Source organism: Brevundimonas sp., assembly GCF_046295595.1.
Taxonomy (GTDB): Bacteria; Pseudomonadota; Alphaproteobacteria; order Caulobacterales; family Caulobacteraceae; genus Brevundimonas.
The window spans coordinates 56,889-110,216 of sequence record NZ_JBKBMX010000005.1; the positions used below are offsets into that span (position 1 = coordinate 56,889).

The window sequence follows — 53,328 nt, forward strand, 5'->3', positions numbered from 1 at the left end:
GGAGGGTGGTCGACGCGCAGCGCCGACCGGGTGGGGGCGGCCGCTTGCACTGAACTCTGCAACGCGCAATCTATAGGTGCGTAGGAGACCCGCTTATGCCCGTCGTCGCCAAGGCTCGCGCCATGCGCAAGACGATGAGCCCTCCAGAGGCTCGCCTCTGGGTAGCGCTGCGACGCCTGCGGGCGCGCGGCTTTCACTTCCGTCGTCAACACCCGATGCTGGGCTTCTACCCTGACTTCATCTGCCTCGACCGGCGACTGATCGTCGAGGTCGACGGGTCCGGTCACGACTGGCGGGTTGAGCAAGACCGACGCCGGGATGCCGCTTTCGCGCGCGAGGGGTTCACCACGCTTCGCTATGACAACGCAGCGATCCGCGACAACCTTGATGGCGTGCTGGCCGGGATCGTCGCGCAGCTCGAAGCCGCCGCCCCCACCCGGCCGCTGCGCGGCCACCCTCCCCGGGACGGGGAGGGAGACAGTTAGGGCGCCGCCGGACGCCCCATCCGCTCCAGCACCACCCGCGCGGCCCGCTCCGTCTCGGTCAGCGGAGCATAGGTCCACCCCGCCAGCGTCCCGTCGAAAGGCCGCGCCGCGCCGCGTTCGCGCAGGTCGGCGTGCAGTCGGGCGAATTTCCCGCCGGACTTCAGCGGGACCATCGGCAGGATATGCACCGGCTTCCCGGTCGAGGCCGCCTCGGCCGCCATATTGGCGCTGTCCTCGGTGACCAGCACATGGTCGGCGAAGTGCAGGAAGGCGAAATAGGGGTTCGGCCCGGTCCCGTCCCAGATAGTCCCGGGCAGGCCGGATAGCCGCGCCGTCATCACCTGTTTCGCCGCATCGGGCGTCCGCCGCGAAAAGGTCAGCATCAATGACCCGCCCGCCGCGGCCACCGCGTCCGCGATCCGGTCGGCCAGTTCTGCGGCATGGCCCTCGGGCAGGTCGAACGAGGCCGACCGCCCGCCGACCAGCACCGTCACGCGCGGGCGGGGGAGGGGCTTCAGCACGCCCTCGAACGCCGCCGCGCCCTCGGCCAGGCGCGCCGCCGTCACCCGGTGAGGCGAGCCGGTGATCGACAGCACATTGGGGCCGGAGAGTGCGTCATGGGCCGGGACCACGACCAGATTGTAGACGTCCCGCTTCCAGCGCGGATCCTGGGTCTGGACGACGAAGGCGCGGTCGCCGGACCGGCGCCGCGCCGCCGCTGACAGGGGCAGGGTCGCCCGGCCCGCGGCGATCCACAGGTCCGGCCAGGGCTCGCCGGGCCCGGGCGTGGCGGGATCGGACGACGGGTCCAGCATCCACGTCGCCTTCAGGGCCGACGGCAGTCTGTCGAAGGCCTTGCGCCAGCGGATGCGCTTGACGGTGATCACGGACGGAAAAAGGCGCTGGACGGCTTCCGCCAGACCCAGCGCCTGATTTTCGATGCCGGCCCGGCCGTCGGAAACGACCCAGACCGTGAGCGGGGGCCTGTCGGTCCCTATTTCCACTCGACCTTGAGGATTTCGTAGGCCTTCACGCCGCCGGGTGTGTTGACCTCGACCACGTCGCCGACCTCCTTGGAGATCATCGAACGCGCGATCGGCGAAGAGACGGAAATCTTGCCCGCCCGGACGTCGGCCTCATGCTCGCCGACGATCTGGTAGCGGCCCTCTTCCTCGGTGTCCTCGTCCACCACCGTGACCGTAGCGCCGAATTTCACCTGGTCGCCGCTCAGCTTGGAGACGTCGATAACCTGGGCGCGGCTGATCTTGTCCTCGATGTCGGCGATCTGGCCTTCGATCCAGCCTTGCCGTTCCTTCGCCGCGTGATACTCGGCGTTTTCGGACAGGTCGCCGTGTTCGCGCGCCTCCGAAATGGCCGCGATTACGCTTGGCCTCTCGACCGACTTCAATTGCTTCAACTGATCGTCGAGGGCGCGGTAGCCCTCGGCCGTCATCGGCACTTTTTCCATATGTCGTGAGTTTCTTGGTTTGCCCGACTGACAGACTTACTCGGCACAGAGGTCGCTGGGCGCACGCGACCGGCCCAAGAGGGTAGGGCGCCCTGCGCCCGGGTTCAAGGGGCAAGGCGTCCGGTGGATCGTGGGCTTACGCGGCGGGCTTCCGCCGACGCGCCCGGATTCCCTGAATATCGCCCCACAGTTTGACCCGTTTGACCATGCTCCAGGCCAGCCAGGCCACGGCGGCGAGACCCACGGCCATGAACAGGCTGGAGATCAGAAACACGCCTGCCGCCATGAAGGCGAGGACGAAGGCGACGGCCGCGATCAGGGCGGCGATGACTTGAATGGTTCTCAGGCGCATGGACTGTTAACGGTTGGCGCGCGCCGGAGTTGCCGCCCTGCGCCGCCGCCACGCCCGCCGACGCCCGACTGTGGCTTCGGCGCCAATGCCCGGATGCCGCGACGCTCAGGCGTAGCTGTACGGCCCGCCCCGCTCCAGCGCCCGTTGCCAGGCCGGCCGGGCGTGAATCCGCTGCAGAAAGGCCTTCAGCTTCGGCTTGTCGGCGCCATAGCCGACGCGGCTCCCCGCCGCCTCGACCGGGAAGCTCATCATGATGTCGGCGGCCGAGAACGTGTCGCCCGCGAACCATTCGGACCGGGCCAGTTCGGCCTCCCAGTATGCGGTATGCGCCTTCAGTTGCGGCGCGATCAGGCCGTCCTCGACCTTGCGGGCGATGCCCTTGGCCACCGGCCGCGCCAGCAGCGGCGCCCGCTTCGGGATCTGGCTGAAGATCAGCTTCAGCAGCAGCGGCGTCATCGCCGAGCCCTCCGCATAGTGCAGCCAGTAGGTGTAGCGACGGCCGGCAGGGGTGTTCGGGGCTGGGCGCAGGCCCGAGCCGGGGTGCGCCTCCAGCAGATATTCGATGATCGCCCCGGTCTCGGCCACCCGCACCGCGCCGTCATCCAGCACCGGCGACTTGCCCAGCGGGTGGATCGCCTTCAGCTCCGGCGGTGCCAGCATGGTCTTGGCGTCGCGCTGATACCGCGTCACCTCATACGGCAGCCCCAGCTCCTCCAGCAGCCACAGCACACGCTGGGATCGGGAATCGTTCAGATGGTGGACGGTGATCATGGCGGGCCCCTGCTCAAGCCCGCCATTCAACGGCAAATACCGCGTTTCGCAACTGCGAAGATCAGCGGCGGCGTCCGCTCCAGCGCTGGCGTGGATGGCTCTGGCTCTGTTCCTGACGCGGCGGAACCCCGGCGCGCTCGTCCTGCCGCTTGCGCCACAGCTCGTAGGCGAGGGTCGCCAGCGCCAGCTTGCCGGCGTGCCGGCCGGCCACGCGACGTCCGCCCCGGCTGAGCAGCAGGCCGCCGATCAGGGTGGCGAGTTTGGGCATGGGCATGAGGCGGTCTCCTTCAGCCCGACAAAACGCGGCCGGGGCCCGACCGTTCAATCGCGCCACGCCGCCTGTTGAGTTCGCCCGCGGTTTCGCCCAGACCTGCCTTCATGACCCCGATCGAGCCGCGCCTGACCTCCCTCGCCCACGGCGGCGGGTGCGGCTGCAAGCTGGCCCCCGCCGTGCTGCGCGACATCCTCCGGGACATGCCGCTGGCCGGGCCCTTCGCCGATCTGATGGTCGGGACCGAGACCAGCGACGACGCCGCCGTCTGGCGTTTGAACGACCAGCAGGCCCTCGTCGCCACCACCGACTTCTTCATGCCGGTGGTCGACGATCCGTTCGACTTCGGCCGCATCGCCGCGACCAACGCCCTGTCCGACGTCTACGCCATGGGGGCGATGCCGATCTTCGCCCTCGCCCTCGTCGGCATGCCGGTCAGCGTCCTGTCCACCGGGACCATCGGCCGCATCCTGCAGGGCGGGGCCGCGGTCTGCGCGGCGGCGGGCGTCCCGGTGGCCGGCGGCCATTCGATCGACAGCGTCGAGCCGATCTACGGCCTCGTCGCCCTCGGCCTGGTCCATCCCGATCATGTCCTGACCAATCGCGGCGCCCGGGCCGGCGACGTCCTGATCCTGACCAAGCCGCTCGGCGTCGGCGTGCTCAGCGCGGCCTTCAAGCAAGAGCGGCTGGACCCGGGCGGCTACGCCGCCCTGATCGCCTCGACCACCCGGCTCAACACTCTCGGCGCCCGGCTGGCCGGCCGTGACGGCGTCCACGCCGTCACCGACGTCACCGGCTTCGGCCTGCTCGGCCATGCGCTGGAGATGGCGCGCGGCTCCGGCCTCGCCGTCGAACTGACCGCCCAGCCGCCGCTGCTACAGGGCGTCGAGGCCCTCGCCGCCGCCGGTGTCCGCACCGGCGCCTCGGGCCGCAACCGCGACAGCTATGGCGCGTCCATCGACCTGCCGGCCGGCCTGCCCGACTGGCGTATCGACCTGCTCGCCGATCCCCAGACGTCCGGCGGCCTGCTGATCGCCGTGGCCGCCGGCGAAGCGGATGCCCTGCTTGACCTCGCCCGCGCCGACGGCTTCGACCGCGCCGCCGTCGTCGGCCATGTGGTCGAAGGCCCGCCCCGGGTCCGCGTCCTCGCATGATCCGCCGCAGCGTCGATCTGTCGCCCGCCGCCCGCGACGGCTTCGACGCCCTGATCGACGTGCGCAGCCCGGCCGAGTTCGCCCTCGACCACATCCCCGGCGCGATCAACCTGCCGGTCCTCGACGACGCCCAGCGCGCCGCGGTCGGGACCGAATATGACCAGGGCTCCAAATTCCTCGCCCGCCGCCACGGCGCCGCCCTCGTCGCCCGCAACATCGCCGCGCATCTGGAAGTCGCCCTCGGCGACCGCGACGGCTCGTTCCAGCCGCTGGTCTACTGCTGGCGCGGCGGCCAGCGCTCGGGGGCGATGGTCACGGTCATGGACCAGGTCGGCTGGCCCGTGACCCTGCTTGAGGGCGGCTACCAGACCTGGCGGCGTCAGGTGAAGGCGGCCGTCTATGACGCGCCCGTCTCGCACCGGCTGGTCCTGCTTGACGGCCCGACAGGCGCCGGCAAGACGGCCCTGCTCGGCGCCGTGGCCGCGCGCGGCGTCCAGACCCTCGACCTTGAGGCCCTCGCCGCCCACCGCGGCTCCCTCTTCGGGGCCATGCCCGGCGGCCAGCCGTCGCAGAAGGCCTTCGAAAGCCGCCTGCACGACGCCCTGTCCCGCCTCGACCCCGCCCGTCCCGTGCTGGTCGAGGCCGAGAGCTCGAAGATCGGCGCCCGCGTCGTCCCGCCGTCTCTGTGGACCGCCATGGCCGCCGCCCCGGTCATCCGCCTCGACTCCCCGGTCGCGGTCCGCGCCGCCCGCACCGTGCGCGACTACGCCGCCATCGCCGCCGACCCGTCGGCGCTCGACGCCGCCCTGACCCGCCTGCCGCGCCACATCGGCAAGCAGATGGTGGCGGAGTGGCGCGCCCTCGCCGCCGCCGGTGAGATCGGCGCCCTCGCCGCCGAACTGATCGTCCACCACTACGATCCGGCCTACCGGCGGCAGGCTCAGGGCCGGGACCGTCCTGAACGGGCGGTGATCGACCTCGGATCGCTCGACGCCGCTGCCCTGCAGCGGGCCGCGGAGCAGGTCGCGGCCGCCCTCGGCGACCTCAGCGCGGCATGATCATGTCCACCCCGACCACGGCGCTGACGGCGACCGAGGCGACCAGCCAGGTCAACACCAGCGTCTTCCACCCGACCTTCAGCCGCACCGTCCCGACCGCCAGCAGGGCGATCAGCGCCCCGGTGACCAGCACCGGCAGGGTCCACATCCCCCAGCCCAGCCACTCGCTGATCCGCGCCTCGTCATTGGCGTGGAACAGGCTGATCGCCGTGGCCATGAAACGCATGAAGGCGGCCCAGAACAGAAACACCCAGGCCGCCGCGCTGGCCCGCGCCTGCACCAGCCACAAGGCGATCAGGGCCTGAAGCAGGGTCACCGCCGGCCCGGCCGCCGAGATGATCATTTGATCCACCGTGCTGGCCGTCCCGCGCGCGCCGGCGCTGTTCAGCCCGAAATACGCCTCGTGCCCCAGCAGCACCGCCGCCAGCCAGTGGCCGCCCTCGTGCACGGCGAAGGTCACGAACCCCGCCACGAACACCAGTCCGTAGAAGCCCAAGCCCGTCCTCATCCGTCGCATCCGCCCCTCCCGAGACCTTCCCACGGCTCAGCTTGCGATGCGTCCGGCGCGCGGTCGAGTTAACGATCGTTCACGGCGACGCACGCGATGGATGGCCAAACCGGTCGGCGGCGCCTAGCTTTGTCCGATGGCCGCTTCCCGACTCCGTTCCGCCCTGATGTCCCTCAGCCTGTGGGTGCTCATCGCCCTGCTCGCCGGCCTGTTCGCCGGGGCCGCCGCCCAGGCCTGGGGCCTGCCCGGCGGCTCCGGGACCGCCGACCTGATCGGCGCGATCGGGACCCTGTGGCTCAACGCCCTGAAGATGACCATCATTCCGCTGGTCTTCAGCCTGCTGGTCACCGGCATCGCCTCGATCGCCGACGCGGCCGCCACCGGCCGGCTGGCGCTCAAGGCCTTGATGGTGTTCGCCATCCTGCTGGTCAGCGCCACGGTCTACGCCCTCTTCGCCTCCGAGGCCCTGCATCTGTTGTGGCCGATCGATCCGGCCGGCGCCGCCGTCCTGCTGGCCGGAGCGCCGGACGCCGCGGTGGTCCTGGACAGTGCGGAAGGCGGGGGCGTCGCCGCCTTCCTCGCCAATCTCGCGCCGGCCAACCCCGTTCGCGCCGCCGCCGACGACGCCATCCTCGGCATCGTGGTCTTCGCCATCGCCTTCGGTTTCGCCGTCACCCGCCTCGGTCCCAGCCGCCGGGCGCCGCTGGTCGGCTTCTTCGAGGCCGTGTCCGAGACCATGATCATCATCGTCCACTGGGTGCTGCTGGCCGCCCCGATCGGCGTCTTCGCCCTGTCGATGGGCGTCGGTCTGAACGCCGGCCTCGGCGCCCTGGGCACCCTCGGCCACTACGTCGCCATGGTGGTGCTGGCCCAGGTCGGCCTGATCCTGCTGATCTACGCCGTGGCTGCGCCCTGGGGCCGGATCAGCCTCGCCCGGTTCGCTCGCGGCATCATCCCCGCCCAGGTGGTGGCCTTCTCGACCCAGTCGTCTCTCGCCAGCCTGCCGGCCATGGTCGAACAGGCCCGCACCACCCTCGGCGTCTCGACCGCCACGGCGGGCCTTGTCCTGCCGCTGGCGGTGGCGGTGTTCCGCATCACCAGCCCGGTCGCCAACCTCGCCGTGGTCATCTACGTCGCCCATCTGCACGGCGTCGACCTGACCCCCGCCGCCTGGATCGCCGGCGGCCTGACGGCCATCGCCATCTCCATCGGCTCGGTCGGCCTGCCGGGCCAGGTCAGCTTCTTCGTCTCCATCGCCCCGATCTGCCTCGCCATGGGCGTGCCGATCCAAGTCCTGCCCCTGCTGCTGGCGGTCGAGGTCATCCCCGACATCTTCCGCACCATCGGCAATGTCACCGGCGACCTCGCCGCGGCGCGGATCGTCGAGGGCCGCGACGCCGTCGCCGAGCCCGACCCGGCCGCGGGGATCTAGCGAACGGTGGCGGGCAGCCGGCCGTCATCGCCGGTTTGCATAGCGGCTCTAGGACGAATGCCGGATCGCCGTTTTCCCGGTGGTCGGGGGAGGACGACCGCATGACGCTGGACCGCCGTCGCCTGCTGCTCGCCGCCGGCGCCGCCTCGCTGGCGCCGGCCATCGCCCGGGCCATGAGCATCCCCGCCGACGTCCGCACGGGCACCGTGGCCGACGTCGCCCACGTCGTGATCCTGATGCAGGAGAACCGCTCCTTCGACCATTATTTCGGGGCCATGCGCGGCGTGCGCGGCTTCGGCGACTGTTTCCCCATTCCCGTGGCCGACGCCCCCGGCCGGTCGGGCGCCACCGTCTGGGTCCAGGCCAACACCCCGGGCCCGGGGTGGCCTCCGGTCATCGCGCCCTTCCCGCTGAACACCGCGCAGGACTTCCGCCTGATGCGGGTCGAGGGCACGCCGCACAGCTGGCCCGACGCCCAGGCGGCCTGGGACGAGGGGCGGATGGGCGCTTGGCCCGTCGCCAAGACCGAACATTCGATGGGCCATTTCAATGAGACGGACATCCCGTTCCAGTACGCCCTGGCCGAGGCCTTCACCGTCTGCGACGCCTACCATTGCTCGATCCAGACCGGGACCAACTCCAACCGGCTGTTCCTGTGGAGCGGGACCAATGACCCGGGCGGCCAGCTGGGCGGGCCCTCGATCTCCAACTCGCACGACGCGCTCGTCGCCGACGGCGGCCATCCCGACGGCTATCGCTGGACCACCTATCCGGAGCGGCTCCTGCGGGCCGGCGTCAACTGGCGCATCTATCAGGACATGGCCGACAACTTCACCGACAATCCGGTGGCCGGCTTCCAGACCTTCCGCGACAGCCACGCCGGCACGCCCGGCGCCGATCCGCGCCTCGCCGAACTGGGATTGAGCACCCGCGCCCTCGACGGCCTGCGCGAGGACGTCATCGCCGGGGCCCTGCCGCAGGTGTCATGGATCGTCGCCCCGGCCGCGGCCTCGGAACACCCCGGCCCGTCCAGCCCGGCCCAGGGCGCCGACTACACCGCCCGGGTGATCGAGGCCCTGACCGCCGATCCCGCCGTCTGGGCCCGCACCGTCCTGTTCGTCATGTTCGACGAGAACGACGGCTTCTTCGATCACGTGCCGCCGCCCGCGCCGCCGACCCCAGGCCACGGCGCCTCGACGGTCGATACGGAGGGCGAATACCATCTGCGGACGACCGCCAGCGAGGCCACGACCGAACGGCCGGAGTTCGTCGGCCGCCCCTATGGCCTGGGCCCGCGCGTGCCGATGTACGTCGTCTCGCCGTGGAGCCGCGGCGGCTGGGTCAGCTCCGAGGTGTTCGACCACACCTCGGTGATCCGCTTTATCGAGACCCGTTTCGGGGTCATGGAGCCCAATATCTCGCCGTGGCGGCGCGCGGTCTGCGGCGACCTGACCGGGGCGTTCGACTTCCGCACCCCCAACGCCCCCATGCCGCCCCTGCCGCCGACCGGGTCCCTCGCCGCCCGCGCCGCCGCCCTGCCGGGCCGCACCACCCCGGCCACCCCCGCGACGCCGGCCGCGCCGGTCCAGGCGTCTGGCGTCCGACGCTCCCGCGCCCTGCCTTACGCCCTTGAAGTCGGGGAGGCGCGCCGCGACGGCGGCTTGGTCCTGACCCTGCGCAACATCGGACCGGCGGCGGCGGTGTTGCACGTCTATGACCGGCTGCGTCTGGAGCGCCCGCCGCGGCGCTACACCGTCGGCGCCGGCGCCGCGCTCGAGGACCGCTGGGAGGTGGGCGCCTACGACCTGTGGGTGCTGGGCCCGAACGGCTTCCACCGTCATTTCATCGGCCACGCCGGGCGCGACGCTATCCGCCTTGCGGCCGCCGTCGATCCCGGGTCGCGCGAGTTGGGTCTGACCCTGTTCAACAGCGACGAGCTTGCCGTGCCGGTCGAGGCCGCCGCCGACCCCTACCGGCCGGGCGAGACTCCGTGGCGGACGACCGTCGCCCCGGGAGAACACGCGGTGCGGCGCCTGGGCGTCGCCGGGCACGGCTGGTACGACGTCCTCCTGCGCGGACCGGGCGGCTTTCGCAGACGCCTCGCCGGCCGGATCGAGACCGGCGCCGACTCCGTCAGCGATCCGCTGATGGGCGGCCCGGCGGTGATGCGTCAGACCTGACGCCCGACCGGCAGGGCGGGCTCGCCGGTTCAGGATCAACGGACGGCCGGCGCCAGCCAGTCGCCCGGTCGATCGAGGTTGAACGCACAGCTCTCTTCCGCAAACCGATTGAGCAGGAAGGCGTGACCGGCGCCGTAGATAACCAGCACCCGCTCGCCCGGGTCGTCCGCCAGCCGCACCAAGTTGGCGAAGATCTTCAGATTGCGCCCGTGCCAGGCCCCGACCCAGTTGGCGCCCTGATTGACGTCAGGCCCGCCCAGCAGGGCGAAGTCGTAATAGACGCGGTGCATGCCCAGCAGATAATCGGGCGTGTTCATCACCGCCAGCCACTCGGGGATGGGCCGGGACTGGACCAGCTCCGTCAGCTGTTGGCCCCGCGCCGGGCTCCGCAGCGCGGCCATGCGCGCCTGCTCGCCGGCGGCCTCGGCGCCCTCGATCCAGTTGTAATCGGCTTCCTCGCCGGGCGGCATCTCGTTCCAGTCGACGCCATACACCCGCTCGTGCCCGAGTCGGGCCGCCAGCCGGAGCCCGATCTGGTCGATCTCGCTGGCCGTCAGTGCGTAGGTCCCGGCGCGATAGTCGGCGTAGCGGCGGTCCAGGGTCGTCTGATCGGCCGCCTGGATCTCGACCGCGATCCGGGTCGGCCGCCATCGGGCCAGCGCCTCGACCACCGCCTCGATCTCGGCCTGTCGGCCCGGGCTCAGAACGTCATCGACGTCGGTGCGCAGCACATCCCGATTGTTGTTGGCCAGATGCGCCGTGCCCAGAACCATCAGCGCCGGGCGCTGGTCGATGCGCCGTTCGCTGACCAGGGGCGCCGCTTGCGGCGCCGGCGTCTGGGCCACGACAGGCGCGGTGGTCAGCAACGACAGGGCGAGAGCGAACAACAGACGCTGCGACATGAAGGGCTCCGGTGACGGTTTTCGGACCCCTAACTCTCCATCCCCCGCCTGACCCGTTAAGAATTTTTCAGGCGGGGTCCGCGCGGCCGCCAAGGCCTCTGAACCCTGCCAACCCGTACCCTGTCATCCCGACACTTCCGGCCACTTTCCGGTCTTCCCGCACGTCTTTGCGGGCGCTCTAGAAGCAGCTTCCCTGCGCCTGCGTCCGCTTTTGACGCACGGCTGTGCTTCCATGCCCAAAGCCCCACGGGGCCTGGTCTTTCACAGCATGAATGCCCCGCCGGCGCCGCCGCTAGGCCCGGTTCCGCTCCGCGACGCATATGCATCTGTTCAGACGCATTCGGCGCGATGCATTTTTTGAATGCGCACCCTGTCATTCCGTACCCCTCGCGGGGGCGCGACGGCCTCAATCCTTCATCGAATCCGCGAAACGCTGGAACAGATACAGGCTGTCGGCGGGGCCCGGCGAGGCTTCCGGGTGGTGCTGCACGCTGAACACCGGCCGGTCCTTCAGGGCGATGCCGCAGTTGGTGCCGTCGAACAGGCTGACGTGAGTCTCGACCACCGCGTCCGGAAGGCTGTCGCGATCGACGGTGAAGCCGTGGTTCATCGACACGATCTCGACCTTGCCGGTGGTCAGGTCCTTGACCGGGTGGTTGGCCCCGTGGTGGCCCTGATCCATCTTGACCGTCTTCGCCCCCAGCGCCAGCGCCAGCATCTGGTGGCCGAGGCAGATGCCGAAGACCGGCTTGCCGCTGTCGACCAGCTTGCGGATTTCCGGCACGGCATAGACGCCGGTCGCGGCCGGGTCACCCGGACCGTTGGACAGCACCACCCCGTCCGGATTGCGCGCCAGAATGGCCTCGGCGGTGGTGTCGGCCGGCACGACGGTGATCCTGGCTCCGGTCGAGGCCAGGGCCCGCAGGATGTTGCGTTTGACGCCGTAGTCGACGACCACCACCGACCGGTCCGACGCATCGACGCGCGGATGGCCTTCCGGCCACTCCCACAGACCCTCGTTCCAGTCGAACGACTGCAGAGTCGAGGCATCCTTCGCCAGATCCAGCCCGACCAGACCGGTCCAGGCCTTCGCCTGGGCTGTCAGCGCCTCGAGGTCGAAACGACCGTTGGGATCGTGGGCGATCACCGCGTGCGGCGCGCCCATCTCGCGAATGCGCGCGGTCAGGGCCCGGGTGTCGACGCCGGCCAGGCCGACGACGCCGCGCCGCTTCATCCAGCCGTCGAAATCGCTGTCGCTGCGCCAGTTGGCCGGATCGCTCGGCAGGTCGCGGAAGATGGCGCCCCGCGCCGAGGTGTCCGCCCCGCCGCCGATCTGCTCCACGTCGTCGACATTGACCCCGGTGTTGCCGACGTGTGGAAAGGTGAAGGCGAGGATCTGGCTCATGTAGGACGGGTCGGTCAGGATCTCCTGATAGCCGGTCATCGCCGTATTGAAGACGACCTCGCCAAGCGCCGAGCCGGTCGCGCCGCAACCAAGGCCCTGCAGGACGGTTCCGTCGGCCAGCGCGAGCACGCCGGTGACGCCGGGAAGAAGCTGGGTGGTCATGGCAGGCTCCCTAACACCGAATCCCGGCGAGCAAACGGCGCGGTGGTTAGGCGTCGCCTGCTGCCGGGTCAACCGGCGCCGTGGAGCGGCGCATTACCGCGAACCATATGACGCTCGTCAGGACGAAGAATCCGACTGAGGGGACGACATAGCCGGGCGCCGCGAAGGCCACGGCCGCCGCAGCAAGGCCAGACCCGCCACGGCGATGATCTGCGCCCGCGACCGCCGCGCCAGCCGGAACAGCGACACCGAACAGACGCCGTACACGGTCAGCGTCAGAACCGAGACGACGCCGACCAGCAGGCCGAACTGCTCGCCGAGGGTGGGCTGACCCGACAGCACGGTGACCACGCTCATGATGGCCGCGCCCAGCAGCGGATTGGCCACCGGCGTCCGGTCTCCGGCGCCGAAGCCCGACGGCAGATAGCCCTGCCGGGCCGCCGCCCGGGCCGTCTCTCCGCCCATCATCACCCAGCCGCCGACCGTGCCGATCGTCTTGATGATGGCGCAGACGGCGACGAGGCCGGCGATCGACCCGCCGAACACGCGCTGCGCCAGATCGGCGTAGGGGCTCGAGGACGCGGCGATCTCGGCCAGCGGGATGACCCCGAACACCGAAACGGTCGCGGCGACATAGACCGCGGTCGCCAGCCCCACCCCGGCGATCGAGGCGCGTCCGACATCCCGCGCCGGATTCCGCACCCGGTGGGACAGGGCGGCGGCGCTCTCGACGCCCAGATAGGCCCAGAAGATGATGGCCAGCGATGCGGGCACGGTCTCGAACAGCGGCGCCCCCGACGGGCTCCACGACGCGGCGAACAGGGCCGGATCGAAGGCTCGCGCCCCGGCCACCATGGCGATGACGATCGGGATCAGCCCGACCACCAGGGCCGCGGCCGCCAGCCAGGACGCCGTCCTCGCCCCGATGATATAGGCGCCGGTCGCGATCCAGATGATCGCCAGATTGCAGAAGGTCGCCGCGATCGGGTCCTTCAGGATCGGCCAGAAGAAGCCGAGATAGCCGGTCGCCGCAACGGCGACGGCGACATTGCCGATCAGGCAGGCCGACCAGAAGGCCAGCGAGACGTTGAAGCCGGCGAACCGGCCCAGCCCGCTCTCGGCGAACCCGGCCAGCCCGTCCGCCTCCGGCCGCAGCCGTCCCAGCGCACCGAACACAAGCGCGAGCGTCGCCGCCCCCACCGCCGCCACCAGCCAGCCGATCAGCGCCGAACCACCGGTCGGCGCGAGGCTGACCGGCAACAGATACAGGCCGGATCCGATCATGTTGCCGGCGACGACCAGCGCCGCCAGCCCCCAGCCGAGCTTGTGTCCGTCAGTCAGCGCCGGCTCCGCCAGAGGCATGGGACGAGAGGTGTTGGTCATGGCCGACCAAGGCCTTCCTCTCGCCGTCGCGTCAACCGTCCTCAGACGATGACGGGGTTCATGCCCGCGAATACCGCGTGCGTCGCTCCGGCCGCCTGGGCCGCCAGACCCCGATCAGGGGGCAGGTTCAGCAGCATGAGCTGCGGGCAGGCCTGGCGGGCGGCTCCGATCAGCTGCGCCGCCGCCTGCCAGTCGCGAGCGCTTTCATGCTCGACGCCCGCGAAGTCGATGGCCAGGCATTGGGCCCGCACCTGCGCCAGCCGCCGCGCCGCGCCGGCGTCTGGCGCGATATGCAGGATCATCCCCAGCGATCCGGTCTCGAAATGCTGGATCGCTTCCTGGATGGCGTCGGCGGGCGCCTGCTCCAGCCCGCCCATGACCTCGACCAGAAGGGCTCCGGGCGCCGACTCGTGCTGCATCTCCGCGCACAGCAGGTCAAACCGTCCGCCGCTGGACGCCACGGTGCGCCAGAAGGCCGGCAGCACCCCGCTGTCGTCGGTTCCCAACCGCAGCAGGTCGAGCCCGTTCCTGAGCGTCTGGGTGTCGATGCTGATCAGGTCCGCCGCCTCCAGCGTGCGCCGACCGAGGCCGATCAGGGCGCTCTCGCCGCCGCGATGCCGAACGCTCCTGCGGATGCGCCGAGCGACCGGCGTGGACCGGGCCAGATCAAACACCGGCTGCGCCGCCAGGGTCACGATCAGTTCGCGCCGTGCGCGGGTCAGCAGGGTAAAGGTCAGGCTCTCGTAGGGGGCAGCGTAGGACCGCCGCTCGCCGATCCGGGCGATCGCTTCCCTGAGGCCGTCGTCGGCCGTGTCATGGCCCAGCGGGCCTCCGAAGGCTGCTGGATAAACCGGGTCGTTCCTCATGACCGCTCACTCCAGCCGGTCGAAAGAAAGCCCCCCGCAAGCACGCAGCGCCTCAAGGTGAAAACACATCGCTTACGAACGTGGTCAAAGGCCGTTGACCATCGCCGGACTGCGGGAGAGGAGGGGAGGCCAGCAACCGGATTCGCCCATGACCATCACCACGGTCGGCCTCGATGCCGACGACACCCTGTGGCACAACGAGACCGTCTTCCGGCTGACCCAGGCGCGCTTTCTCGATCTGCTGACGGATCACGACAACGCCCTGATCGAGGCGCGGCTGGCGGAAGTCGAACGGCGCAATCTGCGGCTCTACGGCTATGGGGTGAAGGGCTTCACCCTGTCGATGATCGAGACGGCGATGGAGATGTGCGATGGCGAGCCGCCCGCCGGCGCCATTCGCGAAATCCTCGCTGCGGGCCGCGAGATGCTGGCGCATCCGGTCGAGACCCTGCCCGGCGTCGACGAGGCCCTGGCGCGGCTGTCGGAGCGCTACCGGCTGGTGCTGATCACCAAGGGCGATCTGTTGGACCAGGAACGCAAGCTGGCGGCCTCGGGCCTCGGCGATCTGTTCGCCGCTGTGGAGATCGTCTCGGAGAAAGACCGCACCACCTACGACAGGGTGTTCGCCCGTCACGGTACGGGCCCTGCCGAGGCGGTGATGGCGGGAAACTCGATGAAGTCCGACGTCCTTCCAGCGCTGGAAGCCGGAGCCTACGCCGTGCACATTCCGTATGTTGTCACCTGGGCGCATGAACTGGCGGATGCGCCGGAAGCCCACCCGCGCTATGGCGCGCTCGACAGCATCGCCGCTCTGCCGGACTGGATCGACGGGCGGTCGGACGGATAAGCGCTTGCTCCGCCGTCGCCCCGTCTTTAGACGGGCCGCTTAACCGACAACCAAAGCGCCTGGCGCCGGCTCTAGGGCCCGCGCCGGGCTCGCGCGCGCGAGGAGAACAGCCCGCCTTGACCCATGACGACGTCCCTCACGAAGAGCGCGACGCCATGGTTCGGGCGTCTCTCGCGGCGCATGGCGACAGCGGCGTCACGCCGCGGCACACCCTGTTCTACTTCTATGGGGCGGGGGATCACGATGATCTGGCCGAGGTCGCCAAACGGGCCGGCTTCCTGACGCGGGGGCAGGACGACTGCACGATCCTCGAGACGACGATGGCGGTGGACGAGGGGTCGTTCGGCCCGGTGTCCTCCATGATGCAATCCTGGGCCGCGGCCTTCCAGCTGGACTACGACGGCTGGGAGTGTGCGGTCGTGACGAACTGAAAGTTCTGTAAAAACAATGCCTAAGCGCACAGACATCCAATCTGTACTGATCATCGGGGCGGGGCCCATCGTGATCGGACAGGCGTGCGAATTCGACTATTCCGGCGTCCAGGCGTGCAAGGCGCTGAAGGCCGAGGGATATAGGGTCATCCTGGTCAATTCCAATCCGGCCACGATCATGACCGACCCGGAGGTGGCCGACGCCACCTATATCGAGCCGATCACGCCGGAGTTCGTCGAGCGCATCATCGCCAGGGAGCGGCCCGACGCCCTGCTGCCGACCATGGGCGGCCAGACGGCGCTGAACACGGCCCTGGCGCTGGACGCCTCGGGCGCGCTGAAGAAATGGGGCGTGGAGATGATCGGCGCGAAAGCCGACGTCATCGACAAGGCCGAGGACCGCCAGAAATTCCGCGACGCCATGGACAAGCTGGGGCTGGAAAGCCCGCGTTCCAAGGCCATCCACCACATCGACGAGGCCGAGGACGCCCTCGCCTTCGTCGGCCTGCCCGCCATCGTCCGCCCGTCGTTCACGCTGGCCGGCACGGGCGGCGGCATCGCCTACAATGTCGAGGAATACCGCGAGATCGTCGAACGCGGCCTGGACCTGTCGCCGACCACCGAGGTGCTGGTCGAGGAAAGCGTCCTCGGCTGGAAGGAGTATGAGATGGAGGTGGTCCGCGACAAGGCGGACAACTGCATCATCATCTGCTCGATCGAGAACATCGACCCGATGGGGGTGCACACCGGCGACTCCATCACCGTCGCCCCCGCCCTGACTCTGACCGACAAAGAGTACCAGCGGATGCGCACGGGCTCGATCAACGTCCTGCGCGAGATCGGCGTCGAGACCGGCGGATCGAACGTGCAATGGGCGATCAATCCCGCCGACGGCCGGATGGTGGTGATCGAGATGAACCCGCGCGTGTCGCGTTCGTCGGCGCTGGCGTCCAAGGCCACCGGCTTCCCGATCGCCAAGGTCGCGGCGCGTCTGGCCGTCGGCTACACGCTGGACGAACTGACCAACGACATCACCATGGTCACGCCGGCCTCGTTCGAGCCCAGCATCGACTATGTCGTCACCAAGATCCCGCGCTTCGCCTTCGAGAAATACCCCGGCGCCGAGGCGACCCTGTCGACCTCGATGAAGTCGGTGGGCGAGGTCATGGCCATCGGGCGGACCTTCCAGGAGTCGATGCAGAAGGCCCTGCGGGGGCTGGAGACCGGCCTGACCGGCTTCAACGAGATCGACATCGACGGCGTCGTCGACGTCGAGGACGAGGCCTCGGCCCGCGCCGCCGTGGTGCGGGCGCTGGGCCAGCCAACGCCGGACCGGATTCTCGTCATCGCCCAGGCCTTCCGCCACGGCCTGTCGGTCGAGGAGGTCAACGCCGCCTGCTCGTACGAGCCGTGGTTCCTGCGCCAGATCGCCGACATCGTGCGCACCGAGGGCCACATCCGCGTTACCGGTCTGCCGACCGAGCCCACCGACTTCCGCAAGCTGAAGGCCAAGGGCTTCTCCGACGCCCGCCTCGCCCAGCTGACCGGCACGACCGAGGCCGCCGTGCGCAAGGCCCGCCGCGGCCTGAATGTGCGCCCCGTGTTCAAACGCATCGACACCTGCGCCGCCGAGTTCGCCTCGGCCACGGCCTATATGTATTCGACCTATGAGACCGGCGCCCTCGGCCAGGTTCCGCAGTGCGAATCCAATCCGACCGATCGCAAGAAGGCCATCATCCTCGGCGGCGGTCCGAACCGGATCGGGCAAGGGATCGAGTTCGATTACTGCTGCTGCCACGCGGCCTTCGCCTTCGCCGACATCGGCGTCGAGTCGATCATGGTCAACTGCAACCCCGAGACCGTCTCGACCGACTATGACACCTCCGACCGGCTGTATTTCGAGCCGCTGACGGCCGAGGACGTGCTGGAGCTGATCGATGTCGAACGCTCGAACGGAAACCTGATCGGCGTGGTCGTCCAGTTCGGCGGCCAGACGCCGCTGAAGCTGGCCCATGCGCTGCAGGAGGACGGCGTGCCGATCCTGGGCACCAGCGTCGACTCCATCGACCTGGCCGAGGATCGCGAGCGGTTCCAGGTCATGCTGCACGACATCGGCCTGATGCAGCCGCCCAACGGCCTGGCCCGCAGCGCCGAGGAAGCCGCGCAGAAGGCGGAAGAGGTCGGCTATCCGGTCGTGCTGCGCCCCTCCTACGTGCTGGGCGGACGCGGCATGATGATCGTCCACGACCGCGAACAGCTGGACCGCTATGTCGGCGAAGCCATGCGGGTGTCGGGCGACGACCCCGTGCTGATCGACCACTATCTGAACCGCGCCACCGAGGTCGACGTCGACGCCCTGTGCGACGACGAGACGGTGTTCGTCGCCGGCGTGCTGGAACACATCGAGGAGGCCGGGGTGCACTCGGGCGACAGCGCCTGTTCGATGCCGCCCTATTCCCTGTCGGCCGAGACGGTGGCCGAGCTGAAGCGCCAGACCGAGGCCATGGCCCGGGCGCTGAAGGTGCGCGGCCTGATGAACGTCCAGTTCGCCATCGAGGAGCCGCACAGCGAAAACCCGCGCATCTTCGTGCTGGAGGTCAATCCGCGCGCCAGCCGCACGGCGCCGTTCGTGGCCAAGACCATCGGCCAGCCGATCGCCGCCATCGCCGCCAAGGTCATGGCCGGCGTGCCGCTAAAGTCGTTCGGCCTGGCCGACAAACCCTATGACCATATCGCGGTGAAAGAGGCGGTCTTCCCGTTCGCCCGCTTCGCCGGGGTCGACACCATCCTCGGCCCCGAAATGCGCTCGACCGGCGAGGTCATGGGTCTGGACTGGAAGCGCGAGGGCGAGGCCGACATGGCCCCCGCCTTCGCCCGGGCCTTCGCCAAGAGCCAGATCGGCGGCGGCACCATCCTGCCGGTCGCCGGCTGCGCCTTCGTCTCGGTCAAGGAGGACGACAAGCCGTTCATCGTCGAGGCGGTGAAGACGCTGATCGCCGAGGGCTTTTCGATCATCGCCACGGCGGGGACGCACAGCTATCTGACCGAGCGTGGCTATGAGGTCGGGCTGGTCAAGAAGGTGCTGGAAGGCCGGCCGCACATCGTCGACGCGATGAAGAACGGCGACGTCCAGCTGGTCTTCAACACGACGGAGGGCAAGCAGTCGCTGCAGGACAGCTTCAGCCTGCGTCGGACGGCGCTGATGATGAAGATCCCCTATTACACTACGGCGGCGGGGGCGCTGGCGGCGTCCCAGGCGATCGGGGCGATCAAGGCCGGCGATCTGGATGTGCGACCGATCCAGGACTATGCGCACGGCTGACCAGCCGGGGACGATTTCGACCATACGGCGGCCGCAAACACGGGCGCAGTCTGGTTAGATCGGCCATGAAGAATTGTGCGGCGACTGAGGTTGCAGAACCCTCTCCCGGCGGGAGGGGGCAAACAGGAGCCTACGTCCGTTTTTGACGTAACGGCGTGCGACCGTTGTGGAATGGAGCACTATCGTCTGCGCAAATATCGCGGGCCGGAGACCTGGGCGCAGGTTCGCAAGGCCTATGTCGCCGGGGAGTCCGCCCCGTCGGTCGCCCGCCGCTTTGATGTCGGCCTGTCCAATCTGCGCCGTCGGGCCATGGCCGAAGGCTGGACCCGCGCCCGGATCGCCGAACGGCTGGACCTGAAGCCGGTCCGGGGCGGCGCAGACGATCCGGGCGCAGGGCTCACGCCGCTCGCGGAGCCCGCGGACATCTCCGACCTGTCCGAACTGGATCCGGAACTGGCGCTCGGACTCGCCCTGCACCGCGCCACATGGCTGGTCGGCAACGGCCGCGCGGGCGAGGCGCGCGCGCTGGCCCAGGCGGTGGAGGCGTTGGTGCGAATGTGGGACGCCGCTGCCCAGCGCGAGTGGCGACGGGCGTCCCACGCGGACGACCGGGCCAGGCGCGATCAAGCCCCACCGGTCGCCTGATCGATTCGTAACGGGTCATGCGGGAGCCGGGAGGCTAAGCCTCAGCTGAAGCTCAACTGGAGCCTGGTGCGGCTGGCGGATGACCCCGGCAAGCGGGTGCTGGCCATCCACGGCGCCGGCCACGCCTTACCTGCTGAACCTGTTCGCCGAGGAGAGCGGGGCGTTCAACCTCGAGCGGCCGGGCGGCTGGCTGGGAGCGTCCATTCGCTAGAGTGGGCGCAAGCCGGCGGCCCCCGGTCGACGGCGGGAGTCGCCTCCGCCGGGCCGATCGTCAGGGCAGGGGCGCGAAGCTCTTTTCCTCGCGCAGGGCGCTGGCCTTGCGGATGGCGACCGGCGCGGCGTTGAGCCAGTAGTCGGCGTCAGCCATCCGGTTGCTGCGCAGCCGCTCCTGGCCGCGCTGGCGACGGAGGGCGGCGTTCTCGAGCAGGCGGGCGTGCAGGGCGCGTGGCGACAGGTCGGCGATGGCGGGGGAGCCGGGGACGGCGACAGCGTCGGGACCGTGGGGCTCCACCGCCGGGCGGGCGATGGCGATGAACATCAGAAGCGGTCTTTCCTCGACCCGCGTGGCGCTTCTGGCCGGCGGCGTCAGACTCCGTCGAGCTTCGCGACGGCGACATGGTTAATCCACAGGCCTGTGGACTGTTCCGTTGTCGGAAAAAAATATGCGCACAATCAGGCGGTTATGCGCGCAATCCGGCCATTGTGGTTAACAGGGGGTAAATGCCCCCGCTGGAGTGAGTCGCACGCTATAAGACGGCGGTGCGCTTCGATGATCGCTTCCTTGAAGAACTGAAGGCCCGCCTTCGGCCGTCCGACATCATCGGGCGGACGGTGAAGCTCAAGCGGCAGGGCCGCGAATATGTCGGCCTGTCGCCCTTCACCAAGGAGAAGTCGCCGTCCTTCTTCGTCAATGACGACAAGGGCTTCTTCCACGACTTCTCGTCCGGCAAGCATGGCGACGTCATCTCCTTCCTGCAGGAGACCGAGCGGCTGTCGTTCGTCGAGGCGGTGCAGCGGCTGGCCGGGGAGGCGGGCATGGCCCTGCCGGCCGAGGACCCGCAGGCGGCCGAGCGCGAGGCGAAGAAGCAGGGTCTGACCGACTGGATGGACCTGGCGCAGAAATGGTACGCGGCCAATCTGCGCCGCTCGCCGGGCAAGGCGGTCCGCGAATATCTGGAGAAGCGCGGCCTGCCCGAGGATCAGTGGGAGCGGTTCGGCCTCGGCTATGCGCCCAACGACCGCGAGGGGCTGAAGACCGCCCTGGTCCAGCGCGGCGCCAAGCCGGGCGATCTGGTCGAGGCGGGCATGCTGATCGCGCCCGAGGGCGGCGGGACGCCCTATGACCGGTTCCGCGACCGGTTGATGTTCCCCATCCTCGACGCGCGCGGGCGGATCGTTTCGTTCGGCGGGCGGGCGATGAACCCCGACGACCGCGCCAAATATCTGAACGGGCCGGAGAGCCCGCTCTTCCATAAGGGGGCGACCCTGTACGGCCTGCCGGAGGCGCGGCGCATTCTCGGCGCCGAGAGCCGCGACAGTCAGGCCATCATCGTGGTCGAGGGCTATATGGATGTGATCGCCTGTCAGCGGGCGGGCCTGCCGGCCGTGGCGCCGATGGGCACGGCCCTGACGGAAGAACAGATGGAGCGCCTGTGGCGAGTGTCGTCCGAGCCGGTGCTGTGTTTCGACGGCGATGCGGCGGGGCGCCGGGCGGCCTATCGCGCCATCGACCGGGCCCTGCCGCAGCTGAAGTCCGGCCGGTCGTTCCGCTTCGCCCTGCTGGAGGCGGGGCAGGACCCGGACGACATCCTGCGCGACAAGGGGGCGCCGGCGCTGCGCCAGGCGCTGGCGGCGACGCGGACCTTCGCCGAGGTGCTGTTCCAGAAGGAGGCCGAGGCCGAGCCGCTGGATACGCCGGAACGGCGGGCGGGGCTGAAGGGGCGGCTGCGCCAGGCGGCCTCGGCGGTGCAGGACAAGGATCTGGCGGAGCAATATCGGCGCGAACTGTTCGACCGGTTCGACGCCCTGTTTCCGGTCCGGCGCGCGCCGTCCGCCTCACCGGCGACGGGGGCGGGCGGCCGCTGGCGGCCCGGGCCGCCGCCGAAACTGGGTCAGACCGCCGAGGGGGCCGAGGCGATGCAGTCGCTGTCGCGCTCAATCGAGCCGGTGGCCGCCGCGCTGGCCCACGGGGCCGTCGACGACCCCGAACGGATGGACGACCATCTGGAGGCGATCGCCGCGCACGGCTTCGGAGATCCGGCTCTCGATGGTCTTGCTCAGGAGATGGTCCGCCTGCGCTTCTCGGGGCAAGACCTTGACTCGGCGGCCCTGCGACGCCATCTGGCGCAATCGGGTCATGGCGTCTTGATGCACGAGGTCGAGAAGGCGGCGGCAAAGTCCGGCGCGCCCTTCCTGGCCATAGACAAGCCCCTCGGCGAGGCGCGGATCCGATGGTCGCAGGCGTTCGACGCGCTAACCCGCGTGGCGGCGCTGGAGGATGCCCTGACTTCGGCGCGTGGCGTGCCGGGGCAGGACGAGGCGTTTCGCCGGCTCAAGGCCGAGCGTGACGTCCTGCGTCGCGCGATCAAAACCGGTGAGATTTGGGAAGACAGCGCGGGATCGTAACCAACGACCCCGCCACACGTTGTATTGGCGGACGGCCTGATCAGCCCTCCACCTGGAGATAGACTGAATGAGTGCGCAGACCGAGACGCAGGAAGCCGAAGTTCAGAGCGACGGCCCGCTGCTCGACCTCACCGACGCCGGCGTCAAGAAATTCATCAAACAGGCCAAGGCGCGCGGCTATGTGACGATGGAGGACCTGAACAAGGTGCTGCCGTCCGAGGAGGTCACGCCGGACGCGATCGAGGACACGCTGGCGATGCTGTCCGAGATGGGGGTCAACGTCGTCGAGGCCGAGGAGGACGCGACCGAGGGCCAGAGCACCGAGGTCGCCGCCGCCGCCGAAACCTCGGTCGCCGAAGCCCCGGCCAAGGCCGCCTACGACCGCACCGACGACCCGGTGCGGATGTATCTGCGCGAGATGGGCAGCGTCGAGCTGCTGAGCCGCGAGGGCGAGATCGCCATCGCCAAGCGCATTGAGGCCGGCCGCGACGCGATGATCTCGGGGCTGTGCGAGAGCGCCCTGACGTTCGAGGCCATCATGGTGTGGCGCGACGAACTGGCCAACAACCGCATCCTGCTGCGCGAGGTCATCGACCTCGACGCCACCTATGGCGTGCTGAACCCCTCGTCCCTGCCGCACAACCAGCCGCAGCAGCCGGTCCCGGGCTCGCCCGAGGCCAAGGAGGCCGCGATCTCTCAGGAGGCGGATGCGGACAAGGAGGACGACGAGGAGGACGAGGACTTCGACGATGGCGGCGGGATGTCGATCTCGGCGCTGGAGGCGGAGCTGCGCGATGGCGTCATGGAGGTGCTGGACGCGATCGCCGGCGACTTCGGCGGCTTCCGCAAGCTGCAGGACAAGCTGGTCGAGGCGCGTCTGAAGGGCGAGACCCTGACGGCCAAGGACCAGAAGGCCTATGACACGCTGACGGCGACCATCTCGGGCCGCCTGAAGACGATGAAGCTGAACAATAACCGCATCGAGGCCCTGGTCGAGCAGCTGTATGCGATCAACAAGCGGCTGATGGGGCTGGAAGGCCGGCTGCTGCGCCTCGCCGACAGCTACGGCATCTCGCGTCCGGAGTTCCTCAAGGCCTATTTCGGCCGCGAGCTGGACCCCAACTGGGCCGACAACGTCAAGGAGATGGGCGTCCGCTGGACCAAGTTCAGCGACAATGAACAGGCCCAGATCGCCCAGATCCGCGGCGACGTCGCCGCCGTGGCGACCGAGGCCGGCCTGCCGATCGACGACTACCGCCGCATCGTCCAGACGGTGCAGAAGGGCGAGCGCGAGGCGCGTCAGGCCAAGAAGGAAATGGTCGAGGCCAACCTGCGCCTGGTCATCTCGATCGCGAAAAAGTACACGAACCGCGGCCTGCAGTTCCTGGACCTGATCCAGGAGGGCAACATCGGCCTGATGAAGGCGGTCGACAAGTTCGAGTACCGCCGCGGCTACAAATTCTCGACCTACGCCACCTGGTGGATCCGTCAGGCGATCACCCGCTCGATCGCCGACCAGGCGCGGACCATCCGCATCCCGGTGCACATGATCGAGACGATCAACAAGATCGTCCGCACCAGCCGCCAGATGCTGCACGAGATCGGCCGCGAGCCGACCCCGGAAGAACTGGCCGAAAAGCTGGCCATGCCGCTGGAGAAGGTGCGCAAGGTGCTGAAGATCGCCAAGGAGCCGATCAGCCTCGAGACGCCCATCGGCGACGAGGAAGACTCGCACCTCGGCGACTTCATCGAGGACAAGAACGCCATCCTGCCGATCGACGCGGCGATCCAGTCGAACCTGCGCGAGACCACCACCCGCGTGCTGGCGTCGCTGACGCCGCGCGAGGAGCGGGTGCTTCGCATGCGTTTCGGCATCGGCATGAACACCGACCACACCCTCGAAGAGGTCGGGCAGCAGTTCTCGGTGACGCGCGAGCGGATCCGGCAGATCGAGGCCAAGGCGTTGCGGAAGCTCAAGCATCCGTCGCGGTCGCGGAAGCTGCGGTCGTTCCTGGACAGCTGAGGTCAGGGATCAGATCAGGGTCGCTTCCGGAAGGAGGCTCCCTTTTTTCTGCATCCTTCTCCCCTCGTGGGAGAAGGTGTCAGGCGAAGCCTGACGGATGAGGGGGTGGTCGGTCCGCGTGGCGGCGGACGGCGTCGAACACGATAGTGGGGTTGGTCAGGACAGCCTCGTTGCCGAATCTCAGAACCGTGAAGCCCCGCTGCTGCAAATTGGCGTCGCGTAGCCGGTCCTGCTCCTCGCGCAGATGGTGAATGCCGCCGTCCAGCTCGATCACCAGCTTGAGCTCGTAGCAGCAGAAGTCCGCGATCCACGGCCCGATCCGGGTTTGTCGGCGAAATTTCAGGCCTTCGAGACGCCGATCCCGCAGGAGCTTCCACATCGCCATTTCCGCGAAGGTCATCTTGGCCCGGAGGCGTCGCGTCTGGTCCGCCATACCCCTCATCCGTCTCGCTTCGCGAGACACCTTCTCCCACAAGGGGAGAAGGGTAAACTTTGGCGGCGCGCGACGTGTGTAACGGAATGGGCGGAATGTTGGGCACAGTCCGGGATTCTCCGCCGCCGCAAATCACCGTAGCGTCCATGCATGCGCCCCGCCCTTCGCCTCCTGGCCGCCGCCGCCGCCACGACCCTGCTGCTGGCCGGGTGCAGCCGGCTGCTGGCCGAGCGGCCGGCGGCCGCCGGCTGGCCGGCCGCTCCGTCGCGCAACGAGGCCCCGCTGGTCGGGGCCCTGATCGACCGGCCGATCGACGCCGCCACGCGGGCGGCTGTGATCCGCGAAAGCGCGGCGCTGCAGCAATGCATGGCCCAGCTGACCGCCGCGCGCGTAACCTTCCGGCCGACGCCGGATCGCGCGACGACGCCGACCTGCGGTCTGAGCGGCGGCGGCGTGCTGGGCCCCGACATGGGGACGGTGGCGCGCATGGCGCCAGGCGACGTCGAGATGACCTGCCGCACCGCCCTGGCCCTGAGCCTGTGGCGGCGGCAGTCGCTGGAGCCGGCGGCGCGCGAGATCCTCGGCTCGGACGTGGTCCAGATCGACCACATGGGCGCCTACGCCTGCCGCAACATCAACAACGGCGGCGTCAGCAACCGCGTCAGCGCCCACGCCCAGGCGGCGGCGCTGGACTTCGCCGGGGTGCGGCTGCGCGACGGCCGGCGCATCACGGTGAAGGCGGACTGGGCCGGGGATGCGCCGGAGGCGCGCTTCCTGCGCCGCATCCGCGACGACGCCTGCCGCATCTTCGGCACGACGCTGAGCCCGGACTACAACGCCGTCCACGCCGACCACCTGCATCTGGAGGCGACGGAGACGCGGTTCTGCCGGTAGGGCGGCGGTGATTCCGGGCCGGCCTGTCCCGCCGGTTTTGTCCCCGTCGCGCGGACAGCGAGCTGCGGCCGCCGCGGCCGCCGGACAGCCCGGACGGGCGGATGCAGACGCAGCACGGTCTGCGAGGAGCGGGGAGGATTGGGGGAAGGAGGTGTAGGGGGGCTTTGCGCCAGCAACGGACGTCGTAACAGCCCGAAAGCGGGACGGTCGCCGAGCCCACGGCGCATGGTCCGCTTGGGATCGCCTTCGACTATGGGTCGCGTCAGGCCAGAATGTCGAGCAGGGCGCCGGTCATGTCGTCGGCGGTCTTCAACACCGAGACGTTGGCCTTGACGGCCAGTTCGGCGCCGATCCGTTCGGCCGCCTCCCCAGCGAGGTCGGCGAGCGGCTCGACCGCGGTGCGGCGGGCGCTGGCCTCGAAACGGGCCGTGGCCGTGGCGAGGCCGGCGGCGGCAATGGCGTGGGCTTGCATCGGCGTCTCCCGGATGGACGCCGCAGGATGGGGGTGAAGACTGAAGGCGGCGGCAACGAAACTGGTGAACGGAGGCCGCCAACCGGTGAGTGTCTTCCAGTGGGCGTCGACCGTCGTCGGCACTAGTCGGCGACGGCCAGGATCTGGCGGCGATCCGGCCACTGCCGGGACCAGGGCCGCCGGTCCGCCCAGGGGTCAGTTTTCGGCGACGACCTCGAAGCCCGCGAAGATCATCCGCTTGCCGTCGAACGGCATGTCGAGGGCCATCATCCGCTCGTCCTGCATCAACGCTTCCCACGCCGTGTCGCGGACGGCCTTGTCGGGCCAGGTGATCCAGCCGACGGCGACGGTCTCGCCATCCTGCAGGGCCACGGCCCGTTTAAAGTCGGTGACCTTGCCGTCGGGGATGTCCTCGCCCCAACATTCAGTGACGGCGACGGCGCCCAGCTCCTTGAAGAAGGGCGTGGTCTGGCGCGAGTGTTCCAGATAAGCGGCCTTGTTGGCCGTGGGGACGGGCATTACCGTGATGTCGAGGAAGGGCATGGTTTGCTGACGCTCCGCTTTCTTGATGGGGGTTAGCGCTGGCGACGCGGTCGCTCGCCGCCTGGGCCCCGGCTTGTGGGTGAGGATGGCAGGGGGCTGAGCCCGGGTTCAGGCATCGACCATGGCGACGAAGCTGCCGAGGACCATGCGTTTGCCGTCGAAGGGCGCTTCGGTGATGCCGCTCAGGTCCGGATGCTCCATGAAGGTCTTCATGCCGGCGTCGCGGGTCGCCTTGTCGGGCCATTCAACCCAGGAGAAGACCGTATTCTCGCCGTCGACGGCGTTCACGGCGCGTTTGAAATCGGTCACCTTGCCGTCGGGCAGGTCGTCGCCCCAGGCCTCGACCACGCGCAGGGCGCCGCAGTCCTTGAAGATGACGGCGGTCTTTTCGGCCATGGCGCGGTAGGCGTCCTTTTGCGCCGCCGCCACCGGCACCAGATATCCGTCGATGTAGCTCATCTCGCTCGCTCCGCTTGGGGGCTATCGCTCGGGACGCGGTCCCTCGCTGCTTGAGCCCGTCTTGAGGGGGGCTAAACGCTCGGGACGCGGTCCCTCGCTGCTTGAGCCCGGGTGGGTCGGTGCGCGGGACGGCCCCGCGCGGCTTGAGAGTCATGCCGCGATCAGTTAGATATAGCAAGTATGAAGTTAGAAAAAATAACCAACATCCATGGGCGCCGCTATGAGGACGCCTGCGGCACGGCGCTGGGGCTGGAGATCCTCGGCGAGCGCTGGGCCCTGCTGGTGGTGCGCGAGCTGATGCTGGGGCCGAAGCGGTTCGGCGATCTGAGGAGCAGCCTGCCCGGGCTGAGCGCCAATGTGCTGACGCAGCGGCTGGAAGGGCTGGAGACGGCAGGGGTGGTGGTGCGGCGCAAGCTGGCGCCGCCGGCCTCGGTGCAGGTCTATGAGCTGACGCCGTGGGGACTGGAGGCCGAGCCGATCATCCAGACCATGGGGCGGTGGGCGGCGCGTTCGCCGGACCATGACGCCACCCTGCCGCTGAGCCCGGTCGGGCTGATGCTGTCGTTCCGGACCATGTTCGACGCCGGCAAGGCGGGGGCGGCGCGGACGGCGCTGGGCTTCCGCTTCGGGGCAGAGAGCTTCGTCGTGCGGGTGGCGGACGGGATGCTGCACGCGGCTCGGGCGGAGCCCGAGGGGGTCGAGGCGGTGGTGACGGGGACGCCGGAGGCGGTGGCGGCGGCGGTCTATGGCCCGGCGCCGGAAGCGCTGACGGGGCTGACGGTCGCGGGTGATCCGGCGGCGTTCGTGCGCTTCACCGGCTGGTTCGAACTGCCGCCCAAGGCGGAGCGACGGGCCGCCTGAGGCCGGCTGAGCGCTATTCCGCCTGCCAGACGCGGACCCAGTCGATTTCCAGGCGCTGCGGGAAGGCCGCTTCGTCGACGCCCTCGGCCCCGCCCCAGTCGCCGCCGACGGCGACATTGAGAATCAGCTGGAACGGGCGGTCGAACGGCCAGGCGGCGCGGTCGGCGCCCTCGTTGGCGAAGCGATAGTAGGGCGCGCCGTCGAGGACGAAGTCGATGGCCTCGGGGGTCCAGCGGACCTCATAGACATGGAAGGCACCGCAGGCGTCGGGGACGGCGATCTCGGCCCCGCGCTGGGTCCGGGCGACATGATTGTAGCGGCCGGTGTGGACGGTGCCGTGGACCACGCCCCGGCGGTGGCCGACGTGCTCCATGATGTCGATCTCGCCGTCGCCCGGCCAGGTCTCGAGATCGACCGGCAGCATCCAGATGGCCGGCCAGGTCCCGCGGCCGCAGGGCAGTTTCGCCCGCGCCTGGAAGACGCCCGTGGTCCAGCCCGTGCGACTGAGCATGCGGGCGGAGGTGTAGTCCTGACCGCCATGGTCGGCGGCGCTGTCCAGCCGTTCGCGGCGGGCCTCGATAATCAGGCGGCCGTCCTCGATGCGGGCGTTCTCGGGTCGCTCGGCGGCGTAGTACTGAAGCTCGTTGTTGTACCAGCCGGTGCGGTTGGCGTGGGTGTCGTAGGTCCACAACGCCGGGTCGGGGAGGCCGTCGGCGGCGAACTCGTCGGCCCAGACGAGCTGGTGACCGGGCGGTCCCTCGGGGGCCTGCGCAAGGGCCGTGGCCGGTGCGGCGAGGGCGAAGGCGGCGAGCAGGGCGGTCGAGGCGGTCAGCGGGCTCATCACGACAGCATAGACCGAACGGGCGTGGGACGGGATCACGGATGGTGACGCGCGGACTTGCCGCCGGGCCGCGCCAGAGTCATCGTCGGCGGATGAGCACGCAAGAGCCGGCGGGCGGACGCTTCGAGAGCTTTTCAGCCTTCTATCCGCACTATATCCACGAGCACTCCAACCGGACGTGCCGGCGGATTCATGTGGTCGGCTCGGCGCTGGTGCTGCTCGTGCCCGTCGCAGCCCTGATGACGCGGAACCCGTGGTGGCTGCTGGCCATGCCGCTGATCGGCTACGGCTTCGCCTGGGTCGGACATTTCTTCTTCGAGAAGAACCGGCCGGCGACCTTCCGCTATCCGCTGTGGAGCCTGATGGGCGACTGGCGGATGTTCTTCGAGACGGTCAGCGGCCAGCGGCGGTTCTAGCCCGACGGCCGGCCCGGGTCCTGGAAGCTGAACAGGATGGCGCCCAGCACGGCGACGGCGTCGCGGTCAGTGGAGCCGGCGGGCGGGAGATAGAAGGTCGGACGCATGCCGCCCAGGGCCACGCCGCCGATATCGACGCCATCGCGGCTGAACACATAGCCCAGCACATTGCCGCCGCCCCACGGCAGGCCTTCGACGTAGCGGGTCTCGGCGCGGTAGATCTGACCGTTCCAGTTGAGCTCGCCGGCCCGTTGCGGCTGCTGCAGGCGCTGCAGCCAGTTGCCGTGACGGCTCAGAGCGAGGGTGAAGGCGGCGCCCGCCGGGGCGGCCCCGGAGAAGGTGCAGTTGTAGGCGAGGGTTTCGCGCTCGAAGGTGACCCAGAGGATGCGGGTGCGCGCCTCGCCGCCCTCGCACTCGGCCTGGACTTCACCCGAGAGGGAGGGCGCGGTCAGGGTGAGCGAGGTTCTGGCGTGGGCGCTGCGGCGAAACGGAATGGCGGTGCTGGAGGCGCGCGCCGACGCCGAGCCGACGTATTCGCCGATGCCGAAGCCGGGCCGGAACAGGCTGGGGCCGCGCCGGGCCTGAAGCTGCACGCGGTCGGTGCGGTCCTGGAAGGGCACGCCGGCGTCCTGGGCGACGGCGGCGCCCGAGGACGCGAGACAAAGCAAGGCGACGGCGACGGCGGCTTTCATGGTTCCCTCCCCGGAGACCGGAGGAGGGTGCGCCCGCCGAAGCGGTTTCGCAATACGCCGGTTGGCGAAATCGGCCTAGCGTGAGCCGACGTTGCTGACGGCCGAGGCCATCAGGGTCTGGCTGGGCTGGGCGTCCCACGACGGCGGGCAGCCGTCGAAGCGGCCGGCGTCGATCAGGGTCAGGCGGCGCTGGTTGAAGCGCATGGCTGGCTGCATCGAGCCGCGGCCGTGGCCGGTGTAAAGGTCGATCTTCTGGCCCTTGATCGCGCCGCCGGTGTCGGAGGCGTACCAGTAGCCGTCGTGCAGCGTGCCGTCCGGCATGCGCAGGCCGACCGTCTCGGGGATGAACAGGCGGGTGCGGCGCGGGATGTAGCGCGGGTCGGTGGCGATGGTGCGCATGGCGATCGGGCGGCAACCGAGGCTGTCGTTGCCCGTCGCTCCGCCGCCGCCGGCATGGTAGAGATTGACGCGGGCGGTCCAGTCGGCGTCCTCGCCCATCAGGGCCTGTTGCTCGGGGGTCAGACCCGCGACGCCGCTGTCGGAACCTTCACTCGCGGACGCCGTTGTTTCCTCGCCCAGCCCGGTCGCGACCGCGGCTTCGTAGGATACGGGATCCGCCTCGACCGCAGGCGCGGACGGGAAGGCCATCGCCCAGACGAGGGCGAGCGCAGCGGCTGTGCCGAGCATGAATCAGACTCACGAAAGCCCCGGCCCCTGACGCGTCCGGTGAGCGGCTTGTCGTCAATAAATGCGGCAAAAACCAGTCACGCCTTCCGCCGTGCGACCTCCTGTCCGGTCATGCGGTGGATAAGTGCGCCTTGTGATGGTTCATCTGAATCGCGTTTGGCCAACGCCGCGAAAACCTGTCAGCTGTATTCGCAGATCAGAAACACTTTGCTGGGGCGCGATGCTTACTGTTCATGGATATATTCGTTCGGGCAACTGTTTGAAGGTCAAGTGGTTGCTGGATGTGCTCGGGCGTGATTATCGCCGGGCCGAAACGGACGTCATGTCGGGCGTGGCGCGATCCACAGAATTTCTGACCCGGCCGGCCAGGGTCCGGCGGCGGGTCGGACGGGTGGAGGCGGCGTTCGGGATCGGCTAGAGCATCGGCGTCTTTCGCCGGAGCCCTGTCATGAAGCGTTTTCTGATCGCCGCGGTCGCCCTCGTCGCCGTCGGCGGCCTCGCCCTGCAGGCCTCTGCCTGGGGCAGCACCGGGCACCGGCTGATCGGGGTGGCGGCGGTGCGAGCCCTGCCGGACGAGATGCCGGCCTTCCTGCGCACGGGCGCGGCGGCGGCCGAGGTCGGCGAACTGTCGCGCGAGCCGGACCGCACCAAGGGCGGCGGCCAGCCGCACGACCGGGAACGCGACACGGCCCACTTCGTCGACATGATGGAGGATGGCCGGATCATGACCGCGCAGGGGATGCCGATCGACGCCCTGCCGCGGCTGAAGTCGGAATATGACGCGGCGTTGCTGGCCGCGGGGATCAAGGTCGATGACGCTGGCTGGCTGCCCTACGCCATCATGGACGGCTATCAGCAGCTGGTGCGCGACTTCGCGACGTGGCGGGTGCTGGACGCCGCCGAGGCGCGCGAGACCGATCCGGGCAAGCGGGCCTGGTATCGCGAGGACCGGCTGCGGCGCGAGGCGCTGATCCTGCGCGACATGGGCTATCTGGGCCATTTCGTCGGCGACGGGGCGCAGCCGCATCATACGACGATCCACTACAACGGCTGGAACCGCGACACGCCGAACCCGGAAGGCTTCACGACCTCGCGCCAGACGCACGGCGTGTTCGAGGGCGACTTCACCGCCCGGGTGGCGCGGCTGGACGCGGTCGAGGCGGCCATGGCGGCGCCGGCGCTGGACGGGTTCGATCTGCGCGCGCGGGTCCCGGCCTATCTGAAGACGACCCTGGCCGAGGTGACGCCCTTCTATGCGCTGGAGAAGGCCGGCGGCTTCGGCGAGGGCGATGCGCGCGGCGGGGCCTTCGTGATCGAGCGGCTGGCGGCGGGGGCGTCGGAGCTGCGCGACCTGTTCGTTCTGGCGTGGCGGGATTCGGCGGATGACTCGATCGGCTGGCCGGCGGTCAAGGTCGCCGAGGTCGAGGCGGGGACGGCCGATCCGTGGCTGGCCATGTATGGCGAGGACTGACCCGTCTTGAGTGAGCTGACCCCGCCCGTCGTCATCCTCGACAAGCCGCAGCTGGCCGACAACATCGGCGCGGTGGCGCGGGTGATGGCCAATTTCGGCCTGTCCGAACTGAGGCTGGTCGCGCCGCGCGACGGCTGGCCGCAGGACCGGGCCTGGGCCACCGCCTCGGGGGCCGACTGGGTGCTGGACGGGGTGAAGGTGTTCGACACGGTGGCGCAGGCCATCGCCGATCTGAACACCGTCTTCTCGACCACCGCCCGGCCGCGCGAGACGCGGATGCCGGTGCGCACGCCACGCGAGTCGGCGCGGCTGCTGTATGACGACCGGGCCTCGGGGCTGACGGTCGGGCTGCTGTTCGGCGGCGAGCGGGCCGGGCTGGAGACGACGGACATCGCCCTGACGCAGGGGATCACGACCATCCCGATCGATCCGCGGCACCATTCGCTGAACCTGGCCCAGGCGGTGGCGATCAACGCCTATGAGTGGCGCACCCTGATCCTCGACGCCCCGCCGCCGCGCTTCCGCGAGGGCGAGCCGCCGGCGTCGAACGATCTGCTGGTCGGGATGTACGAACATCTGGAGGCGGAGCTGGACGGGGGCGGCTTCTTCCATCCGCCGGAGAAGCGGCCGTCGATGAGCCAGAACCTGCGGGTCATGCTGGGCCGGGCCGGGTTCTCGGAACAGGAGGTGGCGACCTTCCGCGGGGTGATCCATGCCCTCGCCAAGGGGCGGGGGCGGGTGCTGGCCAAGCTGGCGGCGAAGAAGGCGGCCGAGGGGTGAAGCCGCTGCTGGTCTATCCGCTGGCGGCGCTGGCGGAGATCGCCGGCTGTTTCGCCTTCTGGGCCTGGCTGAAGCTGGACCGGTCGCCGCTGTGGTTGATCCCCGGGGTGGCGGCGCTGATCGCCTTCGCGTGGCTGTTGACGCTGGTCCCCAGCGCGGCGGCGGGGCGTGCGTTCGCGGCCTACGGCGGGGTCTATATCGTGGCGTCGCTGGTGTGGATGGGACTGGTCGAGAAGGCGGCGCCGGACCGCTGGGACCTGATCGGCGGGGCGGTCTGTCTGATCGGGGCGGCGATGATCCTGCTCGGGCCGCGGGGGTAGGCTCAGAGCGTGGCGCAGAAGGCCGGGACCACCTCCGTCGCCGGGCCGTACTGGCCCTCGTCGAACAGGCGGCGGCCGCGCGACGGCTCGAGGTTGAGCTCGACCGTGCGGGCGCCGGCGAGCCTGGCCAGATGCACGAACCCGGCCGCCGGCCAGACCGCGCCCGAGGTGCCGATGGAGACGAACAGGTCGCAGGCGGCGAGGGCGCGCTCGATCCGGTCGATGTGCAGGGGAAATTCGCCGAACCAGACGATGTGCGGGCGCAGGGTCCCGCGCGGGTGGAAGGGCGAGGGCTGGTCGGGGGCGAGGTCGCCGGGCCAGTCGCTGACGCGGCCGGTGACGCTGCACTGGGCCTTGAGCAGTTCGCCGTGCATGTGGATCAGGTCGAAGCCGGAGGCGGGCGGGGTCGCGGCATGGGCGCGGTCGTGCAGGTCGTCGACGTTCTGGGTCACCAGCAGGATCTCGCCCGGCCAGCGCGCGGCGAGGTCGGCGAGGGCCTGGTGGGCGGCGTTGGGGTGGACGGTCGCCAGCTGCCGGCGGCGCTGGTTGTAGAAGTCCTGCACCAGGGCGGGGTCGCGGGCGAAGGCCTGCGGCGTCGCCACATCCTCGACGCGGCGCCCCATCCATAGGCCGTCGTCGGCGCGGAAGGTGGGGACGCCGGACTCGGCGGAGATGCCGGAGCCGGTGAGGATGACGAGGTTTCTGTGCGCCATGCGGTTCCATAGCATCGGCGGTCTGTCCTAGAAGAGCGGCAACGCAAAGGAGCCCCGCCCATGAAAACCCGCGCCGCCGTCGCCTTCGAGGCCAAACGTCCGCTGGAGATCGTCGAGGTCGATCTGGAGGGGCCGCGCGCCGGGGAGGTGCTGGTCGAGATCAAGGCGACGGGCATCTGTCACACCGACGCCTATACGCTGGACGGTCTGGACAGCGAGGGTATCTTCCCGTCGATCCTCGGCCATGAGGGCGCGGGGGTGGTGGTCGAGGTCGGACCGGGCGTGACGAGCGTGGCCGTCGGCGACCATGTGATCCCGCTGTACACGCCCGAGTGCCGGCAATGTAAAAGCTGCCTGAGCCGCAAGACCAATCTGTGCACCGCGATCCGGGGGACGCAGGGCAAGGGGCTGATGCCCGACGGGTCGTCGCGGTTCAGCTACAAGGGCCAGGCCATTGCCCACTATATGGGCTGTTCGACCTTCTCGAATTTCACCGTCCTGCCTGAGATCGCCCTGGCGAAGATCCGCAAGGACGCGCCGTTCCAGAGCGCCTGCTACGTCGGCTGCGGCGTCACCACGGGCGTCGGGGCGGTGGTCAATACGGCGAAGGTCGAGCCGGGGGCCAACGCGGTGGTCTTCGGTCTGGGCGGGATCGGGCTGAACGTCATCCAGGGGCTGAAGATGGTCGGGGCCGACATGATCGTCGGTGTGGACCTGAATTCCGCCAAGGAAGAGTGGGGCCGGCGCTTCGGCATGACCCATTTCGTCAATCCGAAGGAGGTCACCGACGTGGTCGCCCATCTGGTCGAGCTGACCGGCGGCGGGGCCGACTACACCTTCGACTGCACCGGCAACACCACGGTGATGCGTCAGGCGCTGGAGGCCTGCCACCGCGGCTGGGGCGAGAGCATCGTCATCGGCGTGGCCGAGGCGGGCAAGGAGATCTCGACCCGCCCGTTCCAGCTGGTCACCGGCCGGGTGTGGCGCGGCTCGGCCTTCGGCGGGGCGCGCGGGCGCACCGACACGCCGAAGATCGTCGACTGGTACATGGACGGCAAGATCGAGATTGATCCGATGATCACCCACACCCTGCCGCTGGAGCGCATCAACGAGGCGTTCGACCTGATGCATGCGGGGGAGAGCATCAGAAGCGTGGTGGTGTTCTAGAGGCTTGCGTTGGCGAGATAGTTGTTTAAAAAAACTGTCTCAAACGCAGGGAGCAGGAAGCCATGTTCACCCACATCACCGTCGGCGCGAACGACGTCGAGGCGTCGCGGACATTCTATGACGCGGCGCTGGGAGCGCTGGGTCTGGAGCCGGCCAGCGGGCCGGACCCAAAGGGGCGGTACTGGTGGCGGACGGCGCGCGGCGCCTTCGCTGTGGGCAAGCCGATCGATGGCGACCCGGCGTGCCACGCCAACGGCGGCACCATTGGCTTCGCGGCGAAGACGCCGGAGATGGTGCAGGCCTTTCACGACGCGGGCGTCGCCGCCGGCGGCAAGGCCATCGAGGATCCGCCGGGCGAGCGCAACGGCCCGTTCGGCACGCTGAACCTGGCCTATCTGCGCGACCCCTCGGGCAACAAGGTGTGCGCGGTGCATCGGCCCGGATAGCCCCGGCGCGCCGCGAGATGTTATGCGAGCGGCATGGAAACCCTGAAGACCCACATCGTCCACGGCGGAACGCTCCGCTATCTGCGCCACGACAGCGCGACCACCGGCACGGCGATGACGCTGTCGGTGTTCACGCCGCCGGGGGAGGGGCCGTTTCCGGTGCTGATCTGGCTGTCGGGCCTGACCTGCACCGAGGACAATTTCACCACCAAGGCCGGGGCCTACGCCGCCGCGGCCGAGCACGGGGTGATCGTCGTCGCGCCGGACACCTCGCCGCGCGGGGAGGGGGTGGCCGACGATCCGGCCTATGATCTGGGGCAGGGGGCGGGCTTCTATGTCGACGCCACCGAGGCGCCGTGGGCGCCGCATTTCCGCATGGAAAGCTATGTCGTCGATGAGCTGATAGGGCTGGTCGACGCGGAATTCCCGACCACCAAGGCGCGCTCGATCAGCGGCCATTCGATGGGCGGGCATGGGGCGCTGACGCTGGCGTTGCGGCATCCGCATCTGTTCCGCTCGGTCTCGGCCTTCGCGCCGATCGCCTCGCCGACGCGCTGTCCGTGGGGGGAGAAGGCCTTCATGGCCTACCTGGGCGATGATCGGGCGGCGTGGGCGGAGCACGACGCGGGGCGGCTGATCGAAGAGGGGGTCGGGGCGGGGTGTTTCGACGACATCCTGATCGATCAGGGCGACGCCGATCCCTTCCTCGCGGAGCAGTTGAAGCCGGAACTGCTGGTCGAGGCGGCGAAGGCGGCGGCGCAGACGGTCACCCTGCGGATGCAGCCGGGCTATGACCATTCCTACTTCTTCATGGCCAGCTTCATCGCCGACCATGTGGCCTTTCACGCGGCGCGGCTGAAGGGCTGACCGGGGCGTGCTAGGGTAGCCGGGCAAACCGGAGGGTCCGATGAAACGCCTTGCCCTTGCTCTGGGCCTGATCGCCCTGGCCGTCGCCGCGCCCGCCTTGGCGCAGCAGCAGATGACCGATCCGGAGTTCCGTCCGACGGTCGCCCGCCCGGCCTACGCCGCCGACGGCCCGATGGTTGTCATCGATGGGGCGCACAGGAATTTCCATACCGTCGACGGCCGCTATGCGCCGTTCGCCGCCCTGTCGCGGGCCGACGGCTATCGGGTGCGCGGCGGGACCACGCCATTCGACGCGGGCGGGCTGGACGGGGTCGATGTGCTGGTGATCGCTAACGCCGGCCAGCCGGAGGGCGGCGGCTCGGCCTTCACCGCCCCAGAGATCGAGGCCGTCGAGGCCTGGGTGGAGGGCGGCGGGAGCCTGTTGCTGATCGCCGACCATGCCCCGCACGGCGCGGCGGCGGAGGCGCTGGCGGCGCGGTTCGGCGTGCAGATGGGCAAGGGCTACGCCTTCGCCATGACCGGCGAGGCCGATCTGACGACCAACCTGTCCTATCCGCCCGAAGCCTTCGGGGCGCATCCGATCATGGCGGGGCGAAGCGCCGAGGAACGGGTTGCGGGCGTGACCGCCTTCACCGGACAGACCCTCGAGGGACCGTCGGGGGCGGAGACGCTGCTGCCGATGACCGTGGGCGCGCGGGAGGCGCCGGACCTGCCGACGCTACAGGCGCTGGTTGACCGGCTGCACAGCGGCGCGGCGCCCGTGGACGCTTTGGGGGCCTTGTCGACGCCGGCCCTGCCGGCGCAGGCGCTGGCGTTCCGGCATGGGGACGGCCGGGTCGTGGTGCTGGGGGAGGCCGGCATGCTGTCGGCCCAGCTGGTGCGGTATCCGGACGGACGGCCCCACCAGCGGTTCGGCATGAATACGGCGCCGGGCAATGTGCAGTTCGGTCTGAACATTATGCACTGGCTGAGCGGACTGTTGCCGTAGGATTTGTGCTAGCAGGACGCATGACCGAGACATCCGCCCCCGACCACGCCGAAATGTTCGCCGCCCTGTGCCGCGAGGTCGGCTTCTGCCTGCATCCCAAGGGGGAGAAGCGCGTGCTCGAGGCGCTGCCGAACGGGCTGGACGCGGCGACGCGGGCGGCGTTCGAGGCCGAGGGCGTCGATTTCGTCTCGGCCTCCGGCGACCTGCGGCGGGCCGTGCGCGACTGCCTGAAGGCCAATCTGCCCAATCCTCACCCGTAGGGGGAGGGGGACCGCCCGAAGGGGTGTGGAGGGGGCTAACCTCATCCGCCGGTGTCCGGGGCAAGACCCCCTCCACCATGCTTCGCATGGTCCCCCTCCCCCTGTGGGGGAGGAATGACGGAGCGGAATGGGCCGTCAAGGGTTGGGTTTGCGGCGGGGGCGCCTAGATGAGGGGCCCCGAAACCTGTCGAAGGAGCCTCTCCATGGCCTTTACGCTTCCGCCCCTCCCCTATGGCTATGACGCGCTGGAGCCGGCCATCGACAGGGAGACGATGACCTTCCACCACGACAAGCACCACCAGGCCTATGTCGACAATCTGAACAAGGCCGTGGACGCCGACGCCTCGTTGCAGGGCAAGTCGCTGGAAGAGCTGTTCGCCAGCATCTCCAAGGCCCCAAAGGCCGTGCGCAACAACGGCGGCGGGCACTGGAATCACAGCCTGTTCTGGGAACTGCTGGCCCCCGTCGGCGAGACCGGCGAACCGTCGGCCGAACTGGCCGCCGCCATCGACCGCGATCTCGGCGGGATGGACAGGTTCAAGGAGGCGTTCAACGCCGCCGGCGCCGGCCAGTTCGGCTCGGGCTGGGCCTGGCTGATCGTGCAGGATGGCAAGCTGAAGGTCACCTCGACGCCGAACCAGGACAATCCGCTGATGGACGTGGCCGACGAAAAGGGCGCCGTGGTGCTGGCCGCCGACGTCTGGGAGCACGCCTATTACCTGAAGTACCAGAACCGCCGGCCCGACTATCTGAAGGCGTTCTGGACGGTGGTGAACTGGAACAAGGCCAACGAACTGTTCGCCGCCGCCGCATAGGCCAGCCGCCGGTTCGAAGACTGAAGAGGCGTCGCCGCGGGGTGACGCCTCTTCTTTATGTCGCGAATTTTCCCGGTCCCCGCGAATTCCTGGGCACGCGGGGTGGCGGCGCCCTGATTTTGCCCTATCTAGGTCATCGAGTGTTGACTTGGGGAGGGCCCGCCAATGACGCCATCGTTCAAAACCGTCGCCGCGAGCGTGGTGCTGGCCGCCATGATTGGAGTCGCCGGCTGCTCGCAGGACGCCCAGCCGGCCGCGGGCGAGCCCGCGACGCCCGCGGCGGCGCCCGCCACCGTCAGCCCGGATGTCAGCGCGGTCCGCATCGGCACCCTGGAGGCGACCGCGCTCCGCGACGGGATCCTCAAGGTTCCGGCCGCAGACAAGATGAGCCCCTGGGCCAATGTCGCCGAGGTTACGGCCCTGCTGACCTCGGCGGGCGTGACCGACGCGACGATCCATCTGCCGATCCAGCCGCTGCTGGTGCGCGACGGCGAGCGGGTGGTGCTGATCGACGCCGGCGCTGGCGGCCAGATGGGCACCGAGGGCAAGCTGGTCGCCTCGCTGCGGGCGGCCGGGGTGGAGCCGGGTCAGGTGACTGACGTGTTGATCTCGCACGCCCACGGCGACCATGTCGGCGGGCTGGTCGGAGCCGACGGCGGCCTGAACTTCCCCAACGCCGTGATCCGCATGAGCGCGCCGGAATGGGCCGCCGCCCGGGCCGGCGCCGACGCGGCCGGGGCCGGCGCGCTGCTGGCCGCCATCTCGCCGAAAGTCGAGCCGTTCCTGCCGGGGGCCCAGGTGACGCCGTCGATCAAGGCGGTCCCGCTGGCCGGGCATACGCCGGGGCACAGCGGCTATGAGATCGTCTCCGGCGACGATCGGCTACTGTACATCGGCGACGCCATGCACAGCTCGATCATCTCGGTGCAAAGGCCGGAGTGGACGAACGGGTGGGACAGCGACAACGCCAAGGCCGTCGCCACGCGCCAGGATCTGCTGGAGCGCGGCGTGACCGGGACCCGGCGGATCTACGGCGTGCACTTCCCCTTCCCGGGGGTCGGCCGTTTCCAGCGTGTCGACGACGGCTTCGTGTGGATCCCGGAATCGCCCGACCAGCCTTGACTCACGGGGGGGCGGCCGTCATAAGCGCCGCCTTCACGCCACCGGCTCGCCGCGTTGCGTGATCCACCACGGACGATGCGTGTACCGCCGTTGAGATCGTCCCTCCATCCGGGGAGGGACCGGGCCGCATCATTGAAAAGAGTGACTTATGTCCAAGCGCCATAGCGCCAAGTACAAACTCGATCGGGTCATGGGTGAAAACCTGTGGGGCCGTTCGAAATCCCCCGTCAACAAGCGCTCGTACGGCCCCGGCCAGCACGGCCAGCGCCGCAAGCAGAAGGTCTCGGACTTCGGCCTGCAGCTGAAGGCCAAGCAGAAGCTGAAGGGCTACTACGCCAACATCACCGAGAAGCAGTTCTCGGCGACCTATGACGAGGCCTCGCGCCGCAAGGGCAACAGCTCCGAGAACCTGATCGGCCTGCTGGAGTCGCGCCTCGACGCCATCGTCTACCGCGCCAAATTCGTCCCGACCCCGTGGGCGGCCCGCCAGTTCGTCAACCACGGCCACGTGACCGTCGACGGCAAGAAGGTCGACATCGCCTCGTACCGGGTCAAGCCGGGCCAGGTCATCGAGGTCAAGGAAAAGTCCCGCGCCATGGCGCTGGTGATCGAAGCCCAGCAGTCGTCGGAGCGCGACGTCCCCGACTATCTGGAACTGGGTGATCGCGGCTTCTCGGTTCGCTACGTCCGCGTGCCGGAACTGGCCGACGTGCCGTTCCCGGTGAAGATGGAGCCGAACCTGGTCGTGGAATACTACTCCTCGTAAGCCACGGTCTCTGTACAGACTGGAAGGGCCCCGGAGCGATCCGGGGCCCTTCTGTTTCCAGCCGGGTTCCCCCGGCGGGCGAACAGGCGCACATTGTGGCTGTTGAGGGTTTCGGCGGGAGGCCGGGAGATGAAACGGAGCATCACGCTCGTCGGCGTGTTCGTCGCGGCCGCAGCCGTGTCGGCCTGCGCCGTGGTGGACCGGTTCACCGACCGGTCGGCGACGACCGCGCTGGTCGAGGCCGACGCGCCGGGCCAGATCGAGCCGGTCCATGCGGCCGCCATCGTCCAGGATCAGGCCGTGTTCTGGGTCAGTTCGAACGGGTGCACGCGGAAGGCCGACCTCACCCCGGTGGTGCGACGCGCCGGCGACGCCTCGGTGATCACCCTGCGCCGCCTCAAGGAAGACCGCTGCCTCGAGCCGCGCGACGAGGGCGTGGAAATGCGCTGGAGCTTCCAGGAGATGGGCCTTGAGCCGGGCAGCCGGGTCTCGGTCGAGAACCCGTTCCAGCTGCCGCGCGGCTGATCCCTCAGCGCGCCTGGAACGTCGGCAGCATGTCGGCCGGGATGCGGTGCGGCCGCATGGTCGCCGCGTCGACCAACACCCACTCGGACACGCCCTGGGCGCACAGCCGGCCCTCGCCGTCCTCGATGCGCACATAACGATTGAAGCGCGGGCCCTGCGGCTCGCCGACCCAGGTGCGGGCCTTGACCCCGACGGCCCCCGGCGGCAGCGGGCGGAAATAGTCGACCTCGTGGCGGGTCCCGACCCATGACCAGCGCGCCCGGGTGGCTTCGTCGAAGCGGGCGTTCCAGTGCGCCATGCCGGCGTCCTGCAGCCAGCCGACGTAGACGACATTGTTGACGTGGCCGTTATCGTCGATGTGCTCGGGCCGGACCTCGAGCGGCAGGACGAAGACTTCGCGGTCGGGCCGGGGCTCGAGCTGGGCCCGGGCCATCAGGCGTCGGCGTCGCCGAGGGGCACGCCCTTGTCGGCCATCAGGGTCTGGAGTTCGCCGGCGTTGAACATTTCGCGCACGATGTCCGAGCCGCCGACGAATTCGCCCTTCACATACAGCTGGGGAATGGTCGGCCAGTCGCTGAAGGTCTTGATCCCGTCGCGCAGGCCCTCGTCCTGCAGCACGTCGACGCCGACGAACGGCGCGCCGAGGTGGTCGAGGATCTGCACCGCCAGCGAGGAGAAGCCGCAACGCGGGGCGTCGGGCGTGCCCTTCATGAACAGGACGACGTCGTGCTGCTGCACCGTGTCGGCGATGAAGGCGTGTACGGGATTGGCGACGGCTTGATCGGTCACGGAACGGGCCTTTCAGTGAAGGCCGTCAGCTAGGCGCCCAAAGGGGCCGGGTCAAGGCGTCGGAAGGTCCCAAGCCGGCCGGCCCAGGCCGGACTCAGGCCGCCTTGGCGCCCGCGACCCGGGCCATTTCGATCTGGGCGGCGAGGCCCGGCGGCATGTCGCGGTCGGGCACCATGGCCAGCATGTTCAGCCGTTCGGCGTCACTGGCGCGGATCAGCACGCTGGAGACAGAGGGATCCGTCAGGGCGTAGGCGAGGCAGATGGCCTCCGCCGGCCAGTTGTTGGTCCGGTGCAGGAAGGCGAAGGTCCCGGCGTGGGCGAGCGGATTGCTCTTCTCCTTCGGGCCGCCGAAGCCGAACAGGCCCTTCTTCGGCTGATGCACGGCGGCGGCCTTCTTCGCCGTGTCGAGGCTCTCGGGGAAATAGTCGTAGACGAAGATGGCCATGTCCGCCTCGCGGGCGACGCGCAGGCGCGAGCGGATCTGCCACGGGGAGTTGACGTGGAAGGGCGTGGCCAGAACGTCGAAGGCACCGGTCGAGACATAGGCGTCCATCACCTCGCCCTCGCCCGAAATGCCCAGCAGGCGGACGCGTTCGGTGGCGCGCAGGGCCTTGAGGGCGCTGAGGGTCGACTGCGGCAGTTCGTGGTCCGCGGGTTCGTCGAGGATGGCCAGGTCGAACCAGCCGAGGCCGGAGATGCTTAGTGCCCGGTCGATGGCGGAGGTGATCCCCTCGGCCGAGAAGTCGCGGTGCGAGCCCCGGCGGCCGTCGCCGGCGCCCAGCATCAGCGAGACCTGGACCAGCTTGCGGTCGACGTGCTTGAGGGCTTGGCCCAAGACCTCGGCCAAGACCGGGTCGGCGGTCTCGAGGCGGTAGCTGTTGATGCCGGCCTCGAGCGCCGAATAGATCAGTTCGCGGCCGGCTTCGGGGCCGCGGGCGATGTCACGCGGGCCGAGGCTCAGCGTCAGCGCCGAGACCGCCTGACCCGCCTGTCCGAAGGGACGGTAGCGCATGGTTCAGTCTCCTGCCGGGGAAGCTTTGGCCGGGGCCGAGGTTTCGAGCGCCAGCGCATGCAGTTCGCCGCCCATCTTGCCCTTGAGGGCGGCGTAGACGAGCTGGTGCTGACGCACGCGCGGCAGGCCGGCGAAGGCGGTGGAGACGATACGGGCGCGATAGTGGTCGCCGTCGCCGGCGAGGTCGTCGATGACGATCCCGGCGTCGGGAAAGGCCTCGGTCAGATGGCCGCGAAGCTCTTCGACGGACATGGGCATGGGGCGGGCGGTCTCCGGATTCGCCGGCCAGAATGGCGCGTAAACCTTAATGGCTGGCTACGGCATGGCGACGCTTGATGCGCGCGCCTTCAGGCGGCGGCGCGCTGGAACAGGGTGACGGGTCCGCCCTTGTAGGTCGTGTCGATATAGGGCGCGTAGCCGGCCCGGCGGGCGAGGGCGATCGAGGGGGCGTTGTCGGGCGAGATCATGCAGACGGTGCGCGGTGCGTTCAGCGTGTCGTCGCACCAGGCCAGCGCGGCCGACAGGGCCTCGGAGGCGAGGCCCTTGCCCTGGAAGCGGGGGGCGACGCCCCAGCCGAGTTCGGGCGCGTCGAACGGCGGGTCGAGCGTGCGGTGATAGTCGAGCACGCCGACGCCGCCGACATGTTCGCCCGTGTCCCTGAGCCGCAGGGTCCAGTTGCCGTGGCCCAGCGCCTCCCAGTGGCCGATGTCGCGCAGCAGGCGGAACCAGACGTCCTCGCCGGTCAGGGGCTCGGCGAAGATGTGCTGGATGAAGGCGGGGTCGCCCCACAGGCTGCGCAGGTCGTCGTAGTCCGGGACCGCGACCGGCGTCAGGGTCAGACGTTCGGTGATCAGGGTGGTCACATCAGGCCCAGTTGCTTGAAGCTGGCGACGCCGTCGCGGCCGACCACCAGGTGGTCGTGGACGGAGAGGCCGAGGGCGTTTGCGGCGTCGATGACCTGGCGCGTCATCTCGATATCGGGTCGCGACGGGGTTGGGTCGCCCGACGGGTGGTTGTGGACGATGATCATCGACTTGGCGGACAGCTCCAGCGCCCGACGCACCACCTCGCGCGGATAGACCGGGGCATGATCGACGGTGCCGCGATTCTGGATTTCGTCGAGGATCAGCTGGTTGCGATTGTCGAGGTAGAGGACGCGGAACTGTTCGCGCGGCTCGTGCTGCAGCGACAGGCGGACATAGGCCAGCAGGGCCGTCCATGAGGAGATGACGGTGCGCTTGCCGGCCTCCTCCATGGTGACCCGGCGGGCGACCTCGTGCAGGGCGGCGAGATCGAGGGCGGTTTCGGCGCCGACGCCTTTCGCCCGCCCTTTGGCGTCTTCGGCCCGGACCGTCATCAGGTCTTCCACCGAGGCGGCGAGGACGGCGGCGAGGGAGCCGAAGCGGACCAGCAAGGCCTTGGCGATCGGCTTGACGTCGCCCTGCGGCTGGCTGCGGAACAGGAACAGTTCGAGCAGTTCATAGTCTGGGAGGTGGTGGAGACCGGCGCGGCGGGCGCGGTCGCGCAGGCGTTCGCGGTGGCCGGAGAGGCCGGCGCCAGGAAGCGGGACGACGTTGGCCGACGGCGCGCTCTGAAGCGGCGCGACGGCCGGGGTCGGGAAGGGGAGTACGGCTGACATGGCGGCCTCCGAAGGACGGCCGTACGTTGCCAGAACAGAAGAGGAACGTCCAGTCAGGCGGGCGAGGCCGGTCCGCCGGTCAGAATTTGGGCCGGAACAGGCCGGCCGGGCTGGCGGTGAACAGTTCGGCGCCGGTTTCGGTGACGCCGATGGTGTGTTCGCACTGGGATGACAGCGACTTGTCGCGGGTCACCGCGGTCCAGCCGTCGGACAGGACCTTCACGTGCGGCTTGCCCAGGTTCACCATCGGCTCAACGGTGAAGAACATGCCCGGCTTGAGGGTCGCACCCTCGCCGCGACGGCCGTAGTGCAGGACGTTGGGGCTGTCGTGGAACAGACGGCCGATGCCGTGGCCGCAGAAGTCGCGGACGACGGACATGCGGTTGGCCTCGACCACCTGCTGGATGGCGTAGCCGATGTCGCCGAAGGTGGCGCCCGGCTTGATCACGGCGAGGCCGGCGTCGAGCGAGTCATAGGTGACGTCGATCAGCTTGCGGGCGCGGGCGTTGATGTTCCCGACCGCGTACATGCGGCTGGAGTCGCCGTGCCAGCCGTCGACGATGACGGTGTGGTCGATGTTGACGATGTCGCCGTCCTTCAGGACCTTGTCGCCGGGAATGCCGTGGCAGACGACGTGGTTGATCGAGGTGCAGACGGTCTTTTCATAGCCCTTGTAGCCGAGGCAGGCGGGCAGGGCGCCGTGGTCGAGGGTGAACTCGCGGATGCGGTCGTCGATCTCGCCGGTGGTCACGCCCGGGACCACGAAGGGGGTGATCATGTCGAGCGCCTCGGCCACCAGACGGCCGGCCTTGCGCATGCCCTCGAAGGCCTCGTCGTCGTGGACGCGGATCTCGTGGGTGCGGACGAAGGCGTCGCTGTCCAGTTCGGGGGTCTCGTACATTCGATCGGCTTTCGGGGCGGCGGGTCGCGTGGGCGTGGCTCTCAGGTGGTGACTATAGCACAAACCTCAAGGCCGGGTTGAGGCAAGCCGGGGCGGGGCGCAGCGAAGCCGGGACAGCGGCCGGGGGGATCGGCTATTGAGCGGGCATGACCCAGACTTCCCCTACCGCCGCCGTCCTGATCATCGGCGACGAAGTGCTGTCCGGACGGACGCAGGACACCAATCTGAACACGATCGCGCGGTTTCTGGGCGCCCTGGGGATCGACCTGCTGGAGGCGCGGACGGTGGGTGATCGCAAGGGCCAGATCGTCGAGTCGCTGAATGCCCTGCGGGCGGGGCACGACTATGTCTTCACCACCGGCGGCATCGGGCCGACGCACGACGACATCACCGCCGATGCGGTGGCGACCGCGTTCGGCGTGACGCTGTCGGAGCATCCGGAGGCGCTGGCGATCCTCGAGCGGCGCTACGGGGCGGAGTTCAATGCGCCGCGGCGGCGGATGGCGCGGGTCCCCGAGGGCGGGACGCTGATCGCCAATCCGGTCACCGATGCGCCGGGCTTCCAGATCGGCAATGTCTTCGTCATGGCCGGAGTGCCGAAGATCATGACGGCCATGCTGGAGGATGTGGCGCCGCGTCTGAGAACGGGTGCGGTGGTGCACGCGCGGACGGTGCGGGTGACCGGGGTCGGCGAGGGCGACGTGGCCGATCTGCTGAGCGCGGCGGCGCGGGCCAATCGCGAGATCAGCTACGGCAGCTATCCGTTCGGGCACGGGTCGGTCGGGGAGGTCGGGACGAATCTGGTGGTGCGCGGGCGGGATCAGGCGGCGGTGGAAGTGGCGGTGGCGGGGTTGCTGGAGGCGTTGGCGGCGGCGGGAGTGGCGGCGGCAACGACCTGATCCTTCTCCCGATGGGAGAAGGTGGCCGGGCGGAGCCCGGTCGGATGAGGGTCGGACCGTTCAGTCGGCGAGAGCCGCCGCTCCGGACGGCGACGCGGCTTGCGCCGAAAGCTGATGATCGACCCACACCCTTTCGCGCAAGAACGACGGCTACGCCGCCGTGCGCTCAAGCCCTCTCCCAATGGGAGAGGGTCAGCGCTGGAACGCCTCCGCAACGGCCTGATACGCCGGATTGGGCCGCCCCTCGGCATCCAGCAGCAGGGCGCTTTCGTCGGGGCGGTTCTTGCCTTCGGCGCGGACCAGCCAGCTGTCGCTGTCGCGCAGGCCCCAGGTGGTGAAGGCGTAGCGCTGGCGTTCCGGCAGGGCCATGAAGGCCTCGGCCAGTTCGCCGACGCGGGCGACCTGCTGGGCGCGGCGTTCGGCGGTGGAGCGCAGGTCCGGCAGATGGCCGCCGTCGCGCTGCATCGGGAAGTCCAGCTCGGAGACGTGGATCGGCAGGCCGAGCGAGGCGGCGTCGCGCATGAAGGCCGTGATCTGTCCCGCCGGGATCTCGATATTGAGGTGCGACTGGGTGCCGATGCCGCCGATCGGGGCGCCGAGTTTCAGCAGGCGTTCGACCAGCTTGAGGAAGGTCGCGCCCTTGGCCGGGATGTTCTCGAGATTGTATTCGTTGAGGAACAGGACGGCGTCGGGATCGGCCTGTTTCGCCTGTTCGAAGGCGCGGACCATGTAGCCGTCCATGCCGAGGGCCCGGCTCCAGTGGCATTCGCGCAGGCCGTCGCCGTCCTCGGCCACTGGTTCGTTGACGACGTCCCAGCCGGCCATCTGTCCGCGATAGCGGCCGACGAAGGTCGAGATGTAGCGGTCGTATTCGGCGGCGAAGCGGGCGCGCGGGACCGTGGCGTCGTCGAAGACATCTGCGCCCTGCGAATACCAGATCACCGTATGGCCGTGGACGCGCAGGCCGTTGTCTCGGGCGAAGGCGACGACGCGGTCGGACGGTCCGAAATCGTAGGTGAAGCCGGGACCGAGCGTGCGCTCCATCTTCTGCTCCCACTCGGGCGTCAGCTGGGAGCAGTGGCGCAGCATCTGTTCGACCCAGTCGGGCTGGTCGAGTTGCCAGGTCATGCCTGTGGCGCCGAAGGGGAAGGGCGCGAGGGACTTCAGCGGGCGGGCGACCGGGTCGGCGACGGACGGGGCGGCGGCGATACGGTCGCAGGCGGCCAGGGCGATGGGCGCGGCGAGGAAGGCGCGGCGGTTCAGACGGGGCGGGTCAGCCCGCACGACGCCTGAGGCCCAACTCGTCGAAGGCGGCGGTTTCACGCTTGCCGGCGGCGACGAGGCGGCTGAGCCGGGTCGTCTCGGCCACGTGCTCGAACTTCTTCAGTTCCTCGAAGGCGCTGGTGAGGGCGTCGCGGGCTCCGTACTCCTCGGCCTCGATCTCGACGACATCGGCTTCGGCGGCGGATTTGCGCAGCTTCCAGCCGTTCAGATAGGCCTGCAGCAGCATGGCGGCCTCGGTGTCGTCGCGGGCGCGGTCCTGTTCGATCTCGGCCTCGGCCTGGAGCACGGCGATGCGCATCTCGGCGGAGGCTCTACGGGCCGTGATCTCGGCGAGGCGCTTCTGCAGCGTCTCGACCTCATAGTTGGAGATGCGGATCAGGGATTGGGCCCAGGCGGTCATGCGGCGTCTCCAGTCATGAGACCATTCCTTGGTTCAGAATGGTTTCCAGACGGTCAAAGGAATCCGATAACCGCGTCACGTCGTGATGATCCTGGCCGAGGAAAGCCTCGAGCGCGGGGTTGAGGGCGATGGCGCGGTCGACGATCGGATCGGCGCCAGTGCGGTAGGCGCCGATCTTGATCAACTCTTCCATGTTGGCGTAGGCGCTCAGGCACTGGCGGGCGCGCTTGTTCAGCTCGCGCTCCGGCGGGGTCTGGCAGGCGGGCAGGGTGCGGCTGACGGACTTCAGCACGTCGATGGCCGGGAAGCGGCCGCGTTCGGCGATCTTGCGATCCATGACGATGTGGCCGTCGAGGATGCCGCGCACGGCGTCGGCGATCGGCTCGTCATGGTCGCCGCCGTCGACCAGCACGGTGAACAGGGCGGTGATCGGGCCTGCGGTGGTGCCGTCGGGGCGAACGGGTCCCGGCCCGGCGCGCTCCAGCAGCTTGGGCAGTTCGGTGAAGACGGTCGGGGTGTAGCCCTTGGTGGTTGGCGGCTCGCCGGCGGCGAGGCCGATCTCGCGCTGGGCCATGGCGAAACGGGTGACCGAGTCCATCAGGCACAGGACCTCGAGGTCCTGGTCGCGCAGATATTCGCTGATCGCCATGGTCATATAGGCGGCCTGGCGTCGCTTCAGCGCCGGTTCGTCCGAGGTGGCGACGACGACGATGGCGCGGCGCAGGCCGTCCTCGCCGAGGGTTTCCTCGATGAATTCCCGGACTTCACGGCCCCGTTCGCCGATCAGGCCGACGACGACGACGTCGCAGGTGGCCTGACGCGCCAGCATGGACAGCAGCACTGACTTGCCGACGCCGGAGCCGGCGAAGATGCCGAGGCGCTGGCCGCGGCAGGTGGTGGTGAAGACGTCCATGGCGCGGACGCCGAGATCGAGGCGCTCGCCGACGCGGCCGCGCGAATGGGCCGGGGGCGGGGGGGCGCGCAGGGGATAGGCGGCCGGTCCGACGGGGAGGGGGCCCTTGCCGTCGATCGGCTGGCCGAAGGCGTCGATGATCCGGCCCAGCCAGGCGGTGGTCGGGCGGACGCTGGCGGCGGTGTCGATGATGCGGATGTCGGCCCCGGGAGCGACGCCCTCGACCGGACCGAACGGCATCAGCAGGGCCTTGGCGTCGCGGAAACCGACGACCTCGGCGGGCAGGGGCGAGAGGCGACCCCGGTCGATCTCGGCCCGCGCCCCGACGGCGAGGCGCGACAGGCCGCCCCTGGACTCGATCAGCAGGCCGTTCACGCCGGCGACCTTGCCGGTCACGACCAGCGGATCGATCGCTTCGACGGCGGCGGCGAGATTGCGCAAGAAGAGAGCCCCGGGAACAGGCGTTCAGGGATGCGCTGACATGGTTAACGCGGGGTGAAAGGCGGTCCTGCGGCGACCAAGGGGCCGTGCCGCGCCGCGATCGGCCGGGGCGCGAACCCGGCCACAACGAAGTTTCGCCTGTCCCCCCTCTTTGCATGGCGCGCGGAAAGGTTATCTCTTGGGACGCCCCTCCCGGAGATCCGCCATGTCCGAAGCCCCCTACGACCCCTCCCGTCACCTGAAAGCCGGGCGCGGCAAGATCTATGCGTCCATTCTGGACACCATCGGCGACACGCCGCTGGTCGGCCTGCCGCGGCTGTCGGCCGAGTATCAGCCCAAGGCGACGGTGCTGGCCAAGCTGGAGTTCTTCAACCCGATCGGTTCGGTCAAGGACCGGATCGGGGTGGCCATGATCGACGCGCTGGAACAGGCCGGACGGATCGGCCCGGACGCGGTGCTGATCGAACCGACCAGCGGCAATACGGGCATCGCCCTGGCCTTCGTCGCCGCGGCCAAGGGTTACCGGCTGATCCTCGTCATGCCCGAGAGCATGTCGATCGAGCGCCGCAAGATGCTGGCCCTGCTGGGCGCCGAACTGGTGCTGACGCCGGCCGAGAAGGGCATGAAGGGGGCCATCGCCATGGCCCATGAGCTGCTGGACAGGACGCCGGGCGCCATCATCCCCTCGCAATTCGACAACCCCGCAAACCCGGCCATCCACCGGGTGACCACGGCCGAGGAGATCTGGAACGACACGGCGGGCGGGGTCGACATCGTGATCTCCGGCGTCGGCACGGGCGGCACCATCACCGGCGTCGGCCAGGTGCTGAAGGCGCGCAAGCCGTCGGTGCGGATGATCGCCGTCGAGCCGACCGCCTCGCCGGTGCTGTCCGGCGGCGAGCCGGGCCCGCACAAGATCCAGGGCATCGGCGCGGGCTTCATCCCGTCGATCGTCGACCGGTCCGTCATCGACGGCGTCGAGCAGGTCTCCAATGACGACGCCTTCGACATGGCCCGCAAGGCGGCGCGGGTCGAGGGCATTCCGGTCGGCATCAGCTCGGGCGCGGCGCTGGTGGCGGCCTTCCGTCAGGCGGCGCTGGACGAGAACGCCGGCAAGACGATCGTGGCGATCATTCCCAGCTTCGCCGAACGCTATCTGTCGACGGCGTTGTTCGAAGGGCTTTGACGCTGTCGTCCACCGTCACGGGCGGTTAACCGGCAGGCCCTAGCCTTCGCGCCGACATGTCCGAGCCCGCTCCCACGCCCGAGGAGGCCGCCCCGCAGGGCGGCTTTCGCGCGCGCCACGCCCTGTTGAAGCGGCTGGCCGATGTGGTCTCGCTGCCGACCAGCCGGATCAATGCGTTCGAGCGGGCCGTGACCGGCGATCTGCTGGTCGAAATGCTGCGTCTGGCCTCGCATGAGGACCGCAAGCGGGTGGCGGCGCGGCTGGCGCCGCTGGCCGAACTGCCCAACGCCCTGGCGCGGCTGCTGCTGAGGGACGAGCCGGACATCGCCGGTCTGCTGATCGAACAATGCGCCTCTCTCTCGGACGCCGACCTCGTCGCCTGCGCGCGGGACGCTGGGCCGGAGCACCGGTTCCTGATGGCCAGCCGGCGGGGGCTGTCGGAGGTGGTGACGGAGACCCTGCTCAGTTTCGGCGAGAGCCAGGTGATCGGGGCCGTGCTGAGGAACAACTCGGCCCGGCTGAGCCAGGTCGCCGTCGAGGGCGTGGTCAGTCTGAGCCGGGCGGACCGGGGGCTGTGCGCCCACCTGCTGAAGCGGCCCGAGCTGAGACCGTCCGGCGCCTATGTCATGTTCTGGTGGTGCGAACCGGACGACCGCCGCACCATCCTGCAGAGGTTCGCCGTCTCGCGGGAAGTCATGCAGGAGGTGGCGGAAGACGTCTTCGCCATGGCCGCTCAGGAAAACTGGCAGGACCCGGTGTCGCGCAAGGCGTTGCAGTTCATCGAGCGGCGGCAGAGAAATCGCGCGGCGATAGAGAAAAGCCCCTACGGCGGCCTGGAGCAGGCGGTCGACGCCGCGGCGCGGGAGGGTCTGTCTCGCGAGGTGGCGACGGAGATCGCCTATCTGTCGGGCGTCAAGCCGATCACCGGGGCCAAGATCATGGGGGACCCGGGCGGCGAGCCGCTGGCAATACTGTGCAAGGCGACCGGCCTGGGCAAATCGGACCTGACCGGCCTGTGGCGATCGATGCGCCGGCCGGAGGTCGCCGCCGACGGATCGCCCGACCCGGCGTGGGAGCGGGTCCAGATCACCTATGACATGCTGGCGGTCGACCGGGCGCAGACGGTGTTGCGGTACTGGAACTGGTCCCTGTCCTCGGCCCTGACGCCGGCCTTGCTGAGGGCCATCCGCGATGGCGAGGAGGACGGGGTGGATGAGTATTCAGCGCCGGAGCGGGCGGCGATGTTGGCGCTGGCGGAAAACTTCGGACGTTGAAACCGCGGACAAGTAGAGCGCGGTTAATCTGATCAATGCCCGATTTGCGAGATGACGAATACGCTATTGCGTGAATCGGGCCCGTTCTCTATTGAGGCGCTGCACAGGCTGACGGTGAACGCTCGGCTGAAACGATCAGATCAGAAGATGAGGCCGCGCCCATGGAAGACAACTCGCAACTGCTCGAGATGACCGCCGACATCGTCTCGGCCTATGTCGGCAACAATAACGTCCAGGCCATTGAAGTGCCGGGCCTGATCTCCAGCATCCACGCGGCCCTGTCCCAGGTGTCGAGCGGGGCGGTCGAGCCGGAGCCCGAGCCCAAGGAGCCGGCGGTTCCGATCCGCAAGTCGATCACGCCCGACTACCTGGTCTGCCTGGAAGACGGCCGCAAGTTCAAGTCGCTGAAGCGCCACCTGCGCACCAAATACAATATGAGCCCCGAGGAATACCGGGCCAAGTGGGGCCTGCCGAAGGACTATCCGATGGTCGCGCCGAACTACGCCAAGGCCCGCTCGGACCTGGCCAAGCAGATGGGCCTCGGCCAGGGCGGCCGCAAACCCGCCCGCACCGCCGTCCGCGCCAAGAAGTAGACCCGTCCGAAGGATGGAGTGAAGCGCTCGCCCCGACGACGGGGCGGGCGTTTTGCATATGTGGGGTCAGGCCGCCTGGGCGCCGCGCCGCATGCGCCAGAAGCGCAGGGTTCTGAGGGCGGCTTCGCGCGTCAGATCGGCGTACATCCGGGCGTAGGAATGCGCCTTGGCCATGGCGTCGCCGTCGTCGTTGAGCAGCACCACGGCATAGGTCAGGAACAGGGCGCGATCGAGATCGGCCGCCTTGCAGACGACGGCGAGGGCGTCCAGTTCGCGCCGTTCGATGATCTGCCGGGCCGTGTGGAAGTCGATGTCGGCCAGTTGGGCCAAGGCGATCAGGAAGGCGGTGCGACCGCCGGTGCGATCGCCGGACCGCAGGAAGCGGGCCAGCATCTGGGGCGTAAGCTGGCCGGCGGCCTTGAGCTCCTCGACATAGGCGGAGCATTCGGCGAAATCGGCCGGCAAGGCGCCGTCGTCGGTGGCGATCCGCGCCCGGCCGGCGGCGAGGGCGCTCTCCAGCAAGGCCGGATCGAGGCTGGCGTTCTGTTCGAGAATGCGGGTCCGCAGCCGCGCCTCGACCACGAAATACATCTCGTTCAACAGGTCGGGCGGCAGGCTGGCCCTGGACACGGTGACTTCGTGGAGGGCGGGATTGATCCGGGCGCGTTCAACCGCGGCCTCCGACGCCTTGCGCGAGAGACGGGCGCCGTCGTTGCGCAGCAGGGTTCCGAGGGTCTCGTCGTCGCCGCGCTCGACGATCACGTCCGAGACGGCTTCGGACACCGAGGGCCGGGCCGAGACGGCGCGCAGATGGTCCTGGCCGTGTCGGCGCACCACGCCCAGCAGATCCTCATCGGTGAGAACAGGCGACGCGGCCAGAACCGCGCCGGCGACGGCGGCCTCGTCATTGGCCAGGCGGCGAATAAGGGTGTGGGGCGCATCGGGTGCGTCGGCGAAGCGGGTGGACAGTTCGGCCCGGACGGCCGTCTCCATGTCGTCGGCGAGCTTGACCAGGACGGCGTCATACAGGGCGTCCTCGGCGGCGGTCCGTGGCGATCCGCCGAAGAAGTGATCCGTCAGTTCGCGCAGCAGGGTTCGGCGTTTCTCGCTGGACTCCTCCTCCGCGAGGGCGATCAGATCGGGCAGGCGCGAGAGGGTGGAGGCCTCGC

The 53,328-nt window shown here is 69.4% G+C and carries 61 protein-coding genes (1 of these 61 cut by a window edge); 31 read left to right on the forward strand and 30 right to left on the reverse strand.

The features are described 5' to 3' along the window. The first annotated feature begins 95 nt into the window (after positions 1-95). A complete protein-coding gene (locus ACK4JY_RS04930) occupies positions 96-485 on the forward strand; it encodes an endonuclease domain-containing protein (RefSeq protein ID WP_409603390.1) in 390 nt (129 codons plus the stop codon). Here ACK4JY_RS04930 and ACK4JY_RS04935 read toward each other — a convergent pair. The 5 genes from ACK4JY_RS04935 to ACK4JY_RS04955 all read right to left on the reverse strand — a co-directional run bounded on the left by ACK4JY_RS04935 (position 482) and on the right by ACK4JY_RS04955 (position 3,350). Beyond that, complete coding sequence (locus ACK4JY_RS04935; protein WP_409603391.1) at positions 482-1,489, reverse strand: mitochondrial fission ELM1 family protein; 1,008 nt, start codon at positions 1,487-1,489, stop codon at positions 482-484. The two genes, ACK4JY_RS04930 and ACK4JY_RS04935, sit on opposite strands and share 4 nt — an antisense overlap. Then, positions 1,480-1,953: a transcription elongation factor GreA gene (gene greA / locus ACK4JY_RS04940; protein WP_409603393.1), complete on the reverse strand. Its 474-nt coding sequence runs from the start codon at positions 1,951-1,953 to the stop codon at positions 1,480-1,482. Before greA ends, ACK4JY_RS04935 begins: the two co-directional genes overlap by 10 nt. Positions 1,954-2,089: 136 nt before the next feature. Beyond that, on the reverse strand, positions 2,090-2,305 hold the full coding sequence (locus tag ACK4JY_RS04945) for a hypothetical protein (protein WP_409603395.1): 216 nt from the start codon (positions 2,303-2,305) through the stop codon (positions 2,090-2,092). Positions 2,306-2,410: 105 nt separating this feature from the next. Next, positions 2,411-3,076, reverse strand: coding sequence for a glutathione S-transferase family protein (locus ACK4JY_RS04950; protein WP_409603397.1), 666 nt, complete (start codon positions 3,074-3,076; stop codon positions 2,411-2,413). Between the two features lie 61 nt (positions 3,077-3,137). Next, positions 3,138-3,350, reverse strand: coding sequence for a cysteine protease (locus ACK4JY_RS04955; RefSeq protein WP_409603399.1), 213 nt, complete (start codon positions 3,348-3,350; stop codon positions 3,138-3,140). Between the two features lie 104 nt (positions 3,351-3,454). Between ACK4JY_RS04955 and selD the strand changes: the two genes are divergently transcribed. Beyond that, positions 3,455-4,501: a selenide, water dikinase SelD gene (selD, locus tag ACK4JY_RS04960; RefSeq protein ID WP_409603401.1), complete on the forward strand. Its 1,047-nt coding sequence runs from the start codon at positions 3,455-3,457 to the stop codon at positions 4,499-4,501. Further along, positions 4,498-5,559 (forward strand): tRNA 2-selenouridine(34) synthase MnmH, encoded by a 1,062-nt coding sequence (mnmH, locus tag ACK4JY_RS04965; RefSeq protein ID WP_409603403.1) that lies wholly within the window; start codon positions 4,498-4,500, stop codon positions 5,557-5,559. Before selD ends, mnmH begins: the two co-directional genes overlap by 4 nt. Here mnmH and ACK4JY_RS04970 read toward each other — a convergent pair. Beyond that, entirely contained in the window at positions 5,546-6,067 is a 522-nt protein-coding gene (locus ACK4JY_RS04970) for a hypothetical protein (RefSeq protein WP_409603405.1), read from the reverse strand. The two genes, mnmH and ACK4JY_RS04970, sit on opposite strands and share 14 nt — an antisense overlap. A 136-nt stretch (positions 6,068-6,203) precedes the next feature. Here ACK4JY_RS04970 and ACK4JY_RS04975 point away from each other — a divergent pair, with 136 nt between their 5' ends. Together ACK4JY_RS04975 and ACK4JY_RS04980 are read left to right on the forward strand one after the other, a co-directional pair. Beyond that, on the forward strand, positions 6,204-7,499 hold the full coding sequence (locus ACK4JY_RS04975) for a dicarboxylate/amino acid:cation symporter (protein WP_409603407.1): 1,296 nt from the start codon (positions 6,204-6,206) through the stop codon (positions 7,497-7,499). A gap of 101 nt (positions 7,500-7,600) precedes the next feature. Then, entirely contained in the window at positions 7,601-9,679 is a 2,079-nt protein-coding gene (locus ACK4JY_RS04980) for a phosphocholine-specific phospholipase C (RefSeq protein ID WP_409603409.1), read from the forward strand. A 35-nt stretch (positions 9,680-9,714) separates the two neighbouring features. Here ACK4JY_RS04980 and ACK4JY_RS04985 read toward each other — a convergent pair whose 3' ends face one another. From ACK4JY_RS04985 to ACK4JY_RS05000, 4 genes are all read right to left on the reverse strand, one after another. After that, the gene (locus ACK4JY_RS04985) at positions 9,715-10,581 is read right to left on the reverse strand and encodes a DUF5694 domain-containing protein (RefSeq protein ID WP_409603410.1); all 867 of its coding nucleotides are present in this window, start codon (positions 10,579-10,581) and stop codon (positions 9,715-9,717) included. 406 nt (positions 10,582-10,987) lie between these two features. Next, positions 10,988-12,148 (reverse strand): glutamine-hydrolyzing carbamoyl-phosphate synthase small subunit, encoded by a 1,161-nt coding sequence (gene carA, locus ACK4JY_RS04990; protein WP_409603412.1) that lies wholly within the window; start codon positions 12,146-12,148, stop codon positions 10,988-10,990. 117 nt (positions 12,149-12,265) lie between these two features. After that, complete coding sequence (locus ACK4JY_RS04995; RefSeq protein ID WP_409603414.1) at positions 12,266-13,531, reverse strand: amino acid permease; 1,266 nt, start codon at positions 13,529-13,531, stop codon at positions 12,266-12,268. A gap of 41 nt (positions 13,532-13,572) precedes the next feature. Then, entirely contained in the window at positions 13,573-14,397 is an 825-nt protein-coding gene (locus ACK4JY_RS05000; protein WP_409603416.1) for a hypothetical protein, read from the reverse strand. 148 nt (positions 14,398-14,545) lie between these two features. Here ACK4JY_RS05000 and ACK4JY_RS05005 point away from each other — a divergent pair, with 148 nt between their 5' ends. From ACK4JY_RS05005 to ACK4JY_RS05025, 5 genes are all read left to right on the forward strand, one after another. Further along, positions 14,546-15,244 carry an HAD family hydrolase gene (locus tag ACK4JY_RS05005; RefSeq protein ID WP_409603418.1) on the forward strand — a complete coding sequence of 233 codons (699 nt, stop codon included), beginning with the start codon at positions 14,546-14,548 and terminating at the stop codon, positions 15,242-15,244. A gap of 116 nt (positions 15,245-15,360) precedes the next feature. Beyond that, entirely contained in the window at positions 15,361-15,675 is a 315-nt protein-coding gene (locus tag ACK4JY_RS05010; protein WP_409603420.1) for a hypothetical protein, read from the forward strand. Positions 15,676-15,691: 16 nt separating this feature from the next. Next, positions 15,692-18,997, forward strand: a complete 3,306-nt coding sequence (gene carB, locus ACK4JY_RS05015) for a carbamoyl-phosphate synthase large subunit (RefSeq protein WP_409603422.1) — start codon at positions 15,692-15,694, stop codon at positions 18,995-18,997. Positions 18,998-19,168: 171 nt separating this feature from the next. Further along, entirely contained in the window at positions 19,169-19,642 is a 474-nt protein-coding gene (locus ACK4JY_RS05020; RefSeq protein ID WP_409603424.1) for a hypothetical protein, read from the forward strand. 79 nt (positions 19,643-19,721) lie between these two features. After that, positions 19,722-19,853, forward strand: a complete 132-nt coding sequence (locus tag ACK4JY_RS05025; protein WP_409603426.1) for a hypothetical protein — start codon at positions 19,722-19,724, stop codon at positions 19,851-19,853. A 60-nt stretch (positions 19,854-19,913) separates the two neighbouring features. Here ACK4JY_RS05025 and ACK4JY_RS05030 read toward each other — a convergent pair whose 3' ends face one another. Next, the gene (locus ACK4JY_RS05030; protein ID WP_409603428.1) at positions 19,914-20,180 is read right to left on the reverse strand and encodes a hypothetical protein; all 267 of its coding nucleotides are present in this window, start codon (positions 20,178-20,180) and stop codon (positions 19,914-19,916) included. A gap of 221 nt (positions 20,181-20,401) precedes the next feature. Between ACK4JY_RS05030 and dnaG the strand changes: the two genes are divergently transcribed. Together dnaG and rpoD are read left to right on the forward strand one after the other, a co-directional pair. Further along, complete coding sequence (dnaG, locus tag ACK4JY_RS05035; protein WP_409603429.1) at positions 20,402-22,267, forward strand: DNA primase; 1,866 nt, start codon at positions 20,402-20,404, stop codon at positions 22,265-22,267. Between the two features lie 67 nt (positions 22,268-22,334). After that, complete coding sequence (rpoD, locus tag ACK4JY_RS05040) at positions 22,335-24,290, forward strand: RNA polymerase sigma factor RpoD (RefSeq protein WP_409603431.1); 1,956 nt, start codon at positions 22,335-22,337, stop codon at positions 24,288-24,290. A gap of 79 nt (positions 24,291-24,369) precedes the next feature. Here rpoD and ACK4JY_RS05045 read toward each other — a convergent pair whose 3' ends face one another. Then, entirely contained in the window at positions 24,370-24,723 is a 354-nt protein-coding gene (locus ACK4JY_RS05045; protein WP_409603433.1) for an endonuclease domain-containing protein, read from the reverse strand. 150 nt (positions 24,724-24,873) lie between these two features. Between ACK4JY_RS05045 and ACK4JY_RS05050 the strand changes: the two genes are divergently transcribed. After that, positions 24,874-25,617 carry an extensin family protein gene (locus ACK4JY_RS05050; RefSeq protein WP_409603435.1) on the forward strand — a complete coding sequence of 248 codons (744 nt, stop codon included), beginning with the start codon at positions 24,874-24,876 and terminating at the stop codon, positions 25,615-25,617. Between the two features lie 262 nt (positions 25,618-25,879). Here ACK4JY_RS05050 and ACK4JY_RS05055 read toward each other — a convergent pair whose 3' ends face one another. The 3 genes from ACK4JY_RS05055 to ACK4JY_RS05065 form a co-directional block, all read right to left on the reverse strand. After that, positions 25,880-26,089, reverse strand: coding sequence for a flagellar hook protein FlgE (locus ACK4JY_RS05055; protein WP_409603437.1), 210 nt, complete (start codon positions 26,087-26,089; stop codon positions 25,880-25,882). Positions 26,090-26,284: 195 nt separating this feature from the next. Beyond that, positions 26,285-26,632 carry a DUF1428 domain-containing protein gene (locus ACK4JY_RS05060; protein WP_409603439.1) on the reverse strand — a complete coding sequence of 116 codons (348 nt, stop codon included), beginning with the start codon at positions 26,630-26,632 and terminating at the stop codon, positions 26,285-26,287. 108 nt (positions 26,633-26,740) lie between these two features. Beyond that, positions 26,741-27,091 carry a DUF1428 domain-containing protein gene (locus ACK4JY_RS05065; RefSeq protein ID WP_409603440.1) on the reverse strand — a complete coding sequence of 117 codons (351 nt, stop codon included), beginning with the start codon at positions 27,089-27,091 and terminating at the stop codon, positions 26,741-26,743. A 180-nt stretch (positions 27,092-27,271) separates the two neighbouring features. Between ACK4JY_RS05065 and ACK4JY_RS05070 the strand changes: the two genes are divergently transcribed. Next, positions 27,272-27,952: a winged helix-turn-helix transcriptional regulator gene (locus tag ACK4JY_RS05070; RefSeq protein WP_409603442.1), complete on the forward strand. Its 681-nt coding sequence runs from the start codon at positions 27,272-27,274 to the stop codon at positions 27,950-27,952. Between the two features lie 13 nt (positions 27,953-27,965). Here ACK4JY_RS05070 and ACK4JY_RS05075 read toward each other — a convergent pair whose 3' ends face one another. Then, positions 27,966-28,832 carry a family 16 glycosylhydrolase gene (locus ACK4JY_RS05075; protein ID WP_409603444.1) on the reverse strand — a complete coding sequence of 289 codons (867 nt, stop codon included), beginning with the start codon at positions 28,830-28,832 and terminating at the stop codon, positions 27,966-27,968. Between the two features lie 53 nt (positions 28,833-28,885). On the opposite strand from ACK4JY_RS05075, the gene ACK4JY_RS05080 reads away from it, so the two are divergent. Beyond that, on the forward strand, positions 28,886-29,209 hold the full coding sequence (locus ACK4JY_RS05080; protein ID WP_409603446.1) for an Mpo1-like protein: 324 nt from the start codon (positions 28,886-28,888) through the stop codon (positions 29,207-29,209). Here ACK4JY_RS05080 and ACK4JY_RS05085 read toward each other — a convergent pair. After that, a complete protein-coding gene (locus tag ACK4JY_RS05085) occupies positions 29,206-29,901 on the reverse strand; it encodes a hypothetical protein (RefSeq protein ID WP_409603448.1) in 696 nt (231 codons plus the stop codon). The two genes, ACK4JY_RS05080 and ACK4JY_RS05085, sit on opposite strands and share 4 nt — an antisense overlap. Positions 29,902-29,976: 75 nt before the next feature. Further along, positions 29,977-30,588 carry a 3D domain-containing protein gene (locus tag ACK4JY_RS05090; protein WP_409603450.1) on the reverse strand — a complete coding sequence of 204 codons (612 nt, stop codon included), beginning with the start codon at positions 30,586-30,588 and terminating at the stop codon, positions 29,977-29,979. A 448-nt stretch (positions 30,589-31,036) separates the two neighbouring features. Here ACK4JY_RS05090 and ACK4JY_RS05095 point away from each other — a divergent pair, with 448 nt between their 5' ends. Genes ACK4JY_RS05095 through ACK4JY_RS05105 form a run of 3 tightly spaced genes read left to right on the forward strand, consistent with a single transcriptional unit; the run spans position 31,037 to position 33,159 of the window. Next, on the forward strand, positions 31,037-32,059 hold the full coding sequence (locus tag ACK4JY_RS05095; protein WP_409603452.1) for a S1/P1 Nuclease: 1,023 nt from the start codon (positions 31,037-31,039) through the stop codon (positions 32,057-32,059). Positions 32,060-32,065: 6 nt separating this feature from the next. After that, positions 32,066-32,839 (forward strand): RNA methyltransferase, encoded by a 774-nt coding sequence (locus tag ACK4JY_RS05100; RefSeq protein WP_409603454.1) that lies wholly within the window; start codon positions 32,066-32,068, stop codon positions 32,837-32,839. Further along, positions 32,836-33,159 carry a YnfA family protein gene (locus ACK4JY_RS05105; RefSeq protein ID WP_409603456.1) on the forward strand — a complete coding sequence of 108 codons (324 nt, stop codon included), beginning with the start codon at positions 32,836-32,838 and terminating at the stop codon, positions 33,157-33,159. The genes ACK4JY_RS05100 and ACK4JY_RS05105 overlap by 4 nt, the downstream gene beginning before the upstream one ends. Positions 33,160-33,161: 2 nt before the next feature. On the opposite strand, the gene ACK4JY_RS05110 is transcribed toward ACK4JY_RS05105, so the two are convergent. Beyond that, entirely contained in the window at positions 33,162-33,872 is a 711-nt protein-coding gene (locus ACK4JY_RS05110) for an NAD-dependent deacylase (protein WP_409603458.1), read from the reverse strand. 60 nt (positions 33,873-33,932) lie between these two features. On the opposite strand from ACK4JY_RS05110, the gene ACK4JY_RS05115 reads away from it, so the two are divergent. The 9 genes from ACK4JY_RS05115 (at position 33,933) to ACK4JY_RS05155 (ending at position 40,828) form a co-directional block, all read left to right on the forward strand. After that, positions 33,933-35,039 carry an S-(hydroxymethyl)glutathione dehydrogenase/class III alcohol dehydrogenase gene (locus tag ACK4JY_RS05115; protein WP_409603460.1) on the forward strand — a complete coding sequence of 369 codons (1,107 nt, stop codon included), beginning with the start codon at positions 33,933-33,935 and terminating at the stop codon, positions 35,037-35,039. Between the two features lie 62 nt (positions 35,040-35,101). After that, positions 35,102-35,485, forward strand: coding sequence for a VOC family protein (locus tag ACK4JY_RS05120; RefSeq protein ID WP_409603462.1), 384 nt, complete (start codon positions 35,102-35,104; stop codon positions 35,483-35,485). Positions 35,486-35,518: 33 nt separating this feature from the next. Next, positions 35,519-36,352 carry an S-formylglutathione hydrolase gene (fghA, locus tag ACK4JY_RS05125; protein WP_409603464.1) on the forward strand — a complete coding sequence of 278 codons (834 nt, stop codon included), beginning with the start codon at positions 35,519-35,521 and terminating at the stop codon, positions 36,350-36,352. Positions 36,353-36,392: 40 nt separating this feature from the next. Next, positions 36,393-37,340 carry a DUF4350 domain-containing protein gene (locus tag ACK4JY_RS05130; RefSeq protein ID WP_409603465.1) on the forward strand — a complete coding sequence of 316 codons (948 nt, stop codon included), beginning with the start codon at positions 36,393-36,395 and terminating at the stop codon, positions 37,338-37,340. Between the two features lie 20 nt (positions 37,341-37,360). Next, entirely contained in the window at positions 37,361-37,600 is a 240-nt protein-coding gene (locus tag ACK4JY_RS05135; protein WP_409603467.1) for a hypothetical protein, read from the forward strand. Between the two features lie 203 nt (positions 37,601-37,803). After that, a complete protein-coding gene (locus tag ACK4JY_RS05140) occupies positions 37,804-38,415 on the forward strand; it encodes a superoxide dismutase (RefSeq protein WP_409603469.1) in 612 nt (203 codons plus the stop codon). Between the two features lie 165 nt (positions 38,416-38,580). Continuing rightward, a complete protein-coding gene (locus tag ACK4JY_RS05145; protein WP_409603470.1) occupies positions 38,581-39,537 on the forward strand; it encodes an MBL fold metallo-hydrolase in 957 nt (318 codons plus the stop codon). Between the two features lie 148 nt (positions 39,538-39,685). After that, positions 39,686-40,303 (forward strand): 30S ribosomal protein S4, encoded by a 618-nt coding sequence (gene rpsD, locus ACK4JY_RS05150; RefSeq protein ID WP_409603472.1) that lies wholly within the window; start codon positions 39,686-39,688, stop codon positions 40,301-40,303. A 129-nt stretch (positions 40,304-40,432) separates the two neighbouring features. Beyond that, positions 40,433-40,828, forward strand: a complete 396-nt coding sequence (locus ACK4JY_RS05155; RefSeq protein WP_409603474.1) for a hypothetical protein — start codon at positions 40,433-40,435, stop codon at positions 40,826-40,828. Between the two features lie 4 nt (positions 40,829-40,832). On the opposite strand, the gene ACK4JY_RS05160 is transcribed toward ACK4JY_RS05155, so the two are convergent. The 7 genes from ACK4JY_RS05160 to map form a co-directional block, all read right to left on the reverse strand. Beyond that, complete coding sequence (locus tag ACK4JY_RS05160) at positions 40,833-41,261, reverse strand: acyl-CoA thioesterase (protein ID WP_409603476.1); 429 nt, start codon at positions 41,259-41,261, stop codon at positions 40,833-40,835. Next, complete coding sequence (grxD, locus tag ACK4JY_RS05165) at positions 41,261-41,617, reverse strand: Grx4 family monothiol glutaredoxin (RefSeq protein ID WP_409603477.1); 357 nt, start codon at positions 41,615-41,617, stop codon at positions 41,261-41,263. The genes ACK4JY_RS05160 and grxD overlap by 1 nt, the downstream gene beginning before the upstream one ends. Before the next feature lie 94 nt (positions 41,618-41,711). Next, a complete protein-coding gene (locus ACK4JY_RS05170; protein WP_409603479.1) occupies positions 41,712-42,629 on the reverse strand; it encodes an aldo/keto reductase in 918 nt (305 codons plus the stop codon). 3 nt (positions 42,630-42,632) lie between these two features. After that, positions 42,633-42,887: a BolA/IbaG family iron-sulfur metabolism protein gene (locus tag ACK4JY_RS05175; RefSeq protein WP_409603481.1), complete on the reverse strand. Its 255-nt coding sequence runs from the start codon at positions 42,885-42,887 to the stop codon at positions 42,633-42,635. An 89-nt stretch (positions 42,888-42,976) separates the two neighbouring features. Continuing rightward, the gene (locus ACK4JY_RS05180; protein WP_409603482.1) at positions 42,977-43,492 is read right to left on the reverse strand and encodes a GNAT family N-acetyltransferase; all 516 of its coding nucleotides are present in this window, start codon (positions 43,490-43,492) and stop codon (positions 42,977-42,979) included. Continuing rightward, the gene (gene radC, locus ACK4JY_RS05185; RefSeq protein ID WP_409603484.1) at positions 43,489-44,268 is read right to left on the reverse strand and encodes a RadC family protein; all 780 of its coding nucleotides are present in this window, start codon (positions 44,266-44,268) and stop codon (positions 43,489-43,491) included. The genes ACK4JY_RS05180 and radC overlap by 4 nt, the downstream gene beginning before the upstream one ends. 79 nt (positions 44,269-44,347) lie before the next feature. After that, positions 44,348-45,169, reverse strand: coding sequence for a type I methionyl aminopeptidase (map, locus tag ACK4JY_RS05190; protein WP_409603486.1), 822 nt, complete (start codon positions 45,167-45,169; stop codon positions 44,348-44,350). 146 nt (positions 45,170-45,315) lie between these two features. Here map and ACK4JY_RS05195 point away from each other — a divergent pair, with 146 nt between their 5' ends. Further along, a complete protein-coding gene (locus ACK4JY_RS05195; RefSeq protein ID WP_409603488.1) occupies positions 45,316-46,068 on the forward strand; it encodes a competence/damage-inducible protein A in 753 nt (250 codons plus the stop codon). 192 nt (positions 46,069-46,260) lie between these two features. On the opposite strand, the gene ACK4JY_RS05200 is transcribed toward ACK4JY_RS05195, so the two are convergent. The 3 genes from ACK4JY_RS05200 to fliI are packed head-to-tail and all read right to left on the reverse strand — an operon-like array spanning position 46,261 to position 49,106. Further along, positions 46,261-47,352 (reverse strand): endo-1,4-beta-xylanase, encoded by a 1,092-nt coding sequence (locus tag ACK4JY_RS05200; RefSeq protein WP_409603490.1) that lies wholly within the window; start codon positions 47,350-47,352, stop codon positions 46,261-46,263. Beyond that, positions 47,342-47,752 carry a flagellar export protein FliJ gene (locus tag ACK4JY_RS05205; protein ID WP_409603492.1) on the reverse strand — a complete coding sequence of 137 codons (411 nt, stop codon included), beginning with the start codon at positions 47,750-47,752 and terminating at the stop codon, positions 47,342-47,344. Before ACK4JY_RS05205 ends, ACK4JY_RS05200 begins: the two co-directional genes overlap by 11 nt. 13 nt (positions 47,753-47,765) lie before the next feature. Further along, complete coding sequence (fliI, locus tag ACK4JY_RS05210) at positions 47,766-49,106, reverse strand: flagellar protein export ATPase FliI (RefSeq protein WP_409603494.1); 1,341 nt, start codon at positions 49,104-49,106, stop codon at positions 47,766-47,768. Positions 49,107-49,311: 205 nt separating this feature from the next. On the opposite strand from fliI, the gene cysK reads away from it, so the two are divergent. The 3 genes from cysK to ACK4JY_RS05225 all read left to right on the forward strand — a co-directional run bounded on the left by cysK (position 49,312) and on the right by ACK4JY_RS05225 (position 52,159). After that, positions 49,312-50,292, forward strand: coding sequence for a cysteine synthase A (gene cysK / locus ACK4JY_RS05215; RefSeq protein WP_409603496.1), 981 nt, complete (start codon positions 49,312-49,314; stop codon positions 50,290-50,292). 56 nt (positions 50,293-50,348) lie between these two features. Beyond that, a complete protein-coding gene (locus tag ACK4JY_RS05220) occupies positions 50,349-51,566 on the forward strand; it encodes a DUF2336 domain-containing protein (RefSeq protein ID WP_409603497.1) in 1,218 nt (405 codons plus the stop codon). 161 nt (positions 51,567-51,727) lie between these two features. Next, positions 51,728-52,159, forward strand: a complete 432-nt coding sequence (locus tag ACK4JY_RS05225; protein ID WP_409603499.1) for a MucR family transcriptional regulator — start codon at positions 51,728-51,730, stop codon at positions 52,157-52,159. A 66-nt stretch (positions 52,160-52,225) separates the two neighbouring features. Here ACK4JY_RS05225 and ACK4JY_RS05230 read toward each other — a convergent pair whose 3' ends face one another. Next, positions 52,226-53,328, reverse strand: partial view of a DUF2336 domain-containing protein gene (locus ACK4JY_RS05230; RefSeq protein ID WP_409603500.1) — the 3' portion only. 4 nt of this gene lie beyond the right edge of the window; only the last 1,103 of its 1,107 coding nucleotides appear in the window; the start codon falls outside the window, past its right edge; it ends in the stop codon at positions 52,226-52,228.

Bases quoted from the DNA above. Each gene is read 5' to 3' on its own strand.
- ACK4JY_RS05095 (WP_409603452.1), top strand. From the start codon at position 31,037: ATGAAGCGTTTTCTGATCGCCGCGGTCGCCCTCGTCGCCGTCGGCGGC.
- ACK4JY_RS05195 (WP_409603488.1), top strand. From the start codon at position 45,316: ATGACCCAGACTTCCCCTACCGCCGCCGTCCTGATCATCGGCGACGAA.
- ACK4JY_RS05110 (WP_409603458.1), bottom strand. From the start codon at position 33,872: ATGGCGCACAGAAACCTCGTCATCCTCACCGGCTCCGGCATCTCCGCC.
- ACK4JY_RS05120 (WP_409603462.1), top strand. From the start codon at position 35,102: ATGTTCACCCACATCACCGTCGGCGCGAACGACGTCGAGGCGTCGCGG.
- ACK4JY_RS04995 (WP_409603414.1), bottom strand. From the start codon at position 13,531: ATGACCAACACCTCTCGTCCCATGCCTCTGGCGGAGCCGGCGCTGACT.
- rpoD (WP_409603431.1), top strand. From the start codon at position 22,335: ATGAGTGCGCAGACCGAGACGCAGGAAGCCGAAGTTCAGAGCGACGGC.
- ACK4JY_RS05025 (WP_409603426.1), top strand. From the start codon at position 19,722: ATGACCCCGGCAAGCGGGTGCTGGCCATCCACGGCGCCGGCCACGCCT.
- rpsD (WP_409603472.1), top strand. From the start codon at position 39,686: ATGTCCAAGCGCCATAGCGCCAAGTACAAACTCGATCGGGTCATGGGT.
- ACK4JY_RS04955 (WP_409603399.1), bottom strand. From the start codon at position 3,350: ATGCCCATGCCCAAACTCGCCACCCTGATCGGCGGCCTGCTGCTCAGC.
- ACK4JY_RS05140 (WP_409603469.1), top strand. From the start codon at position 37,804: ATGGCCTTTACGCTTCCGCCCCTCCCCTATGGCTATGACGCGCTGGAG.
- ACK4JY_RS05030 (WP_409603428.1), bottom strand. From the start codon at position 20,180: ATGTTCATCGCCATCGCCCGCCCGGCGGTGGAGCCCCACGGTCCCGAC.
- map (WP_409603486.1), bottom strand. From the start codon at position 45,169: ATGTACGAGACCCCCGAACTGGACAGCGACGCCTTCGTCCGCACCCAC.
- greA (WP_409603393.1), bottom strand. From the start codon at position 1,953: ATGGAAAAAGTGCCGATGACGGCCGAGGGCTACCGCGCCCTCGACGAT.
- ACK4JY_RS05085 (WP_409603448.1), bottom strand. From the start codon at position 29,901: ATGAAAGCCGCCGTCGCCGTCGCCTTGCTTTGTCTCGCGTCCTCGGGC.
- carA (WP_409603412.1), bottom strand. From the start codon at position 12,148: ATGACCACCCAGCTTCTTCCCGGCGTCACCGGCGTGCTCGCGCTGGCC.
- ACK4JY_RS05220 (WP_409603497.1), top strand. From the start codon at position 50,349: ATGTCCGAGCCCGCTCCCACGCCCGAGGAGGCCGCCCCGCAGGGCGGC.
- ACK4JY_RS05160 (WP_409603476.1), bottom strand. From the start codon at position 41,261: ATGGCCCGGGCCCAGCTCGAGCCCCGGCCCGACCGCGAAGTCTTCGTC.
- ACK4JY_RS05065 (WP_409603440.1), bottom strand. From the start codon at position 27,091: ATGAGCTACATCGACGGATATCTGGTGCCGGTGGCGGCGGCGCAAAAG.
- ACK4JY_RS05055 (WP_409603437.1), bottom strand. From the start codon at position 26,089: ATGCAAGCCCACGCCATTGCCGCCGCCGGCCTCGCCACGGCCACGGCC.
- radC (WP_409603484.1), bottom strand. From the start codon at position 44,268: ATGTCAGCCGTACTCCCCTTCCCGACCCCGGCCGTCGCGCCGCTTCAG.
- ACK4JY_RS05020 (WP_409603424.1), top strand. From the start codon at position 19,169: ATGGAGCACTATCGTCTGCGCAAATATCGCGGGCCGGAGACCTGGGCG.
- carB (WP_409603422.1), top strand. From the start codon at position 15,692: ATGCCTAAGCGCACAGACATCCAATCTGTACTGATCATCGGGGCGGGG.
- ACK4JY_RS04950 (WP_409603397.1), bottom strand. From the start codon at position 3,076: ATGATCACCGTCCACCATCTGAACGATTCCCGATCCCAGCGTGTGCTG.
- ACK4JY_RS04945 (WP_409603395.1), bottom strand. From the start codon at position 2,305: ATGCGCCTGAGAACCATTCAAGTCATCGCCGCCCTGATCGCGGCCGTC.
- ACK4JY_RS04975 (WP_409603407.1), top strand. From the start codon at position 6,204: ATGGCCGCTTCCCGACTCCGTTCCGCCCTGATGTCCCTCAGCCTGTGG.
- ACK4JY_RS05090 (WP_409603450.1), bottom strand. From the start codon at position 30,588: ATGCTCGGCACAGCCGCTGCGCTCGCCCTCGTCTGGGCGATGGCCTTC.
- ACK4JY_RS05170 (WP_409603479.1), bottom strand. From the start codon at position 42,629: ATGCGCTACCGTCCCTTCGGACAGGCGGGTCAGGCGGTCTCGGCGCTG.
- cysK (WP_409603496.1), top strand. From the start codon at position 49,312: ATGTCCGAAGCCCCCTACGACCCCTCCCGTCACCTGAAAGCCGGGCGC.
- ACK4JY_RS05115 (WP_409603460.1), top strand. From the start codon at position 33,933: ATGAAAACCCGCGCCGCCGTCGCCTTCGAGGCCAAACGTCCGCTGGAG.
- mnmH (WP_409603403.1), top strand. From the start codon at position 4,498: ATGATCCGCCGCAGCGTCGATCTGTCGCCCGCCGCCCGCGACGGCTTC.
- ACK4JY_RS05225 (WP_409603499.1), top strand. From the start codon at position 51,728: ATGGAAGACAACTCGCAACTGCTCGAGATGACCGCCGACATCGTCTCG.
- ACK4JY_RS05135 (WP_409603467.1), top strand. From the start codon at position 37,361: ATGACCGAGACATCCGCCCCCGACCACGCCGAAATGTTCGCCGCCCTG.
- ACK4JY_RS05155 (WP_409603474.1), top strand. From the start codon at position 40,433: ATGAAACGGAGCATCACGCTCGTCGGCGTGTTCGTCGCGGCCGCAGCC.
- ACK4JY_RS05175 (WP_409603481.1), bottom strand. From the start codon at position 42,887: ATGCCCATGTCCGTCGAAGAGCTTCGCGGCCATCTGACCGAGGCCTTT.
- ACK4JY_RS05045 (WP_409603433.1), bottom strand. From the start codon at position 24,723: ATGGCGGACCAGACGCGACGCCTCCGGGCCAAGATGACCTTCGCGGAA.
- ACK4JY_RS04930 (WP_409603390.1), top strand. From the start codon at position 96: ATGCCCGTCGTCGCCAAGGCTCGCGCCATGCGCAAGACGATGAGCCCT.
- ACK4JY_RS05205 (WP_409603492.1), bottom strand. From the start codon at position 47,752: ATGACCGCCTGGGCCCAATCCCTGATCCGCATCTCCAACTATGAGGTC.
- ACK4JY_RS05060 (WP_409603439.1), bottom strand. From the start codon at position 26,632: ATGCCCTTCCTCGACATCACGGTAATGCCCGTCCCCACGGCCAACAAG.
- ACK4JY_RS04970 (WP_409603405.1), bottom strand. From the start codon at position 6,067: ATGAGGACGGGCTTGGGCTTCTACGGACTGGTGTTCGTGGCGGGGTTC.
- ACK4JY_RS05000 (WP_409603416.1), bottom strand. From the start codon at position 14,397: ATGAGGAACGACCCGGTTTATCCAGCAGCCTTCGGAGGCCCGCTGGGC.
- ACK4JY_RS05070 (WP_409603442.1), top strand. From the start codon at position 27,272: ATGAAGTTAGAAAAAATAACCAACATCCATGGGCGCCGCTATGAGGAC.
- ACK4JY_RS05130 (WP_409603465.1), top strand. From the start codon at position 36,393: ATGAAACGCCTTGCCCTTGCTCTGGGCCTGATCGCCCTGGCCGTCGCC.
- ACK4JY_RS05145 (WP_409603470.1), top strand. From the start codon at position 38,581: ATGACGCCATCGTTCAAAACCGTCGCCGCGAGCGTGGTGCTGGCCGCC.
- ACK4JY_RS05080 (WP_409603446.1), top strand. From the start codon at position 28,886: ATGAGCACGCAAGAGCCGGCGGGCGGACGCTTCGAGAGCTTTTCAGCC.
- ACK4JY_RS04980 (WP_409603409.1), top strand. From the start codon at position 7,601: ATGACGCTGGACCGCCGTCGCCTGCTGCTCGCCGCCGGCGCCGCCTCG.
- ACK4JY_RS04985 (WP_409603410.1), bottom strand. From the start codon at position 10,581: ATGTCGCAGCGTCTGTTGTTCGCTCTCGCCCTGTCGTTGCTGACCACC.
- selD (WP_409603401.1), top strand. From the start codon at position 3,455: ATGACCCCGATCGAGCCGCGCCTGACCTCCCTCGCCCACGGCGGCGGG.
- ACK4JY_RS05005 (WP_409603418.1), top strand. From the start codon at position 14,546: ATGACCATCACCACGGTCGGCCTCGATGCCGACGACACCCTGTGGCAC.
- ACK4JY_RS05050 (WP_409603435.1), top strand. From the start codon at position 24,874: ATGCGCCCCGCCCTTCGCCTCCTGGCCGCCGCCGCCGCCACGACCCTG.
- fghA (WP_409603464.1), top strand. From the start codon at position 35,519: ATGGAAACCCTGAAGACCCACATCGTCCACGGCGGAACGCTCCGCTAT.